Source organism: Gemmobacter sp. 24YEA27 (assembly GCF_030052995.1).
Lineage (GTDB): Bacteria > Pseudomonadota > Alphaproteobacteria > Rhodobacterales > Rhodobacteraceae > Pseudogemmobacter.
Window position 1 is genome coordinate 1 of record NZ_JASJPW010000005.1, and the last position, 57,061, is coordinate 57,061.

Annotated in this window: 53 protein-coding genes and 6 pseudogenes (1 of these 59 cut by a window edge); 43 read left to right on the forward strand and 16 right to left on the reverse strand. The window is 63.7% G+C overall.

Going from position 1 to position 57,061, the window contains the following annotated elements; translation table 11 throughout:
- From QNO18_RS22225 to QNO18_RS22300, 16 genes and pseudogenes are all read left to right on the forward strand, one after another.
- Positions 1–650 (forward strand): MoxR family ATPase (locus QNO18_RS22225; protein WP_283179680.1); only part of this gene is annotated, 650 nt, incomplete at its 5' end.
- A gap of 54 nt (positions 651–704) precedes the next feature.
- Positions 705–926 (forward strand): hypothetical protein, encoded by a 222-nt coding sequence (locus tag QNO18_RS22230; RefSeq protein ID WP_283179681.1) that lies wholly within the window; start codon positions 705–707, stop codon positions 924–926.
- Complete coding sequence (locus QNO18_RS22235) at positions 851–1,063, forward strand: DUF58 domain-containing protein (RefSeq protein WP_283179803.1); 213 nt, start codon at positions 851–853, stop codon at positions 1,061–1,063. Before QNO18_RS22230 ends, QNO18_RS22235 begins: the two co-directional genes overlap by 76 nt.
- Positions 1,064–1,127: 64 nt before the next feature.
- Positions 1,128–1,517 (forward strand): hypothetical protein, encoded by a 390-nt coding sequence (locus QNO18_RS22240; protein WP_283179682.1) that lies wholly within the window; start codon positions 1,128–1,130, stop codon positions 1,515–1,517.
- Positions 1,514–1,873, forward strand: a complete 360-nt coding sequence (locus QNO18_RS22245) for a hypothetical protein (protein WP_283179683.1) — start codon at positions 1,514–1,516, stop codon at positions 1,871–1,873. Before QNO18_RS22240 ends, QNO18_RS22245 begins: the two co-directional genes overlap by 4 nt.
- Positions 1,870–2,811 carry a VWA domain-containing protein gene (locus tag QNO18_RS22250; protein ID WP_283179684.1) on the forward strand — a complete coding sequence of 314 codons (942 nt, stop codon included), beginning with the start codon at positions 1,870–1,872 and terminating at the stop codon, positions 2,809–2,811. Before QNO18_RS22245 ends, QNO18_RS22250 begins: the two co-directional genes overlap by 4 nt.
- The gene (locus tag QNO18_RS22255) at positions 2,808–3,737 is read left to right on the forward strand and encodes a VWA domain-containing protein (RefSeq protein WP_283179685.1); all 930 of its coding nucleotides are present in this window, start codon (positions 2,808–2,810) and stop codon (positions 3,735–3,737) included. The genes QNO18_RS22250 and QNO18_RS22255 overlap by 4 nt, the downstream gene beginning before the upstream one ends.
- Positions 3,737–4,330, forward strand: coding sequence for a hypothetical protein (locus QNO18_RS22260; protein ID WP_283179686.1), 594 nt, complete (start codon positions 3,737–3,739; stop codon positions 4,328–4,330). The genes QNO18_RS22255 and QNO18_RS22260 overlap by 1 nt, the downstream gene beginning before the upstream one ends.
- The gene (locus QNO18_RS22265; protein WP_283179687.1) at positions 4,324–5,463 is read left to right on the forward strand and encodes a hypothetical protein; all 1,140 of its coding nucleotides are present in this window, start codon (positions 4,324–4,326) and stop codon (positions 5,461–5,463) included. The genes QNO18_RS22260 and QNO18_RS22265 overlap by 7 nt, the downstream gene beginning before the upstream one ends.
- Positions 5,464–5,532: 69 nt before the next feature.
- Complete coding sequence (gfa, locus tag QNO18_RS22270) at positions 5,533–6,114, forward strand: S-(hydroxymethyl)glutathione synthase (protein WP_283179688.1); 582 nt, start codon at positions 5,533–5,535, stop codon at positions 6,112–6,114.
- 129 nt (positions 6,115–6,243) lie between these two features.
- Complete coding sequence (locus QNO18_RS22275) at positions 6,244–7,374, forward strand: S-(hydroxymethyl)glutathione dehydrogenase/class III alcohol dehydrogenase (protein WP_092895544.1); 1,131 nt, start codon at positions 6,244–6,246, stop codon at positions 7,372–7,374.
- A gap of 54 nt (positions 7,375–7,428) precedes the next feature.
- Complete coding sequence (gene fghA, locus QNO18_RS22280) at positions 7,429–8,301, forward strand: S-formylglutathione hydrolase (RefSeq protein WP_283179689.1); 873 nt, start codon at positions 7,429–7,431, stop codon at positions 8,299–8,301.
- Positions 8,302–8,334: 33 nt separating this feature from the next.
- Positions 8,335–8,805 carry a cytochrome c family protein gene (locus QNO18_RS22285; protein WP_283179690.1) on the forward strand — a complete coding sequence of 157 codons (471 nt, stop codon included), beginning with the start codon at positions 8,335–8,337 and terminating at the stop codon, positions 8,803–8,805.
- 251 nt (positions 8,806–9,056) lie between these two features.
- Positions 9,057–10,862, forward strand: coding sequence for a methanol/ethanol family PQQ-dependent dehydrogenase (locus QNO18_RS22290; protein WP_283179691.1), 1,806 nt, complete (start codon positions 9,057–9,059; stop codon positions 10,860–10,862).
- Between the two features lie 180 nt (positions 10,863–11,042).
- Positions 11,043–11,542 (forward strand): annotated as a pseudogene (locus tag QNO18_RS22295) (c-type cytochrome, methanol metabolism-related); the annotation flags it as partial.
- 6 nt (positions 11,543–11,548) lie between these two features.
- A pseudogene (locus QNO18_RS22300) lies at positions 11,549–12,360 on the forward strand (substrate-binding domain-containing protein).
- Positions 12,361–12,454: 94 nt separating this feature from the next.
- On the opposite strand, the gene QNO18_RS22305 reads toward QNO18_RS22300, so the two are convergent.
- Positions 12,455–13,240, reverse strand: a complete 786-nt coding sequence (locus QNO18_RS22305) for a hypothetical protein (protein WP_283179692.1) — start codon at positions 13,238–13,240, stop codon at positions 12,455–12,457.
- Positions 13,241–13,304: 64 nt separating this feature from the next.
- Entirely contained in the window at positions 13,305–13,832 is a 528-nt protein-coding gene (locus QNO18_RS22310; RefSeq protein ID WP_283179693.1) for an SRPBCC family protein, read from the reverse strand.
- 252 nt (positions 13,833–14,084) lie between these two features.
- Between QNO18_RS22310 and QNO18_RS22315 the strand changes: the two genes are divergently transcribed.
- The 14 genes and pseudogenes from QNO18_RS22315 to QNO18_RS22380 all read left to right on the forward strand — a co-directional run bounded on the left by QNO18_RS22315 (position 14,085) and on the right by QNO18_RS22380 (position 25,575).
- A complete protein-coding gene (locus QNO18_RS22315) occupies positions 14,085–15,209 on the forward strand; it encodes an ABC transporter substrate-binding protein (RefSeq protein ID WP_283179804.1) in 1,125 nt (374 codons plus the stop codon).
- 14 nt (positions 15,210–15,223) lie between these two features.
- Positions 15,224–16,225, forward strand: a complete 1,002-nt coding sequence (locus QNO18_RS22320; RefSeq protein ID WP_283179694.1) for a PQQ-dependent catabolism-associated beta-propeller protein — start codon at positions 15,224–15,226, stop codon at positions 16,223–16,225.
- 10 nt (positions 16,226–16,235) lie between these two features.
- Positions 16,236–16,678: pseudogene (locus QNO18_RS22325) on the forward strand (hypothetical protein).
- 14 nt (positions 16,679–16,692) lie between these two features.
- A complete protein-coding gene (locus QNO18_RS22330; protein WP_092903694.1) occupies positions 16,693–16,950 on the forward strand; it encodes a hypothetical protein in 258 nt (85 codons plus the stop codon).
- A pseudogene (locus QNO18_RS22335) lies at positions 16,947–17,686 on the forward strand (ATP-binding cassette domain-containing protein). The gene QNO18_RS22330 and the pseudogene QNO18_RS22335 overlap by 4 nt, the downstream one beginning before the upstream one ends.
- Positions 17,683–18,485, forward strand: a pseudogene (locus QNO18_RS22340) (ABC transporter permease). The pseudogenes QNO18_RS22335 and QNO18_RS22340 overlap by 4 nt, the downstream one beginning before the upstream one ends.
- Positions 18,482–19,078: a hypothetical protein gene (locus tag QNO18_RS22345; protein WP_283179695.1), complete on the forward strand. Its 597-nt coding sequence runs from the start codon at positions 18,482–18,484 to the stop codon at positions 19,076–19,078. Before QNO18_RS22340 ends, QNO18_RS22345 begins: the two are co-directional and overlap by 4 nt.
- Positions 19,079–19,262: 184 nt before the next feature.
- Positions 19,263–19,889, forward strand: a complete 627-nt coding sequence (locus tag QNO18_RS22350) for a response regulator transcription factor (RefSeq protein WP_283179696.1) — start codon at positions 19,263–19,265, stop codon at positions 19,887–19,889.
- A 2-nt stretch (positions 19,890–19,891) separates the two neighbouring features.
- The gene (locus QNO18_RS22355; protein WP_283179697.1) at positions 19,892–21,058 is read left to right on the forward strand and encodes an FIST N-terminal domain-containing protein; all 1,167 of its coding nucleotides are present in this window, start codon (positions 19,892–19,894) and stop codon (positions 21,056–21,058) included.
- Complete coding sequence (locus QNO18_RS22360; protein WP_283179698.1) at positions 21,048–22,391, forward strand: hybrid sensor histidine kinase/response regulator; 1,344 nt, start codon at positions 21,048–21,050, stop codon at positions 22,389–22,391. The genes QNO18_RS22355 and QNO18_RS22360 overlap by 11 nt, the downstream gene beginning before the upstream one ends.
- A 14-nt stretch (positions 22,392–22,405) precedes the next feature.
- Complete coding sequence (locus QNO18_RS22365; protein ID WP_283179699.1) at positions 22,406–23,944, forward strand: HAMP domain-containing sensor histidine kinase; 1,539 nt, start codon at positions 22,406–22,408, stop codon at positions 23,942–23,944.
- On the forward strand, positions 23,944–24,630 hold the full coding sequence (locus tag QNO18_RS22370) for a response regulator transcription factor (RefSeq protein WP_283179700.1): 687 nt from the start codon (positions 23,944–23,946) through the stop codon (positions 24,628–24,630). Before QNO18_RS22365 ends, QNO18_RS22370 begins: the two co-directional genes overlap by 1 nt.
- Positions 24,627–25,307, forward strand: coding sequence for a hypothetical protein (locus QNO18_RS22375; RefSeq protein WP_283179701.1), 681 nt, complete (start codon positions 24,627–24,629; stop codon positions 25,305–25,307). Before QNO18_RS22370 ends, QNO18_RS22375 begins: the two co-directional genes overlap by 4 nt.
- Positions 25,228–25,575 carry a hypothetical protein gene (locus tag QNO18_RS22380; RefSeq protein WP_283179702.1) on the forward strand — a complete coding sequence of 116 codons (348 nt, stop codon included), beginning with the start codon at positions 25,228–25,230 and terminating at the stop codon, positions 25,573–25,575. The genes QNO18_RS22375 and QNO18_RS22380 overlap by 80 nt, the downstream gene beginning before the upstream one ends.
- 29 nt (positions 25,576–25,604) lie before the next feature.
- Here the strand turns inward: QNO18_RS22380 and pqqE are convergent, their stop codons facing one another.
- The 6 genes from pqqE to QNO18_RS22410 form a co-directional block, all read right to left on the reverse strand.
- Positions 25,605–26,678, reverse strand: coding sequence for a pyrroloquinoline quinone biosynthesis protein PqqE (pqqE, locus tag QNO18_RS22385; RefSeq protein WP_283179703.1), 1,074 nt, complete (start codon positions 26,676–26,678; stop codon positions 25,605–25,607).
- A 43-nt stretch (positions 26,679–26,721) separates the two neighbouring features.
- Positions 26,722–27,009, reverse strand: a complete 288-nt coding sequence (gene pqqD, locus QNO18_RS22390; RefSeq protein WP_283179704.1) for a pyrroloquinoline quinone biosynthesis peptide chaperone PqqD — start codon at positions 27,007–27,009, stop codon at positions 26,722–26,724.
- Complete coding sequence (gene pqqC, locus QNO18_RS22395; protein WP_283179705.1) at positions 27,006–27,770, reverse strand: pyrroloquinoline-quinone synthase PqqC; 765 nt, start codon at positions 27,768–27,770, stop codon at positions 27,006–27,008. The genes pqqD and pqqC overlap by 4 nt, the downstream gene beginning before the upstream one ends.
- Positions 27,767–28,651, reverse strand: coding sequence for a pyrroloquinoline quinone biosynthesis protein PqqB (gene pqqB / locus QNO18_RS22400; RefSeq protein ID WP_283179706.1), 885 nt, complete (start codon positions 28,649–28,651; stop codon positions 27,767–27,769). Before pqqB ends, pqqC begins: the two co-directional genes overlap by 4 nt.
- Positions 28,652–28,661: 10 nt before the next feature.
- Positions 28,662–28,763 carry a pyrroloquinoline quinone precursor peptide PqqA gene (gene pqqA / locus QNO18_RS22405; protein ID WP_092903718.1) on the reverse strand — a complete coding sequence of 34 codons (102 nt, stop codon included), beginning with the start codon at positions 28,761–28,763 and terminating at the stop codon, positions 28,662–28,664.
- Positions 28,764–28,871: 108 nt separating this feature from the next.
- Positions 28,872–30,752, reverse strand: a complete 1,881-nt coding sequence (locus QNO18_RS22410) for a sigma-54-dependent Fis family transcriptional regulator (protein ID WP_283179707.1) — start codon at positions 30,750–30,752, stop codon at positions 28,872–28,874.
- 436 nt (positions 30,753–31,188) lie between these two features.
- Here QNO18_RS22410 and QNO18_RS22415 point away from each other — a divergent pair, with 436 nt between their 5' ends.
- Positions 31,189–32,991 (forward strand): NAD(P)-binding domain-containing protein, encoded by a 1,803-nt coding sequence (locus QNO18_RS22415; protein ID WP_283179708.1) that lies wholly within the window; start codon positions 31,189–31,191, stop codon positions 32,989–32,991.
- 768 nt (positions 32,992–33,759) lie between these two features.
- On the opposite strand, the gene QNO18_RS22420 is transcribed toward QNO18_RS22415, so the two are convergent.
- A complete protein-coding gene (locus tag QNO18_RS22420) occupies positions 33,760–34,470 on the reverse strand; it encodes a hypothetical protein (RefSeq protein WP_283179709.1) in 711 nt (236 codons plus the stop codon).
- Between the two features lie 246 nt (positions 34,471–34,716).
- Positions 34,717–35,208 carry a hypothetical protein gene (locus QNO18_RS22425; RefSeq protein ID WP_283179710.1) on the reverse strand — a complete coding sequence of 164 codons (492 nt, stop codon included), beginning with the start codon at positions 35,206–35,208 and terminating at the stop codon, positions 34,717–34,719.
- A 430-nt stretch (positions 35,209–35,638) separates the two neighbouring features.
- Between QNO18_RS22425 and QNO18_RS22430 the strand changes: the two genes are divergently transcribed.
- Entirely contained in the window at positions 35,639–35,914 is a 276-nt protein-coding gene (locus QNO18_RS22430) for a hypothetical protein (RefSeq protein ID WP_283179711.1), read from the forward strand.
- A gap of 1,079 nt (positions 35,915–36,993) precedes the next feature.
- Here QNO18_RS22430 and QNO18_RS22435 read toward each other — a convergent pair.
- From QNO18_RS22435 to QNO18_RS22445, 3 genes are all read right to left on the reverse strand, one after another.
- Positions 36,994–37,813 (reverse strand): IS5 family transposase gene (locus tag QNO18_RS22435; protein WP_283179712.1). Its coding sequence is split into 2 segments (ribosomal slippage): positions 36,994–37,464 and positions 37,466–37,813, totalling 819 coding nucleotides; the frame shifts between segments, so codons are not numbered across the junction.
- A 912-nt stretch (positions 37,814–38,725) separates the two neighbouring features.
- A complete protein-coding gene (locus tag QNO18_RS22440; RefSeq protein WP_283179713.1) occupies positions 38,726–39,100 on the reverse strand; it encodes a PRC-barrel domain-containing protein in 375 nt (124 codons plus the stop codon).
- A 54-nt stretch (positions 39,101–39,154) separates the two neighbouring features.
- Positions 39,155–40,054 (reverse strand): PRC-barrel domain-containing protein, encoded by a 900-nt coding sequence (locus QNO18_RS22445; RefSeq protein ID WP_283179714.1) that lies wholly within the window; start codon positions 40,052–40,054, stop codon positions 39,155–39,157.
- A gap of 557 nt (positions 40,055–40,611) precedes the next feature.
- Here QNO18_RS22445 and QNO18_RS22450 point away from each other — a divergent pair.
- Positions 40,612–41,643: a diacylglycerol kinase family protein gene (locus QNO18_RS22450; protein WP_283179715.1), complete on the forward strand. Its 1,032-nt coding sequence runs from the start codon at positions 40,612–40,614 to the stop codon at positions 41,641–41,643.
- Positions 41,640–42,446: a metallophosphoesterase gene (locus QNO18_RS22455; RefSeq protein ID WP_283179716.1), complete on the forward strand. Its 807-nt coding sequence runs from the start codon at positions 41,640–41,642 to the stop codon at positions 42,444–42,446. The genes QNO18_RS22450 and QNO18_RS22455 overlap by 4 nt, the downstream gene beginning before the upstream one ends.
- Before the next feature lie 254 nt (positions 42,447–42,700).
- Here QNO18_RS22455 and QNO18_RS22460 read toward each other — a convergent pair whose 3' ends face one another.
- Positions 42,701–43,384: a VTT domain-containing protein gene (locus tag QNO18_RS22460; RefSeq protein WP_283179717.1), complete on the reverse strand. Its 684-nt coding sequence runs from the start codon at positions 43,382–43,384 to the stop codon at positions 42,701–42,703.
- A gap of 117 nt (positions 43,385–43,501) precedes the next feature.
- Between QNO18_RS22460 and uppP the strand changes: the two genes are divergently transcribed.
- Positions 43,502–44,326: an undecaprenyl-diphosphatase UppP gene (gene uppP, locus QNO18_RS22465; protein WP_283179718.1), complete on the forward strand. Its 825-nt coding sequence runs from the start codon at positions 43,502–43,504 to the stop codon at positions 44,324–44,326.
- A 19-nt stretch (positions 44,327–44,345) separates the two neighbouring features.
- Here uppP and QNO18_RS22470 read toward each other — a convergent pair whose 3' ends face one another.
- Together QNO18_RS22470 and QNO18_RS22475 are read right to left on the reverse strand one after the other, a co-directional pair.
- Positions 44,346–45,641 carry a HAMP domain-containing sensor histidine kinase gene (locus tag QNO18_RS22470; RefSeq protein WP_349293939.1) on the reverse strand — a complete coding sequence of 432 codons (1,296 nt, stop codon included), beginning with the start codon at positions 45,639–45,641 and terminating at the stop codon, positions 44,346–44,348.
- Positions 45,608–46,321, reverse strand: a complete 714-nt coding sequence (locus tag QNO18_RS22475; protein WP_283179719.1) for a response regulator transcription factor — start codon at positions 46,319–46,321, stop codon at positions 45,608–45,610. The genes QNO18_RS22470 and QNO18_RS22475 overlap by 34 nt, the downstream gene beginning before the upstream one ends.
- Positions 46,322–46,526: 205 nt before the next feature.
- Here QNO18_RS22475 and QNO18_RS22480 point away from each other — a divergent pair, with 205 nt between their 5' ends.
- The 8 genes and pseudogenes from QNO18_RS22480 to QNO18_RS22515 form a co-directional block, all read left to right on the forward strand.
- Entirely contained in the window at positions 46,527–46,847 is a 321-nt protein-coding gene (locus tag QNO18_RS22480; RefSeq protein ID WP_283179720.1) for a cadmium resistance transporter, read from the forward strand.
- Positions 46,844–47,155 (forward strand): cadmium resistance transporter, encoded by a 312-nt coding sequence (locus QNO18_RS22485; RefSeq protein WP_283179721.1) that lies wholly within the window; start codon positions 46,844–46,846, stop codon positions 47,153–47,155. The genes QNO18_RS22480 and QNO18_RS22485 overlap by 4 nt, the downstream gene beginning before the upstream one ends.
- 51 nt (positions 47,156–47,206) lie before the next feature.
- Positions 47,207–50,629, forward strand: coding sequence for a glycosyltransferase (locus QNO18_RS22490; RefSeq protein ID WP_283179722.1), 3,423 nt, complete (start codon positions 47,207–47,209; stop codon positions 50,627–50,629).
- Positions 50,626–51,579 carry a hypothetical protein gene (locus QNO18_RS22495; protein WP_283179723.1) on the forward strand — a complete coding sequence of 318 codons (954 nt, stop codon included), beginning with the start codon at positions 50,626–50,628 and terminating at the stop codon, positions 51,577–51,579. Before QNO18_RS22490 ends, QNO18_RS22495 begins: the two co-directional genes overlap by 4 nt.
- Complete coding sequence (locus QNO18_RS22500) at positions 51,570–53,174, forward strand: DUF3131 domain-containing protein (RefSeq protein WP_283179724.1); 1,605 nt, start codon at positions 51,570–51,572, stop codon at positions 53,172–53,174. The genes QNO18_RS22495 and QNO18_RS22500 overlap by 10 nt, the downstream gene beginning before the upstream one ends.
- 88 nt (positions 53,175–53,262) lie before the next feature.
- A pseudogene (locus QNO18_RS22505) lies at positions 53,263–54,287 on the forward strand (IS110 family transposase).
- A 779-nt stretch (positions 54,288–55,066) separates the two neighbouring features.
- Positions 55,067–55,456, forward strand: coding sequence for a hypothetical protein (locus QNO18_RS22510; RefSeq protein WP_283179725.1), 390 nt, complete (start codon positions 55,067–55,069; stop codon positions 55,454–55,456).
- Positions 55,446–57,061, forward strand: the 5' portion of a protein-coding gene (locus tag QNO18_RS22515) for a response regulator (RefSeq protein WP_283179726.1). It continues 1,264 nt past the right edge of the window; only the first 1,616 of its 2,880 coding nucleotides appear in the window; the start codon lies at positions 55,446–55,448; the stop codon falls past the right edge of the window. Before QNO18_RS22510 ends, QNO18_RS22515 begins: the two co-directional genes overlap by 11 nt.

A 57,061-nucleotide genomic window follows, 5' to 3' on the forward strand; every position in this document is an offset into this window, starting at 1 on the left:
TGCTGGTGGATGAGATCAACCGCGCCCCCCCCAAGGCCCAATCGGCGCTGCTGGAGGCCATGGGCGAGGGCCAGGTGACGACAGCGGGGGTCACCCGCCGCCTGCCGGATACATTCATGGTGGTCGCCACGCAGAATTCGATCGAGCACGAGGGCACCTTCCCGCTCCCCGAGGCGCAGCTTGACCGCTTCCTGCTGCATCTGAACCTCGGATTGCCCGATGCCACCACCGAACGCGCCATCCTTGATCTCGTCGAGAGCGAGGCCAGAGAAGCGCCGCCGCCGCCTGCCGAAAAGCTGGACGGCGAAACGATTCGCGCCGCGCGGGCGGCTGTCGCAGACATCTTCCTTGCACCGGCGCTGAAGGATTTCATCGTCCGGCTGGTGGTGGCGACGCGGGAAACAGCGGGGGGCCCGCTGGAGGGGCTGATCGAACATGCGGTCTCGCCGCGCGGCACGCTGGCACTGGCGGCAGGCGCGCGGGCGCGGGCGGCGCTGCTGGGGCGCGACAACGCGCTGCCGGAAGATGTCGATGCGCTGGCGGCAGATACGCTTTCGCACCGGCTGATCCCCAGCTGGCGGGCGGTGTCCGAAGGCCTTGGCCCCCGGGACCTTGTCGAGCGGTTGCTGGCCCATGTTCGTCCGTGGTGATCCCCCCGCGCCAGCGCTGCTGCCGATCCCGCAGGGCTCAGCGCCGGACGGCTGATGGCGCTGGAACCGCTGGCCGCGAAAGAGCTGCGCGATGCGGTGAGCCTCGCCGAACGGCCGGGCAATACCGCCACCCGCCGCCGGGGCAATGGCCATGAAATCCGCGAATTGCGCCCTTTGCCGAGGGCGACGATCCGCGCCATATCGATGCCGCCGCCACTGCAAGAACCGGTGCGCCGCAGCTGCGCAGCTTTCATGAGGATCGCGAGTATAATCTGATGCTGCTTGCGGATTTCCGGCGTCCGATGCTCTGGGGAACCCGGGGCCGGCTGCGCTCGGTCGCGGCAGCAGAGGCGCTGATGCTGGCCGGGTGGAAGGCTATTCTGGCGGGTGGCGCGGTCGGGCAGCCGTGCTGACCGATGACGGGCCCCAGATCCGGCTGCCCCGCCCGCGGCATCGCGGCATGGCAGGGGTGGCGGCATGCCTCGCCGATGCCCATGCCGCAGCGCTGGAGAGGGCCGGCCAGAGCAAAGGGAAAGCCTGGCGCTGGCCCCCGCGCTCGCGCAACTGGCCCGCCAGGTGCCTCGCGGCGCCGGCATCCTGCTTGCAACCGGCCTGGATCTTCCGGGTGAGGGGTTTGACGCCGCCCTTGCCACCTTGCGCGCGCGCGGCCCGTTGCAGCTTTTGCTGATCGAAGACGCGGCAGAGACCGCGCCGCCGGCCATGGCAATGCCCTGTATCACCCAGGCCGGTGAGTCCGGACATCTGCGCCTTGATCCGCTGCCGGCGGAACGGGATGCGCGGGCCGCGCGCTACCAGGTGCCGGGCCAGGCCGTGCGCCGGATTTCCACTGCCGGATCATCGCCATGAATGACGATCTGCTGCACAGCCTGCATCCGCCGCGTCTGCCTGAGGCCTTTGCCGCCCCTGGCGCGGGGGATTTGCTGGCGGGTTTTGGCCTGGGCCTGATCCTCGCCGCGCTGATCCTGACGCTGGCCATGCCCTTGCTGCGCCGCCGCCCGGCAGTGCCACGCATGCGCGCGAGGCTCGCCGCGGCGGCGGCTCTGCCCGAGGCGGAACGCAGCCTTGCCCTCGCCCGGATTGCAACCGCAACGGGACGCCCGATCCCCGAGGATCTGCGCCAGGACCTCTATTCCCGCAAAGGCGCCGATCCTGGCCGACTGGAGGCGCTGATCCGGCAACGCAGGCGGCGGGCCGCCCCGTGATCACATTCGCCACGCCACTCGCCCTATTGTTGCTGCCCTTGCCGCTGCTGGCGCGGCTCTTGCCGGTGCAAAGCGGCGGTGGTCAGGTGATGGAACTGCCCGAAGGCATCGCCGCTGTTGCCCGCCCGGCCGAGGCACCGGACCATCGCCGGTCGTTTTTGCTGCTGGCGCTGATCTGGGCCAGCCTCTGCCTTGCGCTGGCCGGGCCGGAACGGGTTGTGCTGATGCCCGATCAAAGCGCCTCTGGCCGCGATATGATGATCGCGCTGGATATGTCGGGCAGTATGGCGACGCCCGATTTTGCCCTGGACGGCGCCACGGTCACCCGGCTTGAGGCGGTGAAACAGGTGGCGAAATCTTTCATCGCGGCGCGCAGCGGCGACCGGATTGGCCTCGTGGTCTTTGCCGACCGCGCCTATGTCGCAGCCCCCCTTACCTATGATCTGAAAGCGGTCAGCCGGGCGCTGGATGAGGCAGAGATCGGGCTGACCGGGCGCTCGACCGCGATTTCCGAAGGGCTGGGCCTTGCGCTCAAACGCAGCCTTGCCGAGGCCTCGGATGCCAGGGTGATCGTGCTGCTCTCGGACGGGCGCGAGACGGGGGACCGCACAGATGCCCGCCTTGTCGCCGGCCTTGCGGCAAAGGTCGGGGTGCGGATCCACACCGTCGCCCTTGGACCCGAGGATCTGGAGACCCGGCCCGCCGCCCGCGACGCGGTGGATGTGGCGATGCTGCGCGCCATTGCGCAAGAGGCCGGCGGCGAGACCTTCCGCGTGCGCACGACCGCCGATCTGCAGGCGATGGCCGGGGCGCTTGACCGGCTGGAGCCCAACCCCACAAAGCGCCCGCCGGTCGAAGTGCCGCATCCGGTCTGGACCTGGCCCGCCGCGCTGGCGCTGTTCCTTACGCTCGTCGCTGGCTGGAGGCGATGGGGATGAGCGGCTTTCTGCTGTTGCGGCCCGCCTGGCTGCTGGCTCTGATCCCGGTGCTTGCGCTGGCAGTCTTCGCGCTGCGGCGCAACCGGCACGGGGCCTGGACGGCTGTCACCGATCCGGCGCTGATCCCGGTGCTCCTGCACCTGGGCTGGCTGCGCAACAGTGCCGGAACCCGGGTCATGCTCTTGCCCTTCATTGCTGCCGGGGCGACGGCCCTGGCGCTGTCGGGCCCTGCGGTGCCCCAGGCCGGCAGAACCGAATTGCGCGCGCTGGATCCGCTGGTTCTGATGCTGGACCTCTCGCCCTCGGTGGTCTCAGAGGCGCGAAGCCTGTCAGACCTCCAGGCGGCCGCAGCCGGGCTGATCACCGCGGCGGCGGCGCGCCCTGTTGGGATGATGCTTTACACCGCCGATGCCTGGCTTGCCTCGGCGCCCACCACCGACAGCGATACCCTCCTCAGCCTGATCGGTGTTTTAGACCGCGAAACCGCGCCGATTGCCGGCAGCCGTCCCGATATCGCGCTGGCCATGGCGCGCGATCTGTTTTCGACGGCGGATGGAGAGGGGCACAGCCTGCCGGGCGGTGTCGATCTGGTGCTTGTCACCGATGGCGGTGGCAGCGGCCCGCGCGCCACCGAGGAGGCCGCGCGCCTCGCCAGCGATGGCGCCAGGGTCTGGGGGCTGGCCCTGACCCCTGCCGCTGCCGCTCCGGCTCAGGATGCGGCGGGCCTTGCAGCCATTGCCCGGGCGGGTGGCGGTCAGAGCTATGCATTTGCGGATATCTCGGGTCTTTCCACCGCGATCACCCGCGCCCGCAGCGCGAAACTGGCGCGCGAAGATGTCGCCGGCGCCGGGATGCGCGATCTCGGGCCATGGCTGCTGGTGCTGGCACTGGCATGCCTGTTCCCGCTGTTCCTGAGGTGGCGCTGATGCGGCTCGCCCTTCTCCTGTCCGGGCTTCTGGCCCTCGTGCTGGCGGGCAAGGCGCCGCTGGCAAAGCTTCTGATCCTCGCGGGTCTGCCTGCTTTCGCCGCCCCCCTGCTCGAAGATCCTGCGATCCGGGGTGTGGCGCTGTATCAGGCAGGGGAATACCAGGCGGCGGATGACGCCTTTCGCGCGGCGGGCCGGGTCTCGACCTATAACCGGGGCCTGTCGCTCGCGATGACCGGCGATCTGCCGCTGTCACTCGCCTATTTCGATGCCGTCCTTTTCGCCAATCCCGCCGACAGTATCGCGCGCGAAAACCGCAATGCCGTCAATGCGCTGGTGCCGCCACATCTGGGCGAGGCCAATGCCGCCGGGCGGATCGCCGCGAAGGTGATTGCCAGCCCGACCGGCGTTCCCTTTGACGAGATCAAGCGACTTGGGAAACCGCTGGATGCCGGTGGCCGGGTCGCGGATGGCACCTGGCTTGAAAGCATCCAGGATGATCCCGGCGAATTTCTGCGCCTGCGGCTCGAGGCCGAACATCTGCGGCGCCTCTCGATGGGGCTGACCGCGCCGGATCAGGGGGACCCATGGTAAGGCTGCTGACCCTGATCCTCGCGCTGCTGGTGCTCCCCCTCGCGGCAGGCGCCGAGGCCGGTCTGAAGCTGTCCATCCTGCGCGATGGCAACGGCCCGCAACCGGTGGTGGGAGAGATGATCCCGGTCATCATCCGCGCTGTTTACGACTACAAGATCGCCAATGAAAAGCTGGAGATCACCCCCAGCACGGCGTTCGACTGGATCCAGACCCATCCCGATGACTGGCATGAGGAGCGTATCGACGGCCTGCCGAAGATCGTGATGGAGCGCAGGCTGGCGCTCTGGCCAAAGCGGGCGGGGCCTTTGCAATTCGGCCCGGTGCGCCATCAGCTGACCATCATCAACAAGCAAAGCCAGCGTGAGGATGCACTGGTCGTGGCGCCGCCGCTGATGCTCTCGGTGGGAGAGTTCCCGGCGCTGAAAGGCTGGCATTTCGCAGCGTCAGAGATTGACCTGACCGAAGAGCTGTCCACTGACCCCGCGCATCTTGCCGATGGAGAGACCGTGACCCGGGTGATCCGGCTGCGGGTGGTTGATGCGCTGCCCGAACAGATCCCGCCCCGGCCCGTCGTGTCAGAAAACTGGCTGATCACCTTTGCCGCCCCGACAAGGCGTGAACTGATCCGCACCGAGACCGGGCCCGAGACCGAGGTGATCTGGTCCTGGCAATTCCGCCCCCATACCGGCGAGCCGGGCGTGCTGGAACCGGTGAAGATCCCCTGGTTCAACACCCGGTCGCGCCGGATCGAGACGGTCGAAATTCCCGCGCTCACCATCGGCTATGCCAGTTTCTACACCGGCCAGGTGCCGCGCGGGCAGATCGGGACCGGACAGGCGCTGGCGCTGGCTGCTATGGTGGCGCTTGGCCTTGCCCTGGGCTCTGGCCTTGCCGCCTGGCGGCTGCGCCCGGATCGGAGCGGTCAGGCGCTGCGCCGGCTCCGGGCGCGCTACGCGCCGCTGGCGCTGATCCGGCGCTGGCAGGCCTGGCGCAAAGGCGATCTTCTGACCCTGCGCCGCCTGCTGGGCGAGGCAGGCGCTGCGCCGGAAAGGCTCGCCCGGCTCGACTCGCAGATCTATGGCCGGCCGCCACAACCACCGGCTTCTGCGACCCCGCCTCACACCTTTGGCTGAATTGTCGCCAGCCGGGCCGCGTTCAATAGTGCAGATAACAAGGCCGCTGTGGCCGGGGAGGAACATATCGTGACCTATGAGAATGTGAAAATCCATCCTGCGGTGGATGGCGGCGTGAAAAAGGGATCTGCCGGCTTCGGCGGCGGCACCCTGCATTGCAATTGTGCCAGCGACCGGGTCGAGGTGAAGGTCTCAGCGCAGACCGCGCATAACCATGTCTGCGGCTGCACCAAATGCTGGAAACCCGATGGTTCGGTCTTCGCACAGATCGCGGTTGTCGGGCGCGACGCGGTCAGCGTCACCGCCAATGAGGGCAAGCTGAAGATCGTCAATGCGGCCGCGCCGATCCAGCGCCACGCCTGCACCGGCTGCGGCACGCATATGTATGGCCGGATCGAGAATAAGGAACACCCGTTCTACGGTCTCGATTTCGTGCATACCGAGCTTTCGGATCAGTCGGGCTGGTCAGAACCGCAATTCGCGGCCTTTGTTTCCTCGGTGATCGAATCCGGTGTGGATCCGTCGCGGATGGACGGCATCCGGGGCCGGCTGCGCGAACTCGGGCTGGAACCCTATGACGCGCTGTCGCCGCCGCTGATGGACGCGATCGCCACCCATGCCGCGAAGAAATCCGGCGCTCTTCCCGCCTGAGCGGGACCCTCCTGTCCGGAGCAATGGAACACGCTTTCCGGACCGGGGATCTCAGCCCGAAACCCCGCCATGCCCCGGACCCGTCCGGCGGCATGGCGTCACAAAGACAGCATGTTAAGGACCTGACCCATGCGTACCCGTGCCGCCGTCGCTCTTGCTGCAGGCAAACCGCTTGAAATCATGGAAGTGAACCTTGAAGGCCCGAAGCGGGGCGAGGTTCTGGTGGAGATCAAGGCCACGGGGCTTTGCCATACCGACGAATTCACCCGTTCCGGCGCGGATCCGGAGGGGATCTTCCCCTGTATCCTCGGCCATGAGGGGGCCGGGATCGTGATCGAGGTCGGCGAGGGCGTGACGACGCTGAAGCCCGGCGATCATGTGATCCCGCTTTACACGCCGGAATGCCGGGAATGCTATTCCTGCCTCTCGGGCAAGACCAATCTCTGCACCGCGATCCGCAATACCCAGGGCCAGGGGCTGATGCCCGATGGCACCACGCGGTTTTCGCTGCTCGATGGCACGCCGGTCTATCATTACATGGGCTGCTCGACCTTTGCGAACCATACGGTGATGCCGGAGATCGCGCTGGCCAAGGTCCGCGATGACGCGCCGTTCGACAAGATCTGCTATATCGGCTGCGGCGTGACCACCGGTATCGGCGCGGTGATCAATACCGCAGGCGTCGAGATCGGCTCGACCGCAGCGGTGTTTGGCCTTGGCGGTATCGGGCTGAACGTGATCCAGGGCCTCAGGATGGCCGGGGCCGATATGATCATCGGCGTCGATCTGAATGACGATAAAGAGGAAATGGCGCGCAAATTCGGCATGACGCATTTCGTGAATCCGTCAAAAATCGAGGGCAGCGTGGTGCAGGAGATCGTCAATCTGACGAAGCGCGGCGCGGATCATCTCGGCGGTGTCGATTACTCGTTTGATGCGACCGGCAATGTCAAAGTGATGCGCGACGCGCTGGAATGCTCGCATCGCGGCTGGGGTGTGTCGGTGATCATCGGCGTGGCGCCGGCCGGGGCCGAGATCTCGACCCGGCCGTTCCAGCTGGTGACGGGGCGGGTCTGGAAAGGCACTGCCTTCGGCGGCGCGAAAGGCCGGCGGGATGTGCCGAAATTCGTCGACTGGTACATGGATGGCAAGATCGAGATCGACCCGATGATCACCCATCAGCTGAAGCTGGAAGAGATCAACCATGGTTTCGATCTGATGCATGAGGGCAAGTCGATCCGGGCGGTCGTGGTCTATTAAGGACAACCTGCCAAAGACCGCCCGCCCTTTCGGGGGCGACGGCTTTTGGCGGGAATGTTGCAGATAAAAGGAAAGGGGCGGAGACAGAGCAGCATGAAGACCATTTCAGAGAACGCCGCTTTTGCCGGCGTGCAGGGCGTTTATGCGCATGGCTCGGATGTCTGCGGCTGTGAGATGACCTTTGCCGTCTACCTGCCCCCGGCTGCCCGTATCCGGAAAGTGCCGGTGCTGTGGTTTCTCTCGGGTCTGACCTGCACCCATGAGAATGCCATGACCAAGGCCGGGGCGCAGAAATGGGCCGCCGATGCCGGTATCGCGCTGATCTTCCCCGATACCAGCCCGCGCGGCCCGGGGGTTGCCAATGACGAAGCCTATGATCTGGGCCAGGGTGCCGGCTTTTACGTCAATGCAACCGAAACACCCTGGTCTGCGCATTTCCGGATGTGGGACTATATCGTCCATGAGCTGCCGGCGCTGGTCTTCGACAGGTTTCCGCTTGATCGCGAACGCCAGGGCATCACCGGCCATTCGATGGGCGGCCATGGTGCGCTGACCATCGCCATGACACATCCCGAGACCTATGCCTCGGTTTCGGCGCTGGCGCCGATCTCGAATCCGGTCGCAAGTGACTGGGGCAGGAAGCAGTTCACCGCCTATCTCGGGCCGGATGAGGCTGGCTGGGCCCGCCATGATGCCAGCATTCTGATGGCCGAGAGGGGCTTTCCCGGGCCGGTCATGATCGACCAGGGCGCGCGCGATCAGTTTCTGGATCTGCTGAAACCCGAGGCGCTGCTCGCTGCGGCCACGGCCCGGCGTCAGCCGCTCCGCTTCCGGCTGCTTGACAGTTATGACCACAGTTATTTCTTCGTATCCAGCGTGATGGAGGATCACATTCGCTTCCACGCGGAGCGGCTGGCCGAAGCCTGACCCATGCTGACATCGTCCTGAGGAGGAGACCAAATGTCCGTCACCCTGCGCGCCGCTCTGATGGCGGCATTGCTGCCCTGGCTGTCTCTGCCGGCATTTGCCGAAGGGGATCCGGCCAAGGGCGAGAAGTCTTTTAAGAAATGCATGGCCTGCCATACGGTGGCCGCAGATGGTCCCTCAAAGGCCGGGCCCAATCTGCATGACGTTGTCGGCCGCAAGACCGGCACGCTGGAAGGATTTGCCTATTCGACGGTCATGCGCACAATGGGAGAAGAGGGCCATATCTGGACCCCGGAAGAGCTGGATCTCTTCCTTGAAAACCCGAAGAAAATGGCGCCGGGGACCAAGATGACCTTTGCCGGGCTGAAAAAGCCTGAGGAGCGGGCCGATGTGGTCGCCTATCTGATCAGCCTGCATCCTGACGGCGTCGCCGCCGGGACGGCCGGCGAGGCGGCACCCGGGGCCGCGCCTGAAGCCGCTCCTGAGACGGCTCCGGCCGAATAACCACCGCGGATTCGGCATCACGTTTTGACCAGAAAGGCCACATCCATGAACGGGTGTGGCCCATTCATTTCCGGCACCGCAGCAGAGGCCGATATCGGCTCATACTTTGGTCGCAGGGGAGTGGCGGCCTCGTTGACAGAACGGATCTCAGGTCGCTTCATAAGAAAGATATAAGAAGCCACCGCCATATCCCCGGAGGAGATCGGGATAAGCGGGGAGTGCCAGCGAAACCGCGTTCCGGGAGGATGACCATGAGAGCGAAGCTATTAGGACTTGCAGCAGGTTTGCTGACAACAGTGGCAGCACCGGCATTTGCAAATGACTCGGTGACAGAAGGCATCAAGAATTCGGGCCAGCTGGTCACCCAGCTGCTGAACTATGCCGGAACGCGCTATTCCGAACTTGGCGATATCACCAAGGACAATGTCGGCGACCTGCAGGTGGCCTGGACGTTCTCGACCGGGGTGCTGCGCGGCCATGAAGGGGCGCCCCTGGTGATCGGCGATGTGATGTATGTCCATACGCCCTTCCCGAACAACGTCTATGCGCTTGATCTGAAGAATGAAGGCAAGATCCTGTGGCGCTATCACCCGCAGCAGAATTCTGACGTGATCGGCGTGATGTGCTGTGACACCGTCAACCGCGGTCTGGCCTATGGCGATGGCATGATCTTCCTCAGCCAGGCCGATACCACGCTGGTCGCGCTGGACGAAAAGACCGGCGAAGTAAAATGGTCGGTGGTCAATGGCGATCCGGCCAAGGGCGAGACCTCGACCGCAACGCCGCTGATCGTCAAGGACAAGGTGCTGATCGGGATATCGGGCGGTGAATATGGCGTGCGTGGCCATATGACGGCCTATAATATCGCCGATGGCAAAATGGCCTGGCGCGCCTATTCGACCGGCCCGGATGCCGAGATGCTGGTCGACCCCGAAAAAACCATGGTTCTGGGCAAGCCGATTGGCAAAGACAGCTCGCTGAGTTCCTGGGAAGGTGACCAGTGGCAGATCGGTGGCGGCACCACCTGGGGCTGGACCACCTATGACCCCGAGCTGAACCTGATCTATTATGGAACCGGCAACCCTTCGACCTGGAACCCCAGCCAGCGTCCGGGTGACAACAAATGGTCGATGACGATCATGGCCCGCGATGTCGATACCGGCATGGCTAAGTGGTTCTACCAGAAAACCCCGCATGACGAATGGGACTATGACGGGGTGAACGAGAATATCCTCGTCGACAAGGAAATCGACGGCACCATGCGCAAGCTGCTGGTCAATTTCGACCGCAACGGATTTGCCTATACGATGGACCGCGAATCCGGCGAGTTGCTGGTGGCTGAGAAATATGACCCGGCGGTGAACTGGGCGACCGAAGTCGATATGAACAAGGAGTCGGAAACCTATGGCCGGCCTCTGGTCGTGGCGGAATACTCGACCGCGCAGAATGGCGAAGATGTCAACTCGACCGGCATCTGCCCGGCCGCGCTTGGCACGAAAGACCAGCAGCCTGCGGCCTATTCGCCAAAAACCGGGCTGTTCTATGTGCCCACGAACCACGTCTGCATGGATTATGAGCCGTTCCGCGTCAGCTATGCCGCCGGCCAGCCCTATGTCGGCGCAACGCTCTCGATGTTCCCGGCACCGGCAAGCCATGGCGGCATGGGCAATTTCATCGCCTGGGACGCGGTGAAGGGCGAGATCAAATGGTCGCTGCCCGAGCAGTTCTCGGTCTGGTCCGGCGCGCTTGCCACCTCGGGTGATGTCGTCTTCTACGGCACGCTCGAAGGTTATCTGAAAGCCGTCGACTCCGAGACCGGCAAGGAACTTTACAAGTTCAAAACCCCCTCGGGCATCATCGGGAACATCTTCACCTATAAGAGCGGCGACAAACAATATGTGGGCGTTCTCTCGGGTGTTGGTGGCTGGGCCGGCATCGGTCTCGCAGCAGGCCTGACCAATGCAACCGAAGGCCTTGGCGCCGTTGGCGGCTATGCGGCGCTCTCGGATTACACTGCGCTCGGCGGCCAGCTGACCGTCTTCGCCCTGCCGAACTGATCCGGCTCCCTGTGAAACCAGCCTGCGCCGCCCCCTCCGGCGGCGCATTCATTTTGGCAAGGCCCGGGCCGGACCCAGAGGCGAAAATGCCAGGGAGCAGCGGCCGGTCAGACTAAAGTCTGAATTGCTCTGCGGCCCGCGCGGTCTAGGCTTTTCTTAACGTCTTGGGAGGACAAACCGATGAAAGCTGGCATGCCGCTTCTGGCATTCGCGACATTTTTTGCCACCGCGGCCTTCGCCGAGGAGCCGAATGTCGAAGCGGTCACCAATGACGGTATCCGCTGGTTCAACTCTGACGACACCCCCACCTATAAGATCGAGGCGGATGGAACCGTCGACTGGCCGACCTTCTCGGGCTATCGTCGGTATCAGGCGGAATGCCATGTCTGTCACGGCCCGGAAGGCGAAGGCTCCACCTATGCTCCGGCGCTGAAGGCCTCTGCCCTGCGGATGGATTATTATGACTTCATCGGGTGGTCGCCAGCGGACGCAAGAATGTCGGCGCCGCCGATAACCAGGTGATGCCCGCTTTCGGAACCAATCCGAATGTGATGTGCTATCTTGATGATATCTATACCTATCTGCGCGCGAGGGGCACCGATGTTGTGCCGCGTGGCCGCCCCGCCAAGAAAGAGGCCAAGTCCGATGCCTATGCCGAGGCCGAAAAGGCCTGCATGGGGGCTGAGATGCGCGCGGCTCTCGCGGCGACGCTTTGTCTCTGGCTGACGGCGCCCGCCATGGCGCAGGTGGCCGATCTGGTGGACCGCGACGCCTTTCGTGTCTGCGCCGATCCGGCGAATGTGCCGCTGTCATCAAAGGATGGCAGCGGCTTTGAAAACCGCATCGCAGAGCTCTTTGCCAAAGAACTGGATGTCCCGCTGCAATACACCTGGTTTTCCCCAGGTGACCGGCTTTCTGCGCCAGACGCTCAGCATCGGGAAATGCGATGTGGTGATCGGCTTTGCGCAGAGGTGATGAGATGGTGCTGAACACCAATCATTATTACACATCGACCCATGTTCTGGTGGTGCGCGCTGATAGCGACCTCGCCTCGGTCGCGCGGCTGACCGATCCGGCATTGCAGGCAAGCGTCTGGGGGTGGTTGCCGGGGCGCCGCGACAACGCATGTCGCGCGGCTTGGCATGATGAAACTGGCGAAACCCTATGATCTGATGACCGACCGCCGCGTCGAGAACCCCGCCGGCGATATGCTGCGCGATGTCGAGGATGGCGTGACGGATGGTGCCCTTTTGTGGGGACCGATCGGCGGCCCGCTGGCCAAAGGCAATCCGAAGCTGAAGGTGATCCCGCTGTTGCAGGAAGAGGCCGCGCCGCGCCTGTTTTTCCGCATCACCATGGCGTGCGCGCCGGCGAGCTGACCTGGAAGCATGAGCTGAACAGCCTGATCCGCCGCAACCAGGCCGAGATCGACGCCATCCTGCGCGAAGCCGGGGTGCCGCTGGTTGACGATTACGGCAAGGCGCTGAAGGCGCCGTAACCCTGTCAGGGTTTCGCCGCGACGAACCGGCCAAAGGCGCGCGGCCCGGCGGGCATCTCCAGCCGCGCGATCACCTCGAGGCTCTGGCTGTCGATCACCTGCAGACTGTCCGAGAACCAGTTCGCCACAAGGATGCGGCTTTCGTCGGCCGTGGCGGCGACGCCCTCGGATAGTCATCGGTTGCAATGCTGGTCAGCACCTCAAACGAACCCGCGTCAAAGACGGTCAGGCTCGCCTCATATTGATTGCTGACAAAGCCTTTCCCGGCGGCAAAGGCCACCGCATAGGGTCGCTCGCCGGTCGGGATGCGGGCAATGACCCTGGCGCTTACAGGATCAATGACGCTGACCTGATCAGAGAGTACATCGGTCACGAAAGCCCGGCCCTCATAAAGTGTCACACCAAAGGGGTGATGACCTGTTGCGACCTCGCGCGCCTCACCGTCACTGATCAGGGTCACGCTGTCCGCGTCGCGATTGGCCACCACGATCAGCCCTGGCTCTGCCGCGAGGCCCGAGGGCATCGCCCCGGTTTGCCAGCGGCTGAGCTCGCGCCCGCTTTCCGGGTCGATCTCTGCCACAAATCCGGTGATGACGCTGACCAGGGCCGTGCCGCTTTCGGGTCGTATCGCGACGCCGAAAGCCCCGTCGGGCAGCGGCCAGACCGCGCGGGCGGTGCCGCTCAGATCAAAGACATGCAGCGCCGTCGGATCGGTCGCGACGGCAAGGATCAGATCGCGGCCCGCATCCGTTGCCACGGCAGCGGGTTTACCGGGCAAGGGAAGGCTCGCCAGGATCTCAAGGCTTTCAGTGTCAAAAAGCGTCAGAGCATCCGCGTTTTGCGAGGTGATTGCGGCCAGATCGGCACGGGCCTCAGGCACCGCATAAAGGCAGGCCAGGCATAAGGCCGCCCGAACAGGGGCGCCCCGCAGGCCTGACGCAGGCTCATCCTGCCGCGCCGAACCGCGCCACCAGCGCCTCGATCATCTGCTGGCCGAGCGCCTCCACCGCGGCTGTCGACGCATCGTCATTCAGATCCGCCGGCGGGTCGTTTTGCGGGAATGCGCGGTAAAAGGCCGATTTCAGCTCGACCCTTGCCTTGCCGCCCTCGTCTTTGATGGTGATATGCAGCGCGTAATTGGTGGCCTTGATATAGTCGAGATTATCCTCGGTCAGCCGGGTCGAGATCGCGAATTTCGCCGGGTCGATCTTCAGCAGCTCTTCATTGATCGAGACGCCGCTGTCCAGCACCCGCACCCGGGTTGCGCCTTTTTCGGCGCCCGTCGCCGTGATCGAGGTAACAGAGGGCAGCCAGGTCATGTCGCTGAACGAGCCGATCACCGCCCAGACCTCCTCCGGGCTGGCATTCAGCAGCACCGATTGCTCGGATTTCAGCCGCGACGGGCCATGGGCCTGTGCCGTGCCCGCCAGCAGGGCAAGGCAGGCCGAAATCGCAATCATCAGTTTCTTCATTTCCGCATACTCCCACAGGCGGCGCACCGCGCTTTTGCCGCAGGATGCGACCTGAATTAAGATACGGGCAAATCATCCAAAAGTATTATCTGCCCTAAAATCATTACCTTATTATTTTATTATAGAGACAAACTGCTTTGTCACCTGCCGCTGCCATGCCCAGGTAAGGCAAGGGAGAACGGCATGATCAATCTGTCCCGGGCCGCATCCGGCCTTTTGCTTTCTGTCGCGGCCCTCGCCGCACCGGCTGCCATGGCCGAGGAGACAACCGATTATCGCGTGGCGGTGATCCGGGTGGTGGCGCCAGGCCCGATGCCGATCTCACGGCTTGATTTGCCGCCCGATGATCTGGGTTTCGCCGGGGCTGGCCTCGGGACTGCGGATAATGCCACCACCGGCGGGTTCCTTGGCCAGAGCTTCAGCACGGAAACGGTTCTTGCCACGCCAGAGACGGTCGAGGCAGAGATGCAAAAGCTGCTCGATGCCGGCATCCCCTATATTGTAACGCTGGCGGATGCGGCCACGACGGTGCGGCTCGCTGATATGGCGGGCGATCAGGCGCTGGTGATCAATGCCGGCTCCACCGATGACGCGCTGCGGGGCAAAGACTGCCGTGCAAATCTGCTGCATGTCGCGCCCTCGGATGCGATGCTGACAGATGCTCTGGCGCAATATCTGGTCTGGAAACGCTGGAATCGCTGGTTCCTGATCGAGGGCAGCCACAAGGAAGACCAGGCGCTTGGCGCGGCCTATCGCAGGGCGGCCGAGAAATTCGGTGCGACCATCGTCGAAACCCGTGTCTATGAGGATACCGGCGGCGCGCGCAGATCGGATTCGGGCCATGTGCAGGTACAGCGCCAGATGCCGGTTTTCACCCAGTCGGCCCCGGCGCATGATATCCTGGTCGCCGCCGATCACTCTGGCGTCTTCGCCGCCTGGCTGCCCTATCACACCTGGGATGCCAGTCCCGTCGCAGGCTCGGCCGGTCTGATGCCCGAAAGCTGGAGCCCGGCGCATGAGGCCTGGGGCGCGACCCAGTTTCAGAGCCGCTTCGAGAAACTGGCCGGCCGCCCCGCGCGCGATGAGGATTATCAGGTCTGGATGGCGCTCCGGGTGATCGGCGAGGCCGCAACCCGCACCAAAGGCGGCGATTTCGACGTGATGCGCGCTTTCATCCTGTCGGACAAATTCGATCTGGCGGCGTTCAAGGGGCAAAAGCTGACCTTCCGCGACTGGGATGGGCAATTGCGCCAGCCGGTCTTGCTGGTGGCGGGCAATGTGGTCGCCTCGGTCAGCCCGCAGGAGGAATTCCTGCATCAGGTCAGCCAGCTCGACACGCTGGGCGTCGATCGCGCGGAAACCGAATGCAACCGATGAGGAGGAGGACAAAGATGAGAAGATCTGTGACCCGGTCCGTGACGCAGCCCGCGATCAGGCTCGCGCTTGCCTGTTCGGCTGCCTTGCTTGCCGGTCCGGCCCTGGCCGACAAAATCTTCGTCTCAAATGAAAAGGGCAACACGGTCACGGTTCTGGATTCGGCATCCCTTGAGGTGATCCACACCATCACCGGCATGCAGCGCCCGCGCGGCATCACCGCCTCGCCCGATGGCAAACATATCTATGTCTGCGCCTCGGATGACAATCTGGTGCGGGTCTATGACAGCGCCACCTATGAGGAACTGCCCTCGCTGCCCTCCGGTCCCGACCCCGAGCTTTTCGTGCTGCATCCCTCGGGCAATCCGCTGTTCATCGCGAATGAGGACGACAATATCGTCACCGTGGTCGATGTGGTGACCCGCCAGGTGCTGGCCGAAGTGCCCGTGGGGGTGGAACCCGAAGGGATGGGCGTCTCGCCGGATGGCAAGATCGTGGTCAATACTTCTGAAACCACCAATATGGCGCATATGATCGACACGACGAGTTATGAGATCGTCGCCAATGTACTGGTCGACAGCCGCCCGCGCTTTGCCGAATATACCCCGGACGGCAAGATCCTGTTTGTTACCGCCGAGATCGGCGGCACCGTTTCAGTGATCGATACTGCGACGAATGAGATCACCAAAACCATCACATTCGATGTTGCCGGTATCCTGCCCGAGGCATTGCAGCCGGTGGGCCTGCGCGTCACCGCGGACGGCGCCAAGGCCTATGTCGCCCTTGGGCCGGCAAACCGGGTGGCGGTGGTGGATGTCGCCAGCCTCGAAGTGACGAATTACCTGCTGGTCGGGCAACGGGTCTGGCAGCTGGCTTTCTCGCCCGATGGTAAATTTCTCTACACCACCAACGGCAATTCCAACGACATCTCGGTGATTGATACCGCAACCGATGAGGTAACGGTTTCGGTGCCGGTGGGCGAACAGCCCTGGGGTGTGGTTGCGGTTAAAACGGAATGAGGAGGATAGTATGAAAGCGATTGCCATTGCCGCCGCCCTCGCGCTGGCCCTGACCGGCAGCGCCAGCCTTGCCCAGCAGTTCGATTACGGATTTGCCGGGCTGATGGGCAAGGCCAACCGCGTGACGCTGCGGATCTGATGCTCGGTTCCGGCAAGCCGGTGCAGCCGGACGGGCCGGTCGATCTGAAATCGGGCACCTATTACAAGATGAACATCGTGGCCGATGGCTCTGCCGAGCTGGCTTTGTCTGGCGGCGACTTCTTTCGCGCGATCTGGATCAATGAGATCGTGATCAACAAAATCGAAATTCGTCCGATGGGCGTGCATTCGCTGGAATTCGACGCGGGCGGCACCGCCGAGATCAGCTTTATCGCCATCACCCCCGGCAGCTTTTCGCTGTCTATCCCCGGATCCTCGGGAGAAAGCCAGAAGGCCATTTTCAACATCCGCTGAAAGGAGAACGACCCATGAAAAAACTGCTGCTTGCCGCCATGATTGCCGGCTTTGCCATGCCCGCTCTCGCCGATGATCACGACAAGGCCACCCCTGAACAGATCGCAAAAATCGACGAGGCCCTTGCCGCTGTCAGTTGCGAGGTGGATCCCGACAATATCGAGGTCGAGGAAGATGGCTCGTTTGACCTTGATGATGTGATCTGCGCCGATGGCCAGTATGATGTGAAACTGAACGCCGATTTCACCGAGAAAGAGCGCCGCAAGGAATGAACGCAGACCAGGGCAGCGCGCTGAGGGTCGCAGGGGTCAGCCATCGCTTTGGCGCGACAGAGGCCCTGCGCGATGTGTCATTCCAGGTCGGGAAGGGCGAATTCTGCGCGCTGCTCGGGGTGAACGGGGCGGGCAAGACCACGCTCTTTTCGCTGATCACCAGGCTTTATGACAGCTCTTCGGGGCTGATCGGGGTGGCGGGCTATGACGCCCGACGTCAGCCGTCAAAGGCGCTGGCGCGGCTTGGCGTGGTGTTTCAGAGCCGGGCGCTTGATGGTGATCTGACGCTGAGGCAGAACCTTGCCTATCACGCGGCGCTGCATGGCATGGGCGGCGCCGCCGCGCGCAGCCGCATTGCCGAGGTGACCGCCCTGGTCGGGCTTTCGGGCAAAGAGGCTGACCGGGTCTCGACGCTGTCGGGGGGCAGCTGCGCCGGGCCGAAGTCGCGCGCGCGCTTTTGCACCGGCCGGAACTGCTTTTGCTCGATGAGGCGACCGCAGGCCTTGATCTGCGGGCCCGGGCAGAGCTCGTCGCACTGGTGCGCCGCCTGATTGCGGAAGAAGGCGTATCGACGCTTTGGGCCACCCATATTTTTGAGGAAATCGCCCCGGAGGATCATGTCGTGATCCTGCACAGGGGTGCGGTTCTGGCCGATGGGCGCGCTTCAGAGATCGCCGCAGGCACGACGCTTGCCGAAAGGTTTCTGGACCTGACCGGTGCGGGGCGCGCAGCATGAAAGGCTGGTCCATCGCCTTTGCCGGCATCGCCAGACGCGAATTCCTGCGCTTCACCCGTCAGCGCGAGCGGTTCCTCGCAGCACTGGTCAGGCCACTGGTCTGGCTGTTCATCTTTGCCGCCGGCTTCCGCTCGGTTCTGGGTCTCTCGATCACGCCGCCTTACCGCACCTATGTGCTGTATGAGGTCTATGTGATCCCCGGGCTTTGCGGCATGATCCTGTTGTTTTCCGGCATGCAAAGCTCGCTTTCGATGGTTTATGACCGCGAGACCGGGGCGATGCGCAGCCTGCTGGTCAGCCCCTATCCGCGCTGGTTCCTGCTGGGCGCCAAGCTGTTTTCAGCGGTGCTGGTGGCGGTTCTACAGGCCTATGCCTTTCTGCTGATTGCCTGGTTCTGGGGGGGCGCCCGCCCTGGACCGGCTATGTGACGGTGCTGCCTGCGCTGATCCTTGCCGGGCTGATGCTGGGCTCGCTGGGGCTGCTGATTTCATCGGCGATCCGTCAGCTTGAGAACTTTGCGGGCGTGATGAATTTCGTGATCTTCCCGATGTTCTTCGCCTCTTCCGCGCTTTACCCGCTGTGGCGGATGCGGGAATCAAGCGTGCTCCTCTATCACATCTGCGCCTGGAATCCCTTCACCCATTCGGTCGAGTTGATCCGCTTTGCGCTCTATGGCCAGATAGAGCCGCTGGGGCTGGCGGCCACCCTTGGCTGTCTGGTGGTTTTCTTCGGCGCCACCATTTTCATGTATGATCCGGCAAAGGGCCTCTGGCGCGGCCGGAAAGGAGGGGCGTCATGATCCTTCGCGTTCTCGTGCTGATCGCGCTGCTGCCGGGTTCCGCACTGGCTGCGGGCGAGGCCGATCCCGACTGGCCCTGTATCCAGCGCCGCCAGCCGCAGCTTTCGCTTGGCCAGGTCTGGGCAGGGCCTCAGCCGGACGACGCGATCACCGCCCTCGCCGCTGAACCCGAGATCCAGCGCGTCGCCTCGGTGCTGGCGTTGCGCCGCACCTCGCCCGAAGAGGCGGCGGCGCTGGTTGAGACATTCGTCGCCGGGGGCAGCGATCCGGCCCGGCTGACCGCGCTTTATCTCGCGACGTTCAATCATATCCAGCGCACCCGCGACCGGGTGATGGCCGGGATCACCCGCTACGCCCATAAACAGGCCGGGCTGGATGAACAGATCAAAGCCCGGCGGCATGAGTTCGAGCAGCTCTCGGCAGCCGATTCGCCTGACTTTGACGCAATCGACAAAGCCGAGCAGGATATCGACTGGTCGACCCGGATTTTCCAGGACCGCCAGCGGGCCCTGACCTATGTTTGCGAAACTCCGGTCATTCTGGAACAACGCGCCTTTGCGATTGGCCGTCTGATCAGCGGAAAACTGCAGTAATGCGTCCTTATTGCACAGATTTGCGACCTCAATGCAGTTAGGTCTCGATTCATAATAAGAATGTTCTAAGCTTCTTATGTCGTCTGCAGGGAGGTGCGGGCGTCAAAGGGGAGGGCAGAATGGAACATCAGACCGTCAAAGCGGGGATGTCCCCGCGCCATCGGCGTATAAGTCCGTCCGGGACGTGCTTATCGTCGAAGACCATCCTCTGATGGGCGAGGCGCTTTCGATGACATTGCAGGCGGCCTTCCGCCTGAACCGGGTGCGTTGTGTCGCGACCCTTGCGCTGGCCGAGGCAACTCTGCGCGCCGAGGGGATTCCAGATGCCGTTCTGCTGGATCTGAACCTGCCGGATGTGAAGGGCATCGAGGCGGTAATCAGCCTGAAATCGCAGCTGGGCAAGCGCCCGCTCACGGTCATTTCCGCCGAAGTGCAGCCCGAGATGGTGTCGTCGGTGATCGCCGCCGGCGCCTGTGGCTATATCTCGAAATGCCTGCCGCGCTCTGAGATGGTCGAGGCGTTCCGCCGGATGTGGGAGGGCGAAACCGTGCTGCCCGAGGGATTTGCCGAAGACGAGGACAATGGCGATCTTGCCGCGCTGACCCATAATTTCAGCACCCTGACCCAGCAGCAGATGAATATTCTGCGGCTGATCTGCCAGGGGCGCCCGAACAAAATCATCAGCTATGAGCTTTCAATCGCTGAGGCGACGGTAAAGACCCATATCGCGGCGATCATGTCCAAGATCCATGCCAGCAACCGCACCCAGGTGGCGTTGCTGGCCAACAGGGTCCGGCTGTTTGGGCGCTGAGAATGGAAATCTCGCAGTCAGGTCGCCCTGCCCGGCCCATTGCCGCCTCGGCACGCGGCGGCTTTGTCGCGGTGTCCGGGTCGCTGATCTGCGCCTTCGCCGATCTGGACCCCGCGCTGATCCTGGTTTTTGCCGATGATCAGGACCTGGTCACCCCGCTGACCGGTGCGCTGCATGATGCGTTCGGCGCCGGCTGCAAGGTTCTCGGCTGTTCCTCGGCCGGCGGCTTCTGCTTTGACGGCTATCAGGAAGACAGCGTTGTCGCGATAGCTTTCCCCGCCAGCAGTTTCCGCGCCGAAGCGGTCTGTCTGCGTGGGCTGCGCCAGCATGTGACGCTGGACTGGATGGTCTCGCTGCGCGGGCTGATGGAGAAATCACGCGGACATGCCGGGAAATCGCGCTTCGGGCTTTTGCTGATCGACGGCTCCAGCGGCTGTGAAGAGCTGGTCACCACGACCGTGGATGCGTCGCTGCCGGATCTGATGGTGCTGGGCGGCTCGGCCGGGGACGGGTTGCGGTTCGAGCAGACAAGGCTGGCGATGGATGGTGTGGAATATGCCGAAAGCGCGTTGTTTTGCGTGATCAACACCGATTTCGACGTGAAAGAGGTGATTTTTGATCATTTCGTGCCGGTCGGCAACCGCATGGTCGTCACCTCTGCCAATCCGGAAACCCGGCTGATCCATGAGATCAACGCCGAACCCGCGGCAGAGGAATATGCAAGACTGATCGATGTGCGGGTGGATGAGCTGGGACCAAGCGCCTTTGCAGAGAACCCGCTGCTGGAATGTGCCGGTGGGCGCCATTATGTCCGTGCGATCAGCGGCGTAACCCCGAATGGCGATCTGGCGCTGATGTGCTCGATCGAGCCGGGGGCGATCCTGACGCTGGGGCGCTCGGAAAGCCTGACCGAAGGGTTGCGGCGGCAGATGGAACAGATCGGCCCCGCCGAACTGGTGCTGGGGTTTGACTGCATCCTGAGGCGCATTGCGGTTGAACGGGCCGGTGAGCAGGAGACAGTCGGCAAGCTCTGTCGTGATTTTCGCGTGGCGGGCTTTAACACCTATGGCGAGCAGCATGGCGGCATTCATGTGAACCAGACATTTGTCGGCCTCGCGATCCTCGATGACAGCGCCAGCAGGGGTATGGGCAGCATCGATGTTGCGTGAAACGGACAGCCCCGGCCAGAAGATCGCCAAGCTGACGCGGATCAATGAGGTGCTGATCCGCCGGCTTGAAAGCATCAGCCAGAAACGCGGCCCCGCCTATGCGCTGTCGCGGGCGGCCGAGGTGCTTGAGCGTGAGGTGGTGGCGCGCAACCTTGATCTTGAAACCGCGCTGGCTGAACTTGCGCTGATCAATACTGAACTGGCCACCGCGCGCGAGGTCGCCGACCAGGCCAATCGCGCGAAATCGCGCTTTCTGCGGGCGGCCAGCCATGATCTTTTGCAACCCCTCAGCGCGGCCAAGCTGTTTCTCGCCCATCTGCGCGAAGTCTCGGGCGATGCGCTGCAACGCGACCTTGTCTCGCATCTGACGGCCACGATCGATTCCGCCGAAGAGCTGATCCGCGCGCTGTTGCAGATCGCCAAGCTCGACAGTCGCAGCTTTCAGACCAATCTTGCGCCGGTGGCGATGGGGCGGTTGTTTCGCCGGCTGATCATCGACACCCAGCCGGTGGCCAGCGCGCGCCGGATCGACCTGCGTTTTGTCGGGTCAAAGGCCACCGTGCTGAGCGACGGGGTCTATCTGCGCCAGATCGCGCAGAACCTGATCACGAATGCGCTGAAATATACCACCGGGCGCAAGGTGCTGGTCGGGCTGCGCCATGAGCAGGACAGCGAGGTGGGGCCTGCGGTCTGGCTTGAGGTGCTGGACCAGGGGCCGGGCATCGCACCCGCCGATCAGACCCGTATTTTCAATGAATTTGAACGGCTCTCGCTGGAAACGCAGCCCGGCACCGGTCTGGGCCTTTCCATCGTCCAGCGCGCCTGTGATCAGCTTGACCACCGGCTCGAGCTGATCTCACATCCGGGCCTCGGCTCGCGCTTTCGCGTCAGGCTGCCTTTGGTCCAGACCCCGTCTTTGCCAGCGATGACCGAAGAGGCGCCCGATCTGCCGCGCCCCGATCTGACAGGGCGCCGGGTGTTGCTGATCGAGAACGACCAGACCATGCGTCATGCGATGCAATATCTGCTGGAAAGCTGGGGCATGATTGCCTGGCCTGTCGCGGGCAGCGAAGAGGCGGTGCAGGTGGCGATGCTCGCCGCGCCCGATCTCATCCTGTCGGATTACCGGCTCGATGGCGAGGATACCGGGGTGGCGGCGATCCGGCGCCTCTCGCAAGAGCTGGGCCTGGCACCGCCTGCGCTGATTGTCAGCGCCGAACCCGCCGATATGATCCGCCGGAAGATCGGCGAGCCGGCGCTGGAAATCCTGGAAAAACCTGTCGCCGCCGAAGATCTGAACCGCGCCATTCGGCACTCGCTCGGGCTGACATGAGGGCCCGGCGCTGGTTGCGTCCCGGCCTGAGGCCCCGGCTGTGGACAGCCGCGACCCTGCTGGCCGGGCTGACGATGCTTTCGGCGGGGCTGGCGGTCTACGGCCTGTCGCGCACCCAGTCCTATGCGCATGAGGCGATGGCGGCGCAAAGCCGGATCGAGGCCTATGGTGTGTTTTCGGCGCGGGTGAATGACTGGATGATCAGCTGGCTCACACGGCCCGAGACACCGCCCGATCCCGCCACGGTGCTGGGGACAATTGATCAGCTCGACCGGTTGGTTGCCGACGATGTCGCCGGCGCCGCTACATCGGAACAACAGGCACAGCGCGCGCGGCAAAGCATGACCCCGGCGCGGCTGCGCGGCTTTTTTGGCCAGCTGGAAAAGACGCTGGCGCAATCCGGTCCGGGCACGCCACAGGGGGATGCGGCGATTGCCTTCTATATGGCGCAGGCCCCCGAGGCGGTAGGCGGCCAGATCATCCAGGAAACCCGTCGCCGCGAAAACGCCCTGCTGGCGATGGACCGGCTGCAAAACACCCTGCGGATCTTTGCCCTTGCGGCGGGACTGGCGGCACCCCTTGTGCTGGCGGCGCTTTATCTTCTGGTGCTGCGCCCTCTGTTTGGCCGGCTCGAGCGGGTCACCGCCTCGGCAGAAAGCCTCGCAAGCGGCCAGTTCCCGCGCGGCTCCGGCGGGCATGACGAGCTTGGGCTGATGCTGGCACGGTTGCGGCAGATGGCGCGGAGACTTGACCGCAGGCGCGCCGGGCTGGAGCGCGACAGCCAGCGCCTTGAGGGCATCATCGCCGGGCGCACCGCCGATCTGTCCGCTGCGAATGAGCGGCTGGCGCAGACCGATACCGACCGCCGCCGCCTGTTCGCGGATGTTGGCCACGAGCTGCGCACGCCGCTGACCGTTATCATGGGCGAGGCAGAGCTTGGCGCCCGCCATTCCGATCCGCTTGTGCGCGCGGCCTTTCAGACGATCATGGCGCGCGGCCAGCGTCTTAACCGCCGGATCGAGGATATCTTGCGCATCGCGCGGTCTGACTCCGGTCAGCTGGAGCTTTGCCGCGACAGGGTCGCCCTGGATCAGGCGATCAGTGCCGCGCTGGCAGATACCGCACCTTTGCTGCGCCGCGCCGGAGTGAGCGTCAGAACTGAGGTGGCAGAAATCCATCTCTGCGCCGATGCCGACTGGCTGCGCCAGGTCTTTGCCGGCCTCTTCGAGAATGCCTCGAAATATGCCGGGCGCGGCGCTGAGGTCTCGGTGACCGCCAGCGCAGGGGATGGGATTGCCCGGATCGTGATCACCGATACCGGGCCGGGCCTCGCCCCCGGTCTGCGCGATCAGGTCTTTCGCCGCTTTGCCCGCAGCGGAAATGCCCCGGGCTTTGGCGTCGGGCTTGCCCTTGCAGCCTGGGTCGTGGAAGCTTCGGGTGGAAGCATGGGTCTGTTGCCCGAGGATCGCCCCGAACCTGGCCCTGCGGAAGGGCCGCAAGATCGCAGGGGGCTTGGATTGCAGATCGGGCTGCCGCTTTGGGAGGAGAGGTAATGGCGCATATTCTGGTGGTCGAGGATGACCATGACATCGCCTCGCTGCTGTCGCGCGGGCTGGAAGCCGCCGGCCATCAGGTGGAATGGGCCGAGACGGCCGGGGCAGCCGCGGATTTCGTGGAAACACGCGGCTGCGATGCCGCGATCATCGATATGATGCTGGGAGATGACAGCGGCGCCGAATTGCTGGCCGGGATGCGGGCGCGCGGCAAGCGCATGCCCGCGATCATCCTGTCTGCCCTGAACCGGATCGAGGATCGCACCGAGGGCCTCGAGGCTGGCGCACAGGATTATGTTGTGAAACCGTTCCAGCTCTCGGAACTGCTGGCACGGCTCGAGGTGCAGCTGCGCCGATCCGCGCCGCGCATTGCGCCGGTGACGCTGGCCGATCTGACCTATGACGCAACATCGCGCATGGTGACCGGCGCGGCGCGGCCACAGATGATGACCGAACGCGAGGGCGAATTGCTGGCCTATCTGCTGCAACGGCCCGGGGTTCTGCTGACGCGGGGCGAGCTGTTTGACGCGCTCTGGGCGCAGCATGGCGGCTCGACCGAGAATGTGGTCGATGTCTATCTGGGCTATCTGCGGCGCAAACTGGGTAATTTCACCCCCTATGGGCTCAGCCTGAAGACCCTGCGCAGCCGCGGCTTCATGCTGACGGCCCAGGGGGATGAGCCATGAAGCGCCTCGCTCTGGTTCTGGCGCTGTGCCTCAGTGGGGCGGCTTCGGCGGGGCCGCTCTCGGATCTGATCATGGCGGAGGGCGTCTTTGCTGATGCCGGGGCCGGCGACGTACTGCAATACAGTCTCAGCCGTAATGGGTCAGGCGATGCGGCCCCGGCACTATCGGCGCTGCGCCTTCTGGTGATGGAAGATAAGGGTACGAAATTTCTGCTGCTCGACCAGGAAGCCGGCGGCACGCGCAGCGAGATTGCCCGGTTTCCCGCCGCCAGCGCCAATCCGCTTTTGTTGTATTTCCTGGAAAATATCGTCCGCGATATGAGCCAGGCGACCGGGGGCAACCCTTTCTATATCCGCAACCGCATCCGCGCCGCGCTGATCGCCGCAGAGGCCGCGCCCGGAGCTGATGGTCGCATCACCGTGACGCTGGAGCCTTTCGCGGCAGATCCGAACCGGGACCGTCTGGGCCCCTTTGCCGGATTGCGGCTGCAGGTTTCCTTTGACCCTGCAGAGCCCGGTCGCCTCCTCAGCCTTAAGGCGGATACCGGAGCCGGGCCGGGTGGCTATAGTGAAGAGATGATCCTGACCGGGGGGAATGATGCACCGCCGCCTTGTAACCGCTGCTTTTTTGCCGCTGCTGTTTGCCGGCCCCACAGCCGCAGAGACGCTGGCCAATGATTATCCGACCGAGGCGCGGGCGGAATATGTCTTCACCTGCATGACGGTGAACGGCCAGACCCAGGATATGCTACGCCGCTGCTCCTGCTCGATTGATACGATTGCCTCGATCCTGCCCTATGACAATTTCGTCTCTGCCGAGACGGTGCTGCGGATGCGGATCGGCGGCGGCGAGCGGACGGCACTGTTTCGCGGCAGCCCGACGATGCAGGCGGTGGCCGCCGATCTGCGCCGCGCTCAGGCCGAGGCCGAGATGGTCTGTTTCTGAGCCGGACGGTGCAGCCGGCGGGCGGGTGATCAGACCGCGCCGGGCGCCAGTTTGCGATAGATGAAAGCCGGCGGCGGCGCGCTGGTTTCCAGCGCGATCATCTCATCAATTCTGGCCCGGAAGGGCGAAAGACGGCACACCGGGTCTGTCGCCCGCGGGTCGCCGGTCAGCGCCATGGCCTGACAGCGGCAACCGCCATAATCAACCTCGCGCCGGTCGCAGCTCTGACAGGGTTCGGGGAGCCAGTCTGTGCCTCTGAAGGCCGAAAAGGCAGGACCTTGCCAGATCTCTGCCAGCGAAGCGAAGCGCACATTCTGGAACACGAGCCCCGGGATGATTTCGGCGGCATGGCAGGGCAGAACCTTGCCATTAGGGGCGATATTAAGCCCGGTCGTGCCCCAGCCATTCATGCAGGCTTTTGGAAAATCGGCAAAATAATCGGGTGGCACAAAATCAATCGCCAGGGACCCTGCATAGGTCCTGCGGGCTTCGGCCACCACCCGCTTGGCCTCATCGACCTGATCGCGGGTCGGTTGCAAACCGGCGCGGTTTTTCAGCGCCCAGCCCTGGAACTGCACGCAGGCCACCTCGATCCGGCGGGCGCCCAGCTCAGCCGCCAGCGCGATGGTGGCAGGCAGATCACCCAGATTGTGCCGGTGCATCACCGCATTGATGGTCAGCGGAAATCCCAGCCGGGCTATTTCGGCGGCGGTCTGCATCTTGCGGGCAAAGCCGCCCTTATAACCGCCAACGAAATCCGCCACCTCGGGCGTGGTGCCCTGCAGCGAAAGCTGGATATGATCAAGGCCGGCCCGGTCCAGCGCTTCCAGCCTTGCAGGCGTCAGCCCGATGCCCGATGTGATGAGATTGGTGTAAAGCCCCGCCGCCCGTGCCGCTGCCACCAGGTCGACCAGATCGGGGCGCGACGCAGGCTCGCCCCCGGAAAGATGCAGCTGCAAGACACCAATTGCGGCAGCTTCCTGAAACACCCGCGACCATTCGGCGGTTGTCAGCTCGCCCTGGCGCTGCACCATATCAAGCGGGTTCGAGCAATAGGGGCAGGACAGCGGGCAGCGATGGGTCAGTTCGGCCAGCATCGCCATTGGCGGAGCCTGCTGCGAGGATGGCCGGGGGGGGCGCTGTCTCTCATGACAGATCGACCAGCCGCCGGACCGCGAGGCCCTGCAAGAATTCGATCACATCGGCCTCGATCATGTCGCGCGGCGCAGCATAGCGCCGGGCCAGATCTTCCGATATCGCGGCGATATCGCGGGCGCCGTCCACCTCTTCAAGCACCGCCTTGCCAATCGGGTCCAGCATCAGCGCGATCTCGGGGCCAAGCAGCACCGGTGTCTCACGCACCGCATCAAAATGCAGCCGCACCCCGCGCGGCAGGCAGGGGCGATCCGATGCAGTGACCGCGGCGCTGGTCATCGCATCAGCCCCTGATCCGGGCGCCATGCGCCGGGCGGGATCGGCCCTGGCGCGACATAGGCGCCGTAAAGCGCGTCGAGCTGGGCCCAGAGCACATCGGTTTTGAATTCCAGCGCCGCGACGGCCATATCCTCCTGCTCACGCGTTTTCGCCTGATCCAACACCCAGGCGAGGCCGAATGCCACATCCTTTGGCGCCTCCTTCAGCCGGTGCTGAAAGTAAGAAATCGTGTCCGGATTGGCGAAAGCATAGTGCCGCAGCAGGCCCGCAATGCGTTCTTCATGGATCGCCGGGGCGAAAAGCTCGGTCAGGCTGGCGGCGACGGCCTGCAACAAGGGCTGCTCGCGGACATATCTGACATAGGCATCAACCGCGAAACGGGTGGCCGGCAGGACACCCTCGCAGGACGCCACATAAGCGGGGTCAAGCCCGACCCCTTCGGCGAGGCGCAGCCAGCGACTGATCCCCCCCGGCTGGCCGTCGCTGCCATCGTGATCTTCGATCCGCGCGCGCCAGGCCCGGCGCAGGCCCGGTTCTTCCACCCGGCTCATAAAGGCCGCATCTTTCATCGGGATCCGCGACTGGTAGTAATAGCGGTTCACGACCCAGGCCCGGACCTGGTCAATCGTACAGCCGCCCGAATGCAGCAGGCGGTGAAACGGGTGTTTGTCATGATAGCGCAGCACCCCGACCTGGCGCAGCCGTGCCTCAAGCGCGGCCTTGCGATCCTCGGGGGTGATGGCGGGGGCAGCTGCGCTCACAGCAATATCTCCTGTCCGTCGCGGGCGATCTCCCAGCCCGCCGCCCCGACCCGGGCGCGTTCCTGTGAGCCGGGCCGCAGCACGGGATTGGTATTGTTGATATGGATATAGACGCGCCGCGCGAGGTTCAGCCCGTCAAAGGCGGCGAGACTGCCATCCGGCCCGGCCATCGAGATATGACCCATCCGCCCGCCCGTCTTCACGCCGGTGCCGGTCCTGGTCATTTCATCATCGCTCCAGACAGTGCCATCGAACAGGAGGAGGTCCGCGCCCCCGACCCGGTCGCGCAAATCCGGTGTCACCGCCGCGCAGCCTGGAATGTAAAACATCACCCGCCCGCCGCAGTCGATCCGCAGTCCGATGGTCTGTTCGCCCAGGAGATCGGTCTTCACCTCGCCCTCCTCCAAAAACAGCGGCACCTTGCCCGGGACAGCAAAAGCGGTCAGCCGCAGCCCGGCAAGCGGCTCAAAGGGGTCATCGGGCCGGATCGCCTGCTTTCCCACCAAAGCGGGGTTGAGCACGCGGAACACCGGCTGCTCAAGGATCGCAAGCGTCGCGGCTGTCGCATGGATCTGAAAGGGGGTGCTTTCGCGCAGGGTCAGCAGCCCGGCGATATGGTCGATATCGCCATTGGTCAGCACGACCGCGCGCACAGGGCTGCCGCGCCGGGACGGCGGATGCAGCCCCGAGAGGCGCAGCTGCTCGCGGATATCAGGCGAGGCATTCAGCACCACCCAGTCGCGGCCATCGGCAGATACCGCAACTGAACTCTGGCTCATACCAGCAATTTCGCCCGAGCGCGCATCAGCGCAATTCTGGCACCCGCAATTCCATTGGGGCAGGCCACCGCCGGCGGCTGCCCCAAGAATCTTTACATGCATTCCGGGCGAATCAGATCAGGTCACGGCCGCCGCGATCGTCTTCCGACGGACCGTACATGTTGATTTCCATACCGCATTTCACTTCAAGAGCCTTCGGTTTCGACCAGGTCATGGCAGTTCCTCCTTTGCCTCATAGCAAGAGCTTACGCCCGTGACGTCACTTGGCAATACAACTTTAGTTTCCCCTCAGCGCAGCCGGGGCAGACTGCGCCTGCCCCGGCTAGGGCTGCGTCCGCCGCGCGACCGGCTTTGCCTGACGTTTCAGGCCAAGCCGCGCCATCCTGCGATGCACCGTCGCCCGGTCAACCTGCAGCAAAGCGGCGACCGCAGAAATATTCCAGCCATTCTCGGCCAGGAGATGACTGAGCATCGCAGCCGAACCCGGGCCTGCATCGCTGCCCTGCCCGCGCATATGGGCGGGAAAATGCTCTGCCCCGATCAACAGCTTGTCCGACGCCAGCCCGCCCGTTGCCGCGACTGTTCGGGCAAGCGCTTCCATCTCATGCAGATTGCCCTCCCATTTATGGCCCGTCAGCAACGCGGCCGCCGGAAGGTCAAAGGCCACGCCGGATCCGAGCGCGGCTGCAAACACCTTGCTGGCAATCGCTATGATATCCTGGCGCCCGGCAAGGCCTGGCAGCACCAGCCGCGTTGCCGCCAGCCGGTGATGAAACTCCTCACGCGGGGCGCCATTGGCGGTAAGCCCCCGGCTGGTGACGATGATGCGCGCGCTCGACTCCCGCTCCCGCATTGCGCCAAGGGGACGAAAGCGGCGGGTGACCAGCAGGCTCGCCAGCCTTGCCTGAAGTGCCGCGGGCAATTGTTCCGGATTGTCGAGCACCAATGTGCCATGATCCGCCGCGCTGATCAGACCGGGTTCATAGCTGCGCAGATCGCCGCGCCCGAACAGCACCGCGGCCTCTTCGCCGGTGATCGTCTCACAGGCCACGGTGATCAGCGGCCCGCGCCGGCCGCCGGCATGAATAGCGCGCGCCAGTGCCGATTTGCCGCTGCCGCAGGGCCCCTCGATCAGCATCGGCATATCGCTGCGCGCAAGGACCATCGCCTGCCCGACCACTTCCCGCATCACCGGGTCAGTGCCTGCAAGCTCGCTGAGTTCGGCCGTCAGACGGGGCGCCGGAACGGAATGCGTGACCGGCGCGCGACGCGGTTCGATTGCATGGGCAAAGAGGCGGTAGCCGTCGCGGGTTTCAATCAGCCGGTCGCGGGCCTCATGCTGGCGCGTCAGCTGTTCCAGGCCGGAGCAATCGAGATTGAAAATCTCTTCAATGGGACGGCCAATCAGCGATGCGCCGCGCCGCCAGTCTGCGCCAAGGCTGCGCGCCATCAGCCGGGCGGCGCCGTTGGTCATGCCGATCACCCTGCCCCCTTCGTCAAGACGCAGCGCCGCTTCGGGATCGACATCCAGAAAATCCGGGCTGCCGGCCAGACGCAAAACCCAGTCAGTGCGGCTTTCCGCCATGATATTCGCCATCTCGATCCGCCGCGCGGTCTGGCGCACCAGGTTAAGCGCAAGGCTCTGGCTGGTGCGGATCAGCGGCGAGGAAAGCAGCGAGATATCAAGAACCGCTGCCAGCTGCCCCGCCGTGTCATAGATCGGCGCGGCAGTGCAGGACAGTCCGGTATGGCTGATATCGAAATGATCGCTCTGATGAATGATCAGCGGCTCGCCGGTCTCGATACAGGCGCCAAGCGCGCAGGTGCCGGCGCGGGCCTCGGACCATTCCGCGCCGAGATACAGCCCGGACCGGCGCAGCGCATCTTTCTGCGTCCCCTCCCCCAGATATTCGACGGTGACACCGGCGGCATCCGCAAGCAGCAGCACATAATTCTGCCCGGCGACCAGTTTATAAAGATCATCGATACCAGAGCGCGCAATCCGGATCAGATCCTCCGAGCGCTGGCGGTGCTGGCGCAGCGCCGCGTCCGGAAGGATATAGGCTTCGCCCCGCGCGGCAGGATCAAGCCCGTGCTTTTTCAGGCATCGCAGCCAGCTTTGCACCACCACTGGATCGCGGGTCTCGCTGCCACGATGCGAGGCGGTCTCGATCTCGCGGATATGCTCGATATCGGTCTGCATTCTGTTCCCCACCAGGGCTGTGGCCGCAGGCGCCTGCAGGCCGCACCCCTGTGATCCTGGCATAAATCTCCTGCGGCGTTAACCATGCCGTCTGTGCGGCGCAGCATCCTGCCGCAGTGCCGCGAAGCTGTTGCAGCCCGATGCAACACTGTGCGCTGGCCGCGCCACAGTGGCCCCCGGCAAGCCGTTGGAATCGTTGATCCGCGAGAAATGCGTTCGCGCTGAACCGGCGGCAGGTCAGGCTGTTGGCACATTGGAGGAGAACGAGAATGAAGGCCTTGCGCTTCCATGCCGCCCCGCAGCTGCGGATCCCGGAGGCGAGAGCGATTCCAGCGCCGAAGTTCCGGATCGTTCTGACCTGACCCGATCCCGGCAGGCAGGGGTTGGGAGGCCCCGGTCAACCGGATGTCACAAAAGCACTATGGGAGGAGAAACCATGCTTGATACGATCAAAGAAGGCGCGCTTGCCGCGCTGGTTGCCGATCTGGAACGCGCGCTGGTGGCGCAGGATGCCGAGGCGGTGGCCGGGCTGTTCCTGGAGACCGGCTTCTGGCGCGACCTTGCGACTTTCACCTGGAACCTGAAAACCTGCGAGGGCCGGACTGAGATCGCGCAAATGGCCCGGGCGCAGCTGCCGCATGTCAGGCCGTCGCTGCTGCGCCTCGACCCGGCAGAGCGTGTATCAGAGGCGGATGGCGTCACCGAGGGCTGGCTGCTGATCGAGACCGCCGCCGGCCGGGGTCAGGGCTATATCCGCATGAAAGAGGGTAAGATCTGGACGCTTCTGACCACGCTTCATGAGCTGAAAGGCCATGAGGAGCCGCGAAAGCTGCGCCGGCCGATGGGGGCAGAACATGGCCATGACCCGGCGCGCAAAACCTGGAAGGAAAAGCAGCTTGATGAGGCGGCGCGGCTTGGGTTCGAGGACCAGCCCTATGTGCTGGTGATCGGCGGCGGTCAGGGGGGCATCGCGCTTGGCGCACGGCTGCGGCAGCTTTCCGTCCCGACCATCGTGATCGACAAACACCCGCGCCCCGGCGATCAGTGGAGGAACCGCTACAAATCGCTCTGCCTGCATGACCCGGTCTGGTATGACCACCTGCCCTATATCCCTTTCCCCGACAACTGGCCGGTCTTCGCGCCCAAGGACAAGGTCGGCGACTGGCTGGAGATGTATACGAAGGTGATGGAGCTGAATTACTGGTCCTCCACCACCGCAACCTCGGCGAAATATGACGAGGCGAAAGGCGAATGGGAGGTGGTCGTCCATCGCGACGGCAAGGATATCACGCTGCGCCCGAAGCAGCTGGTTCTGGCGACCGGCATGTCCGGCAAGGCCAATGTGCCGGTGATCCCGGGCCAGGATGTGTTCCAGGGCGAGCAGCAGCATTCCAGCCAGCATCCCGGGCCGGACGCCTATAGGGGCAGACGCGTCGTGGTGATCGGGGCCAATAACTCGGCGCATGACATCTGTGCGGCACTGTGGGAGGGCGGCGCTGATGTGACAATGGTACAGCGCTCGTCCACCCATATCGTCAAATCCGACAGCCTGATGGAGGTCTGTCTGGGCGGGCTTTATTCCGAGGCGGCGGTGGCCAATGGCATCACCCATGACAAGGCGGATATGATCTTCGCCTCGGTGCCCTATAAGATCATGGCCGATTTCCACGTGCCGCAATATGACGAGATCAAGGTCCGTGATGCCGCCTTCTATGCGGCGCTGGAAAAAGCCGGGTTCATGCTTGATTTCGGCGATGATGAAAGCGGGCTCTTCATGAAATATCTGCGCCGGGGCTCGGGTTATTACATCGATGTCGGCGCCTGCGATCTGATCATCGACGGCTCGATCAGGCTGCAATCCGGCAAGGGGATCAGCCATCTGTCGGAAACGGCCGTGGTGCTGGACGATGGCACCGAACTGCCCGCCGATCTGGTGGTCTATGCCACCGGCTATGGCTCGATGAACGGCTGGGCTGCGGATCTGATCAGCCAGGAGGTGGCGGATAAGGTTGGCAAATGCTGGGGGCTGGGATCCGAGACCACCAAAGATCCCGGGCCATGGGAGGGTGAGCAACGCAATATGTGGAAGCCCACCATGCAGGAAGGGCTCTGGTTCCACGGCGGCAACCTGCATCAGTCGCGCCACTATTCGCGCTATCTCGCGCTGCAACTGAAAGCGCGTCAGGCCGGGCTTGAGACGCCGGTCTGGGGGCTCGAAGCGCCGCATCATCTGCGCTGAAGCCGGGCACGGGCCGCTTTGCCACAGGCGAGGCGGCCCGTTGATCCTCCGGCCCTTCTGATCCGGCAGGCAGGGCATAGGTTTCCTGCAGTTGCGGCGTCCTGTCTGCCTGTCGCCGCTTCGGTGGAAGATCAGGACTGGCGCGATCAGGCGCAGGCGGCAATTGCCTGGCATCATGAAAACCAGCGCGCAGAATGTGAGAACCCGTATGCGGTAACCGCCTCGGCTGATGATCTGCCGATGGGTGAGGATACCGCTGCGCGTGAGGCCCAGCGGATCGGCTTTCAGGACGGGATGCCGCGCCGAGGGGCTGAGCAAACTGCTTCAAGCCTCGGGTGCCACGGTGCCGGCTGCGGCCATGTTCCAGATGGACGGCGCATTCATCTAAAATCAGTCGCTGGACATTTCGCGGCTGGCGGATCACCCAGGCCCGGTCATTGCTGGCCGCCCGGTTCAACAGGTTCGGGTCGGTGCGGAATAAGGCGGACGGGAAATCCGCGCCCGCATCATCCTGCGCCAGCGGGTCGCCCCCCGCCTTCAGAACCTTAACAACCGCGCAAAAATGGCTGATCCGCGCCGCGAGCAGCAGCGGGCGCAGTTTGGTCCTGTCGGCAAATTCGATATCCGCCCACCGCGCCAGCACGAGGTCGACCGGATTTGTCGCGCAGTGCCTCCAGCGCGTTGAACAGTGGTGGCCTCGCCATCCGATCGGGCCGGATATTTGGATTGCCACCACAAAGACCGCGCCGGTTCATTTCCCCAATCGCTTTAGGGTGAGGGACTTTTGGCGACGAAGCTGCGGAACTCTTCCGTAAGGCGGTCGACCATATCCATGCTGCGATTGGTCTCATCGGCAAGCGCCACCATGATCCCGATCGATTGCCGCCGGGAGCAGTCTTGCGGCTCCCCGACACTGCGCCGCGCCACGCCGTCCGCAATCGCGCTTTGCAGCTCGGCGTCAAAAACATCGGGCATCGCTTCGGCGCGCGCCAGATCGACACGGCTGCGGCCGCCATGGCATTTTGTGGCATAGGCATTGTGCAGCCGGGCTGAGCTGATGATCTCTGCCTTTCTATGGGCGAGTGTGCTGCGGTAATTCGCCTCTGTTTCAGGAACGAGGTAGATCCGGTCCGCCTCGGCAAGGCCGTTGTATTCGGTGGGTGGCAGATCGCGGTCCGGCATCACCCAGTCCAGCGGATCGATGCGCAGAAGGTCGGCCGAACTGGCCAGCTGCAGCACACAGACCAGCACGGCCAGAGCTGCCAGCAGCTTGCGCGCCATCTGTCCCGCGCCCTTTTCCGTGATGACGGCAACCGCCAGTCCGATCCCGATCAGTGCAAGCACGATGCCGCCAAAGTTAAAGCGGCTGTCAGACACCGTCTCGCCATTCACCACCACCGTGCTGGTGCTGCCGATGAACAGAAAGAACGGCAGAAGCCCCAGGATAAGGGCGATAAGGGGTTTCAGAAAACGTTGCATGGATAACCTCTGGCCCGTGGCCTCTGCGGTGGTTTCGATATGGTGGAGAGCGCGGCGGCGCCCGGGCGATTGCCCCTTCAGAGACAGATCCCGCTGAACCTGTCCCTAAGGTGTCCGCGCGCGGAATGCGATGAAAAGCCGGTCCGGTTCAGGATCAGCGCCCCCGCTGTCAGCTGCGCCGGCACCCGCCTCGCGGATTGCGACGGACTGCGGCCCGGTCGCGCGGTCAAAGAGCAAAACTGCGGATCATTCTTCTTCCTCCAGCCACCAGGCCTCGCCGCCGATCAGCAATGTGTCGGGCAAATCAGCATCGGCAGAAGCCGGCCGCGCCACAAACTGGCGGATCTCACCCCCGGGCGTCCCGAGGATCAGTGCGAAATCCTCAAAGCGATACGTCGAGGTCACGGGGGTATCCGATGACCCGCCGGTGATCAGATAGCCAGCGCCGACATTGCCGGCAACAAAGCCACTGCGCCGGTGGATCACCGTGCCATCAGAGGAGAAGGCATAGCTGCGGTCGGTGCGTGTGCCGCCCATGCCGATCTGACGGTAATAGTAGCGTGCGTCGGGGCGGAAATCGGACCCCGGCGACACCAGCTCCTGCGCGTCTGTCAGATCGCGAAACGAGCCGTCAGCCGCAGTCAGTGTGAACCCCTCCCCCGCCGCCTCCCAGTGGAACCAGAGCGCGCTTTCGCGAGCCTTCGATACGGCGACATTCAGGTCGGCAACTGGCTGCAAGTGCGCGCTCCGCTTTTCATGACGGTCAGGCCCCCGGCACCCGACACGGCGTCAAGGGCCCGGCTCCCCCGGGCGCAGCACGGGGCTTTATGGGGCTATCGGGCGGGCCCGCTGGCTGCTGGCGATCGCTGCGGTTGCGGCAGCGCTGGTGGTGCTGGCGATGCTTTCCCACTGGCAAGCCGCGGATCATAAACAGGGCTCAGAGCCGCAGTTCGCAGATCAGGGTAGTGACCCGGTTCCGGGCCACGCTGTGCCCGGGGAAGATCAGTCAGCCGGGCGGCGTCTTGGCATGCGCCCGGGCGGTGCCACCGGTACGCCCCCCGTACCAGATCTGTCCGGATCAGATCACTCTGCTCTGACCGCATCTGGCCTGACCGACCGCCATATCTTCTGCGAAGTGGTGATTATCAGCCGTGAAAGCAAAGGCCGCGTGAGACTCTCGCTGCAACGCGACGCGCGCGCAATCCGCTTTGATCAGCGCCAGCTTGAGGACGGCATTGGGTTTCGCCTGCTGGATGCCTCTGTCGCGCCACGCGAGCCAGTGCCGGACCTCCTCTTGGTGCAAAGTGCCATTGGGGAAGCGGTCAACCGGGTCGCCTTCGACATCAGCGCCGGGGCGATCACTCTGAACCCGTCGCTGTCACGCCAGATCTATGATGCGGCTGACCGCGCGGCGGTGCGCGAGCGGCTTGCCGCCGCACTCTGACCTGGTCCGTGTGCCTTTTCAGGGCTCGCGCCAAACTTCCCGCCCGGTGATGCGTCCTACGGGGTGAACAAGGATGGAGACCATGATGCTGCGCGCAGCCGCCCTGATCGCCACCTTACTCGCGCTGGCCCCGCAAGCCATCCGGGCCGAGGCATTGCCGCCCGCGCCCGAAGGTCTCAGTTACTGGGGCCTCGGGTCAACCGGCCTTCTGTGCTACCGGGACCCTTGTCCCAGGCACGGGGTTTTCCGGATCGGCACCGATGGTACCAGGGGCCGTCCGCTTTCGCATGACGACCAGCCAGATACACACTTGCGGGGGGAGATCGTCACCTCGCCCAGGCGCGGGCAGCCTTTGCCGATGGGGAGTGTCTGCTTGTCAGCGGTCATCTGGAGGGCGACATCCTCGTCATCGCAGCGCTGCACGGTCCCTGCCCGTTCGCGCCCTGAACCCAGAAACGAAAGCCGCGCGGGTCGTCTCTGCTCCGGCCCTCCTCGCCCTTGGCGGCGGGCTGCTGGCCCTGAACCGCTCTGACGGCTGCGGCGGATCGGGCCGCAACACGGGCGTCTGCCCCGATCAGCTGGGCGTCCCGCCAAAGGGGGACGGCTTTGCGCGGAGCTGCAATGCGCTCCGGGTCTGTGATCTGCCGGGGGGCAGCAAACCGGATCGGGCCGGCATCATCTTCTATAGGCCGGATGGCGAAAGACGCTGGTTCGGCCGTATCGACCGCCAGCGGCAATGGCAAATGCCGCCCCGCCGCTGCCGGATCTGCCCGAGGGCTTCATCCCTTTCCCGCGCGCCCCGATCACGATGTCTCCTGATAAAAGCCGGGTCCAGTGCTGCTGCGCCGCTTTTCAGGCCCCGGCGAGATCCGCGCGCGGATCGCCATTTTCGGGCGCGTAAGCAACACGAGATCCTGGATGATCTTGGGCCTGCGCGGCTCTGGCATCCGTCGAAGGAAGCGCTTCTGGTGGTGCTGGCCGCGCCCACAGCAAGCGGCGCATCCACCGATTTTCGGATCTATCAGGCCAGTCAGGACCATACCGATCAAACTCACGGCGCAGGGCACCAGAGGGGCCCGCTACCGGCTTGTTCTCTCCGCAATCGCAGCCCTAGGTCGTGTTGATAAATGGCGAAGCCATAGCCTGATGCAGGCAACGTCTACGAAGCCGAGGAAACTGTCTGCGGTTTTGTCATAGCGGGTTGCCAGTCTGCGGCTGTTTTTCAGTTTGTTGAAGCAGCGCTCGACCATGTTGCGCAGGGTGTAAATGGTCATGTCGACAGTCTTGCGCACCCTTCGGTTCTTTCGCATCGGTATCATGGGCAGGGCGTTGCGGCTCTCGATGTCTTCCCGAATTTTATCAGAGTCATAGCCCCTGTTGGCGACCAGAACTGCCGGTTGGGGCAGATTGTCGGCCATCACCAGATCGTAGCCGGTGTAGTCGGAATCCTGCCCGGGCGTGATCTCGGTCCTCATCGGGAGGCCCGCACCGTTGACCCGGAGATGGATTTTGGTCGAGAACCCACCTCTCGAACGGCCAGGAGCCTCTTGTCAGCAGTCCCCCTTTTGCGCCTGCCGCATGATCATGGGCGCGGATCACAGTGCTATCAACCATCTGGAGCTTGTCTGGCGCGATCCCAGCGTGGTTCAGCGCGTCCAGGATGTCCTCCCACAGCCCTGCGAGCGTCCAGCGGCGGAACTGCCGGTAGACTGAGGACCACTTGCCTAACCCTTCGGGCAGGTCGCGCCAAGGCGCGCCGGTTCTTGCGACCCAGAAAATACCATTCAGAACAATACGATGATCCGCAGGATTCCGCCCATTCGGGTGTCGGACGCCACGAATGAAGCCCTCAAAGAAGGCCCACTCATCGTCGGATATCAGGTTGCGCGCCAAGCCCATCTCCCAAGTAGAGATGAGCTTGAATCATAGGACGCCTGCAAGCGGAATCCCTTTGGTCAACACGACCTAGTCATCGGTCGGTCCATCTGGCTGCTGGTCTCGTCCGGTTTGCAGATCTACGCCTGGACCAACCAACTGAGCGGGATTTCGGGATGCAGGGCGGGCGCCACTTAAGATGGCGTGCTGCCGGCGCGGAGACGGTCTGATCGCCGGAGCATCGCCGCGAAGCGAAATCGGTGCCGTCCTCGTGCCGCGTATCCAGCCGAGGTGTTCGCGCATTATTTCGCGCTGCAGGTCGCCGCGACCGAACAGCGCGAGCCGATGCGCATGTGCATGAAATCCGCGCCCGGCTTGTCAGGCTGATGCGATGCCACGGCGCGGCTTTCTGCCGCGGTGGCGTCTGGACGGCCACTCCGCTTTGCCTGTCGCAGGAAGGAGCGCTTTTGGTGATGCGGGCGTCGGGAGACGGGCGGATCTGGTACAACCAGACCGCGTCCGACATACGCGAACTGTCGCCGCCCGACGGGTTCGCCGGTCGCATGAACCGCTCTGCGTGGAGCAGCTTTACGGTCTCGCATGCGGAGATCGGGGGCCGTTCCGTCCCCTGGAGCGGGGATGAAATGGCTGTTAGAGAGGCGCAGGCGGCGGTGTAATCTTTCGCGCGGCGCCAGACCCTGTCTGGTTTCATGACCGGTTACTGCGACCAGGTGTCGATGCAGCGATGTCCCGGTGATCCGCAACCAGTCAGTTCGGTGGCCATTGCGGTGAATGTCGCCACGGCGCGTGCAGCCACCCATTTTTGACAAGCAAAGCCATTTGGGGCAGGGCCAAGGCCGCTTCCGGTCTGATCTTGACGAAAAAACCGGCCCCTTTCGGGGCCGGAAAGCAACGGGAAAAGCCTGGCCGGCCGGGTTACAGCCAGTAGGGATTGACCCCGTAATGATCATAGGAGCGTTTCTGCCAGTCGCGGTTGGAACGCCAGTCATCCGTATAGGCCGGTGCGCCCTCAAGCTGCGCTTTGGTCAGATCGGTAACATAGACGCCCCGCGCGCTGTCATAGCGCAGCTTGCCGAAGGGGATGGGATGATAGTCCGAACCGATCCCGAGGAACCCGCCGAACTGCAACACGCCATAGACGACTTTGCCCGAGGCGGGGTCGATCATGATATCGTCGATATGGCCAAGATCATCGCCCGCCGGGCTGTAGACCTTGGTGCCTTTGACGTCATCTTTGCCCGAAATCAGGTGGGCGGTGGTGGCTTCATATCCGGGAACTGCAGTGGTCATCTGTCTTCTCCTTTTGGAAAGATTAGGAAAGGTGGTCTGGTTCGGGCGCCCGGCTTACGTCCTGTGCTCGGGCAACGCTTCGAGCTGTTCACGGGTCAGGGATGTTTCGATCCGCACGACTGAGTTGTCGGCATCCCGGATGACGGTGAGAGTATCAAGCGGCACGAGGACGGATTTTGCGCCAATCCCGAGAAAGCCGCCGACATCAATCACCGCTCCTGAAAGCGTGTCCCCATTCAGGACCAGATCACTGACCGCCCCGATATTTTCGCCTGCCATATCCTGCACGGTGGCACCCGTCAGTTCCTCCGAGGTCGGAGCAACTGCTGCGCTCTGGCCGGCAACGGGCGCTGCAGTGGTGGCATCGGCCGCCTCCCCGGCAACGGGGCTCAGGGTGGCATGGTCATCCCAGGAATATCCGGCCGTCAGACTGTCATCGCTCCATTCAGGAAGCGCCTCAAGCTGATCACGCGACATGCTGGCGACGACGAAGAAGTCACCAAGATCGTCCGGTGTCGCGGTATCAGCCACGAAGTAAAGATCATTGGTGCCCACCATTACAGTGCGGCTGCCCATCCCGAGGAAGCCACCGATATCAAGCAGTACGCCCTGAATCTCGCCATCCTGGCTGAGGATAATATCGTTGATCTTGCCGATATCTTCCCACTGATCACGACCGGCGATAAAGGTCTCGCCACTGGTCCAGCGCGCGGACCGCTCGTCCCAGGCGGGATCTGCGGGTCGGGCGGCGCGCAGCTCGGTTACAGCATCCGGGCTGAGGGTATAAAGGTTCATCCCGGTAAATTCCGATGCGCGGAAGCCCGGAACCATAGCGCCTTGGGCCATTGCGTCGGCAACAGCTGCTTCGGCCGGAGCTTCGGGCGTCTGGGTCTGGGCTGCCACGATGCCACTGGTCGCCAGAAGAATGGCAGAGGTGAGCATGAGAGTCTTCATGTAGTCTCCTGTCTTTTCAGTTTCAGCCAGGGCGTTCCGGATAAAGCGAATGGCCTCTCCGAACTTTCCGGCCCGCCCAGGTCGGGCATGACAAACAAACCGGCGTGGCGAAGAAATGTTCCGGTAAAATTGAAAGATAATTTATAATAAATCGTTCAATATCAATTAATTGAATACCAAAGCGCGGCGCCATGAAGGCTCCGTTTCCCGCGCTGCGGGTAACCGGTCACGGCAGGCGGGGCCTGGCTTATGTGACCGAGGGACCTGAGGTCCGGACTTATATGCTGAGACGTATTCTGCCCAGGCGTCAGGTGCGATTGCGGCCTTACAAGAAGGGCCGCCTTTGTATTTCGAACGGTAAACCAACTTCCGGCAGGGATCGCGGTTCCCCAAGGCCCTGGACCCGATGTCACGCGCGGCACCTGACTGCGGTCATTCGCCGTGAAGCCGTGGCGATTTGGGCAAAAACCCGCCCAGGCCGCGGGCGAGGTCGGAGAATACGGTGCGGAAGGGAACGTAAACGGCGCGGCGGGCATTCGCCTGCCGGTGCCAGTGAAATGCATCTTCGTGCACTGCGCTGCTGCCAATCAATCGCGCTCGCGGAGCTTTACAATATGGGCAAGAACCTTACCGGCGATGGCAGGCTGGATCTGGCATCGACCTCGGTCGCGCTGCTGGCCAATGCTGCATCGGGTCGCGATGATACAGCCGCGCAGGTCGAAGAGATCCGCGCGCAGCTGGAGCCGCATGTCGGCAGTTTCCGCCACTATCCCCTGCGCAAGGGATCAGAAATCGCCTCCGTCGCTCAGCAGGCCGTAAAAGACGGTGCCGGGCTTATCGCAACTCTGGGCGGAGACGGGACACAATCCGCCGTTGCCGGTGCGCTTGCCGGGTCTGACACGGCGATGGCGGTGCTGCCGGGCGGCACCTTCAACTATTTCTCGCGCGGACTGGGTCTGGGCAATGACCTGTCCGATGCGCTTGAGGCACTGGTGGCGGGGCATGTTGCCTGGATCGATCTTGGTGAAGTGAACGGGCGCATCTTTCTCAACAATGCCAGTTTCGGCGTCTATCCCGACATTCTCGAACGCCGCGAGTCAATATATCATCGCTGGGGCCGCAGCCGTCTTATGGCCTATTGGTCGGTCCTGGCCTCGCTGCTCGATCTGCGTCATCCGATGCAACTCAGGGTCAGTGCCTCGGGCGAGACGCGCGACATCACCACGCCGCTCGCCTTTGCGGCACGCAGCCCCTATCAGCTGGACAGCCTGGGGCTGGAGGGAGCGGACGCAGTGCGCGACGGGCATTTCGCGTTGTTTATCGCACAGGGCCACCGCAGGCGTGACATGATGACGGCGGCGCTGCGGCTGGCCTTTGGGCGTGCGCGGGAAGGCGTGGATTTTGAACTGATCATTGCCGATGATATCGTGATCTCCGGCGGGCGTGCGCGGCGGCTGGTCGCATTCGACGGCGAGAAAACCCATATGGCGGGCCCCTGGCACCTGAAGGTTCGCAAGGATCATCTGCGTGTGATCGTCCCGCCTCCTGCGACTGCGCCGCCCGACAGTCAGAAGAACGAGAGCCAATGACGAAACTTCTGCACCTGACTGACCTGCATTTCGGGGCAGAGAGGCAGGACCTGACGCCCGCGCTGGCGCGGGCGATTGCGCTGGCCGATCCCGATGTGATCGCGGTCTCGGGTGATCTGACCCATCGGGCCCGGCCAGAGCAGTTCACAGCGGCCGTTGCATTCCTCCGGCAGCTTGGGCGACCGGCCATCGCTGTGCCGGGCAACCATGACATACCTCTGTGGAACTTTGGGTTGCGGCTGACCGCTCCATTCCGGCGCTGGCGCGAAGGGGTGCCCGCCGATCTGCGCAGCGACTGGTTGCACATTGGCGATTTCCACCTCTTTGCCGCCAATACTGCCGATCCGATGCGTATCCGCCCCGGTATCCTGCGCGAGAATGATATCCGGCGGATCTGCGCCGGGCTTGCAGCGGCGCCATCCGCGGCATTCAGGGTGCTGGTCTGCCACCATCCGCTCGAAGAACCACCAGGATTTGATCGCGGCGAGACGCGCAATGCCGCGCAGGGTATGGCGCGTCTGGTGAAAGCGGGTCTGGATATCAGCCTGAGCGGGCATCTGCATCACTGGCAGCCCGGTCTGGGCGTAACCGAAACGAACACCCGCCCACTGTTGCAGATCCAGTCCGGCACTGCGCTTTGCGCCCGCCCGGGCGAGAAAAACCACGGCTTCGCGTTGCTGGAATCCCATCCGGGCGGCGTCAGCGTCACGCCCTGGCTGCTTGACGAGGCTGAAAAACGCTTTTGCCCCGCCAAAGCGGTGAGCTTCCGGTGGAGCGATGAAGGCTGGCTTCGGGAGAGGTGAGCGGGCTCAGTTTTGCCTGTTCAGGGCAGCCATGGCTGAATGAGCAGGGAAGCAGAATCTCGCGCTCATCTGACGGCAGCTTTTCAGGCGCTGCCCCGACATCCTCAACCTCGCGCTGACACTTTCCCCAAAGCGTCCACATGTTATTGCAAAGAATGGTGAGAACCAGGATGACAGAGTGTCAGGGCTCGCAGACGCATATGACGATCAAATTGCGCTGCCCGACAAAACGGACCGGGCCCTGCACCGCATCTTCAGGGCTGTCGGAGCGATGCCCGCGATACAGCCCGGACAAGTCGTTTGCAGCACCGCCGAACGGGAAGCAGCTGCACCGCCCATTCCAGAACCAAACTGATCGTCATCGCAAAAAGCAGTGCGACGATAATCGCGATCCAGGTGTTTTCGCCAAACCAGTGCCCGGCGAGATTGCCTGCAAGCGTCATGAAAAGCGCCCAGCAGATGCCTGCAACCGTGCACCAGGGCAGAAAGCGCCCATAGCTGGTATCGACCATTCCTGCCGCCAGATTGGTCGTGATGCGCAGGCCCGGCAAATAGCGCATCGAGACCAGGGTAAGGCCAAGACGCTTTTCCAGACCTGCTTCGACCTTCAGGATCAGCGGCTCCAGCCGGCGCAAATAGCCCGAGGTGAGACGCTGCCGGTCCACCATTCTGCCGACCCCGTAAGCCACATGATCCCCCAGCACAGAACCAAGCGCCGCCGCCAGCATCAGTGGCCAAAGCAGCGGCTGGCCTTCAGCGGCGGCGAGCGCCGCCAGCGGCACCACCACGGTTTCGGCCGGCACCGGCGGAATGAAACCGTCCCCCATCACGCAAAGAAAGACGATCAGATAGATCCATGGCGAGCGCGCCATGGGCATGACGATGTCGTTGATAATTTCCATGGCATCCGGGATCAGAAAGAGGGCGGTAAGTCGCACCGGTCCCGCTACCACGGCGACCTGACCTGAACCTGATGCGGGCCAACCCGGGATGCTATCAGGTTCCGGTCAGCCGCATCCCTTATCAGGACCTCGGATTAACGAAGAGTGCCGCCGATGGAAATCTGGGAAGCAGCCGTTCTGGGGCTGTTGCAGGGCCTGACCGAGTTTCTGCCGGTCTCCTCAAGCGCGCATCTGCGCATCGCGGGCGCGGTGATGCCGGCCGCGCATGATCCGGGGGCCGCCTTCACTGCCATCGTGCAGATCGGCACTGAACTGGCGGTTTTGCTGTATTTCCGCCGTGAGATCCTCGCGATCTGGCGCGCGATGGCACGGCAGATTGGTGGCAGGGCCTTTGATGCTGATGCGGCCCGGCTGGGTTGGCTGATCGCGATCGGCACGCTGCCGATTGTCGGGCTTGGGCTGGCTTTTGCAGATCTGATCGAAACCGCCTTGCGCAACCTTTATGTCACCGCTGCCATGCTGATCGCCTTTGGGATCGTGCTGGGGCTGGCGGACAGGTTCGGCAGCCGCAAGAAGGCGTTGCGCCAGCTTGGCTGGCGGGCCGGTATTTTGCTAGGTTTTGCCCAGGCTCTGGCACTGATCCCCGGTGTCTCGCGCTCGGGTGCGACGATCAGCGCCGGGCTCTTGCTGGGCTTTCGCCGCGAGGATGCGGCACGATATGCCTTCCTGCTGGCGATCCCTGCCGTGTTCGGCTCGGGCTTTTATCAATTGTTCAAATCGATGGGAGTGCCGGATCAGGCCGGGCTCGCCCCGACCGCTGTGGGCACCGCCGTGGCGTTTCTGAGCGGCTATATGGTTATCGTGGCCTTCATGCGTCTGATCACGACCGCCTCTTTCCTGCCCTTTGTCTGCTACCGGATCGGGCTTGGCCTTATCTTGCTGGCCTTGCTCCTGACCGGAGGGCTGGCGCCGGTCTGATCCGCCGGGACGTGCGGGGTCAGGACAGCGGCAGCACCAGCTCGACACAGAAAGCCTCGTTATGCGCTATGGTCGCGGTGCCGCCGAGATTGGCCATCGCCTGACGCACGATGGCGAGTCCAAGGCCAGTGCCGCCCTCGCTTTGCCGCCCCTTGCGAAAGCGGTCAAACAACAGCTCGGCTTCGGCCGCCGGTGCGGCGGGCCCTTCATCCGAGACCCGGATGACCGCGCGATTGTCCGGCAGGGCCTGCAGCGACAGCGTCAGCCGGCCCTGGCCATGTTTCAGCGCATTGTCGAGCAGATTGCGCACCGCCTGGCGCAGCTGCCCGCCGCCCCGCGCCAGCATCAGCCCCTCGCTGAGCTCCAGCGTCAGCGCGCGCCCGGCGGCCTCGCAGGCGGGCAGCATAGCGGCGGCGGCATCGCGCAGGATACGCGCCACCGCCACCGGGGCCTCTGCGGCTCCGCCAAGGTTTTCGTGATCAAGCCGCGCCAGATCGAGCAATTGCTGCAGCAGATGGCGCATCTCGTCCATATCGTGGCGAATGGCCTGCCAGTCGGGTTTTACGCCCATTTCCGCATTTTGCAGCCGCAGATCCAGCACCGCAAGCGGCGTGCGCAGCTCATGCGCCGCATCTGCCGTAAAGCGTTTCTCCATCGCATAGGCCTCGGCCAGCCGGTCGAGAGCGATATTGGCGGAACGGGCGAGCGGCAGGATCTCTACGGGCAGCTCTTCCAGCGGGATGCGGCGGTCAGGGGTGGATTTGCTGATGGTCGCGGCCAGCGCGGCAGCCCGGTGTACCGAACCAAGCGCCCAGTCCGACAGCATCCGGATCGAGATCAGGCTGATCAGCGCCAGAATCGCAATCACCACCACAGAGCCGGTCATGCGGTCACGGAAAATCTGGCAGAGCTCTTCGCATTCTGCCCAGTCATTGCGACCCAGTATCAGCACCTTATCGGCGCCGACCGCCCGCACTGCCATCGTGGAGGGGATCTGATCAGGGCGGCTCAAAGGGGGAATGAACGTGAGAGCAGGCTGCGCCGCCGGGCTATGGGCGATCAGCCTGCCATCTGCCGTATAGAGCGCATAGCGCCAGTCGGATGCTGAGAAGTGATGCGGCAGACGGGCAATGTCATCAGGTGCCGGCGGCCGCGGCAGTCCTGCCAGCAGGATCTCGATCTGTTCGCGGAACACATGGTCGCGGACATCATTGTCCAGATCCAGAAGATATATCGCCACATTCACCACGCCAAGGGTGAATACCGCCGCCATCACCAGGATCAGACGGCTGCGAAGACTATTGATCCGGCGCATTCGTCCCCCGAGCGCCAGCCGGTAGCCAAGACCGCGCAGGGTCTCGATCCGCACCGAAGTCGGCGTCGCCGACAGTTTTTTGCGCAGACGGGACACGATGGCCTCAACGGCATTCGGGTCACAGGCTCGTCCAGCGAGTAAAGCCTGTCCTCAATGCTGTCCTTAATCACCACACCGGGGGCCGCGCGGATCATCTCTTCGAGCAGCGCATATTCCTTGCGGGCCAGATCGAGCGTTACGCCTGAGACGCGCACCGACATCGCCGCGGGCTCAAAGAGCAGATCGCCGAACTGCAGCAGGATCGGTTGCCGCGCACCCGGACGGCGCAGCACGGCCCGCAGACGGGCCTCCAGTTCGGTCAGGCTGAAGGGTTTTACCACGTAATCATCCGCACCGGCATTCAACCCGGTGACCTTACTCTCCACCCCGTCGCGGGCGGTCAGGATGATGACCGGAATGCCGGCATTCTGCCCCCCGCGCCGCAATGCCGTCAGCAGGCTGAGACCGTCACCATCGGCAAGCCCGAGGTCGAGCACCATCGCGTGATAGGCAGAGATCGCCAGCAGATGCTGTGCTTCCACGCCGCCCGGTGTGTGATCGACCACGAAGCCGGCCCGCGTCAGATGGTCAGCAACCATCGCGGCCAGATCCCGGTTATCCTCGACCAGCAAAACCCGCATTCCGCCTCCCTCTGCGCAGCCCGCCCCGGCTTTGCCTCTGCCCCGATCCTGACCGCCAAAGCTGATCAGGCGCTGACAGTCTCAGATCCTGTGCCGAACCCGGCGGCTTCAGGCAAGCCTATCAGGTTCCCGTCAGCGAAGGCGGATAGGGTTCCGGGCCTGCGGCAGGCCGGCCCGCGACGGATCCGACACAGATGAGACTGGTATGAGTTCTGAATTTCTGGCGGCCATTGTGCTCGCCATACCGCTGTTCGCGGCCACTAATATCGACAATTTGATTCTTCTTACAGGGTACTTCGCCGACCGCCGCCTGCGGGTGGCGGAGGTCCTCGCCGCTCAGTTTGCCGGTATGGCGCTGCTGATCCTTGCAAGTCTGCTGGTTGCAGGTGGTGTGCTGGCGCTGACCGACGGCCATGTGGTGCTGCTGGGGCTGTTGCCGATCGGGATCGGGGTTTACAAACTGTGCCAGCGTCGCCTGGCCGACCCGGATGTCAGTGGTAGCATTGCGCGCCCGCGCGGGCAGTGATCGGCAATATTGGCGCGGTTTTTCTGGTCATGCTGGCCAATGGCGGTGACAATATCAGCGCCTATGCGCCGATATTTGCGCTTCAGTCAGGGGCTGCGACAGGCCTCATCATCCTGAGTTTTCTGCTTATGACCGCGCTTTGGCCCGCGCTGGCCTTCTGGTTGGTCCGTCATCCGGCGATCGGCCGGCCGATCCGCAGATATGGCGAACTGCTGCTGCCCTATGTCCTGATCCTGATTGGTCTGTGTGTTCTCTGGGACGGGGTATCGTCCGAATTTCCCCGGCGGGGAGAGCGTGGCGTGTCTTAATTCATGAGCCAGACCCGTGACGTCTTTTTGCCACCCCCCGCCGGAAAGCTGATGCCGCCTCCCGAGCCGGGCGACCCTGTATTCCAGGACCGCAGCGGATTGCGTCATCGCAGCTGGCGCCGGGTCTTCCGCTTCGGGTTGCTGGCGATGTTGCTCTGGCTGGTGGCCCTGATTGTCCTCGCCCTGCAGCCCGGATCTGAGCGCAGCCCAGAGCAGATGCGCGCGGAAGGAGAGACCACGGCCCATCTCGCCGGGGCGGCGCGAGGGGGCCCGAACCCGGAACTGCCGACCGTCCGGGCGCTGGCAGATGCGCCCGCTGACCCCGACCCGAAAACCGGCCAGCGCGGTCGATGCCGTCCGGCGCAGCCGATGTTCGGCGCCGCCATGGCCTCAGCCGCAGAGGCGCGCCACAGTGGCAGGCGGATCTATGCGATCCTGCCGATGTATCTCGACAATGCTTTCCTGCCGCTTGAAAGGCATTGCGGGCTGATCGATGCGATCCTGCCGGAGTGGTTTGAGATTGATGCTGATGCGCTGCGGGTCGAGGCCGCCAGCCTCGATACAGAATTGACGGAAACGGTCGCCTCGGTGCGGGCGGCCCGGGGAAAAGAGCTGACATTCCTGCCGGTTTTCGGCGCGGGCGGCACGCTGGAGCCGCGGGCATTTCTGGATCGGATTACAAAGGCCGATGCCCGCTCCGGGCTGGTTCAGGCGATGCTGACCAGCGCCGCGGGGGTCGGGGCCGATGGGCTTTGTCTGCGGCTGCGGGGCGTCAGCGGCGCCGAGCTGAAAGCCGCGCTGCCTTTTCTGCACGAGTTTTCAGACGCCGCCCGCGCCGCCGGGATGACCCGCTGCCTCATAACGGATGCAGGCTCGCGGCAATGGGCCGAAAAGACCGTCACCACCCTGTTCGATACCGTTGTTGTCACCCTTTTCCATGAGCCCTGGATGGGGTCTGTTCCGGCGCCGCTCGCGCCACAGGACTGGTTCCGCAGCGAGGCCCGGGAAATGCGCAGCCTTGTCGGGCAGAAAAAGCTGGTGATCGCGCTTGGTGGTCATGCCGAGGACTGGGTGTCCGGGAGGGCCGGGCCAGAGCGGTTAAGCCTCGCCGGGGCGATGCACCGCATTGCCGGGGCCGGGGCTGAGATCCGCTTTTCCCCGACCGCGCTGAACAGCTACGCCGAATTTGCCGACGCCTCAGGGGTCCGGCATCAGATCTGGATGCTGGATGCGGCCTCGGCCTATAATGCGGTCAAGACGCTGGATGATCTGGGCATTGCCGGCATCGGTCTGGCCAGCCCAGGCGACGAGGAACCGGCCTTCTGGGACGCCCTCGCGCGCTGGCCGGCGGCGGTGGTCGGAGATGACTATCTGCGCCCGACATTTCCGGATCGCGTCCTCTATAACGGGACCGGCTCGTTCTACAGCTTCGGGCAGGCGCCGCGAACAGGATTGCGCAAGGCAGATCTGGAAGAAAGCAGCGGTATGATCGTCGGCCAGGACTATCTGGTGGTGCCAGAGCCGGTGACGATGGAGCGCTTCGGCACATCATCCGGGCCGCAGATCGCACTGACCTTTGATGACGGGCCGGACCCGGTCGCCACCACCAAGATCCTTGATGTGCTGCGGCGCCATAACGCGCCGGCGACCTTTTTCGTGGTCGGGCGGTCCGCCATGGTGGCGCCTGGCCTGCTGACGCGGGCGATCGCCGAGGGGCATATCATCGGTTCGCACACCTTCGGCCATCCCCATATGGACGCCATTGGATCTTTGCGCGCCCGCACCGAGATACGCTCGAACCGGATGGTGATCGAGGGGCTGACCGGGTCCACGCCATTGCTTTACCGCCCGCCCTATGTGCGCGGTCCGGGGCCACTGGATCTCTCAGAAGCCCTGGTGTTCGGGATGATCGGCGAGGAAGGCCATATTGTGGTCGGCAGCGATATTGTGCCACCCGACTGGGCCGGTCTTGGCGCCGAAGAGATCGTGGCCGAGGTGCTGAGCGACCTGGAAACCACCGGTGGCAATGTGATTGTGCTGCATGACGGGCGCAGTCAGGGGATGCATACCGCCGCCGCCGTCGATCTGCTGATCCCGGCGCTGCGTGAAAGAGGCTATCAGATCGTGCCGGTCCCGGCATTGCTGGGGCTGGATACGGCTGCGATGATGCCCGAAGCGCCCTGGGCCACCACACCGGTCAAGACGGCGTCAATCCGGTTGATCGGCGGGCTGATGCAATTCGCCATCCTGGCGCTCTGGCTCTGCCTGTTCGTCAGTTTCCTGCGCAATCTGCTCTATTTCCTGCTGGCATGGCGCCGCGTCGCCAGCTACCCCAGCGATTTTGCGCCCCCTCCGCCGGTTACCGTCATCGTCCCCGCCTATAATGAAGAGGCGGTGATTGTCGCGACGCTGCGTTCGGTGCTGGCAAGCGATTATCCCCGGCTCCACTGCATCGTGGTGGATGACGGATCATCGGACCGGACCGCAGATGTGCTGCAGGCCGCCTTTGACCACAGACCGGATGTCACGCTGATCACCCAGCCGAACCAGGGCAAATGGAGCGCGCTGAACCGCGGCTTTGCGCTTTCTGAAACGCCGGTCACCATTTGCCTTGATGCCGATACCCAAATTGATCCCAGGGCGATCAGGGCATTGGTGAAGCCCTTTTCCGACCCCCGCGTCGGGGCAGTGGCCGGGACCGTTACTGTGGGCAATCGTCGCGGTCTCCTGACCCGGTTCCAGAACATCGAATACATCGTCTCGCAGCAGATCAGCCGCCGGGCACAGGAACATCTCGATGCCATCATGGTGGTGCCGGGCGCACTTGGGGCCTGGCGTACCGACATCGTGCGCAATGCCGGGGGCTTTTCCGGAGAGACACTTGCAGAGGATACCGATCTGACCATCCTTCTACGGCGGGGCGGCTATCGTGTCGCCTATGCCGAAGAGGCCCGTGCCGCGACCGAGGCCCCCGCCGATATCGCATCCCTGATGAAACAGCGGCTGCGCTGGACGCTGGGCAATCTGCAGGCCATCTGGAGACACCGCCGCGCGGTGGCAGACCTTGGCCCGCGCAGATCGTTTTCGATGCTGGATATGCTGCTGTTCGGCTTCGTGGTGCCGGTTCTGGCACCGATCGCCGACCTCACCCTCATGGCCTTTGCCGTCAGCGTCTTTGCAGACTGGTCGGCGGGCAATCAGCTGCGGATCCCGGCCGGGATGGGTCTGGCGCTGCTGCTTTTTCTGATGGTTCAGCTGATGGATTTCCTCGCGGCGGTCATCGCGCTGCGCTGTGACAGGCGCAGCCCGCTCCGGCTGGCCCTGCTGGTGCCCCTGATGAACCTGCTCTATCGCCCGCTGCTCTGTATAACAGTCTATCGTGCGCTCTGGGCCGCGCTGACCGGCAGGCTCAGCCAGTGGAACAAGCTGCGCCGGCGCGGACTTGAGGGCCAGGCAGGGGTGCAGGCCCCATGAAACGCCGCAGAATGCTCGGGCTTCTGGCTGCTTGCGCGCTGCCCTTGCCGGCGGCGGCCCGGACAACCGCCTCTGCCGGTCCACGACGGCTGCTGGTCTCGATCCGTGGGATCGGCCACAGAACCGATCCGGCGCGGCTTTCGGCAGTGCTTGATCTGCTGACCGCCGCCATGATCCCGGCCAGTCTGATCCCTGCGGCCGGTGAGGATAGCGTGGATCCGCTGGCCAATGCCGAAATCTTCGCACTTGTCAGCAACTATGCCAGACGCTTCCCTGGCCTGATTGGGCTGGCGGCGCGCTGCAGGCGCCTTGGGGGTCTGCCGCCCTATGATATCGCGCGCCAGGGCTTTCTGGCCCGGCAGGCGCTGCATCGGCTCATGCCAGAGGCGCCGCCGTTTTGCACGGTGCTGGCCTGCTCCGGGCCATTCGCGGAAGGTGACGCCGCGGCGCTTTCCGGCGCGGGGTTTCGCACCCTGCTGGTCCTGCCGGCGGCGGCAGCACCCGTGCGCGTGACCGGGGGCCCGGGTGCTGTGCTGGTTGTCAGCGGTGGTGAACCGCTTGGCTTCCCGGATGCGGGCGCCGTCTTCGCGCGCCGCCATCTCGGACAGTATCGCCATCTGGTGTTCAGCGCCCCCGAGACCGGCGCCGCGACCCCTGCGGATATCGTCGCAGGGTTGAGCGCCTTTTCGCGTCAGCTGCGCGAGGAGACGACATCAGCCCGGCGCGTCAGCCTGTTGGCCAACGAAGTGGCGCTGCGCAACCATGCAGGCTTTCGTCGCCGGCTGGCGCTGCATCTGTTCGAGCCCGATCCCCGGTTGGAAGGGGATGCCGCTGCGCTGGAGGTCTTTGCCAGGATGCTGACCGGGGCAGAGATCCCGTATAGCAGGGGCCCGATCTGCCCCTGTCCGACACGGCAGAAAGACCGACCGCCCTGTGCTGGATGGAGTTAACATCTCCAGGCATTCGCCAGCCTTCGCCATCCCGCCTTTCCCGGCTCGATCAGAACGGCGCTGACGAGGCGACAGGCTGGCGGCTGAAGGCAGGCGCCGGCGAGGGCATCCCGATCGGACTGGCTTCGGCAAAGGCCGACAGCTTCGGGCTGAACGCCCGGGCCATGCAGATGCTGCCTGTTCTTCTGTCTGTGCGGACCGAAGCCGAGAGCGCAGAAGTGCTTGCCACAGATGTCCCGCTGGCCTGCGAAGGTGTGATCACTGTCAGCCCGGCGGCGGTTCGCAGTGATTTTGCCCGCGCGGCGCTCCTGCGCATGATCGGCAAATTGCGGGTGCTGCCGGGGAACCATCTGACCACCCTGCCCGCGCTGGCAGCCGATCTGCTGCCGCGTGATCCGTTTCTGCCGACGGTTCTGCGCGCCCGCAGTCTCCGCCTGCGCGCGGGCACAGAAGCTGGGTGGCCAGAGCGTTTGCGCGAGGGTGAGGCTCACGATCTGATGGAGGATGCCCGCGCGGCCTGGTCCTATTTCAGCGGTCTCACCAACCGGACCACCGGCCTCTGCCCGGCAACGGTACAGACCGGGGGCGGCGCAGGCGCGGTCCAGGACCGGCTGACGATGTGGGAGGCCGGCAGCCACATCAATGCGCTGATGGCGGCGGCAGATCTGGGACTGATCGCAGAGGAGGAGTTTTCTGCACGTTGTAACCGCCTGCTGAAGACACTGTCGCGGGCCGCAAACGGGCCGCTCAGGCTTCCGCCCGAGACGATCAGCTCATCGACCGGCAAAGGCTCGTCGCGGTTCAACGCCTTCGATACCGGGCGGCTTTTACTGGCACTGGACCGGTTGCGCCGGTACCGGCTGGCGCCGGCGGATATCGCGGCACTGGTCGCCTCCTGGGATTTTTCCACCATTCTCAGGCAGCGCCACCTGCATTCGTGGCGCGATGGTGCTTTCGTCGATGAGTATCGCTCGAATTATTCCGATTATGTCGCGGTCGGTTTCCGTCGATGGGCTTATGACGTGGCCTCGCCCTTCGACAGCCTGCGTCTGCAGGACAATGCGGACCAGCAGATTGCATTGCTGCGTCTGGTCGAGCAGTTCGGCCCGCTCGGGATCGAACCCGCTTTCCTGCATCTGCTCGAAATCGGGCCGGATCATAGTGCGCTGACGCTTGCCGATTGCCTGAGCGCGCTTTTGCGCGACGCAGCGGCGGAGTATGGCCATCCCGTTGCACCGTCGGAATCGCCCGTGAACCAGGTGCCCTGGTTCACCTATCAGGGCTTCCGCCTGCGCGCGGGTCCCGACCCCTGGATGGTCACTGCGGGCTTTGCGGATACGACTGTCTATGACAGCGGCTTTCTGGCCAGGCTGCGCGCGACCAGCTCAAAGGCTGCCTATCTGCTGCATGCGCTGCGGCCCGACACAGCCAGCGCAAAGCTGACTGCGCTGGTGCGGCAGAAGGCCAGGCGCGAGGGCGGCTTCGATTCTGCAATTTTCGTAGCAGACGGACAATCGACGGCCGGCTACACAGATCTGAACACAAATGCAGTCATCCTGACAGCGATTTGCCGAATGTTCGGCGACCAATATTAGGTCATGATCGCTCTGATGATGGGTTGGGTAGCCTCTCCGACGGCACTTATGTGCCACAGTGATCCAGAAAGGATCAGGAGGAACCCCTATGAAGGAAGTCTCGATCATCGGCGTTGACTTGGCGAAACAGGTCTTTCAACTGCACGGAGCGACAGCAGAGGGTGAGGTTGTGTTTCGCAAGAAACTGTCGCGCAAGCAGTTTCTCATGTTCATGCAGTCGCAGCCCGGGTGCGTCGTTGCGATGGAGGCCTGCGCCACGGCCCATCACTGGGCGCGGACGCTGGCGGCCATCGGGCATGAGGTGCGCCTGATAGCCCCGAAATTCGTCAAGCCATATGTGAAGAGCCAGAAAAACGACATGGCGGATGCCGAGGCGATCGCAGAGGCGGGCAGTCGGCCGACCATGCGTTTTGTCGAGGTGAAGACACCGGAGCAGCAGGGCCTCGGCATGATCTTCAGGCTGCGGGATCTTCTGGTCGGACAACGAACGCAGGTGATCAATGCCTTGCGTGGACATCTCGCCGAATTCGGGCTTGTCGCCGGAAAGGGGCGGGAGAACGTGGATAAGCTGCGGGCCGTTCTGGAGCCGGGCGCCGAGGGCGCAGATGATCTTCCTGCGGTGGTCGGCCACATGGCGCAGCTTTGCTTTGATCAGATCGACAGCCTGTCGCAGCGCATCGCCGAGCTTGATGCACAAGTCGCGACGGCCAGCAGACGGTCGCGGTTCTCGGCCCGACTGCAGAGGATGCCCGGTGTTGGCCCCATTTCCGCGATGGCGCTGGCGGCGTTCGCGCCGCCACTGCAGAGCTTCCGCCAAGGACGAGACTTCTCGGCCTGGCTGGGTCTCGTGCCGCGACAGCATTCCAGCGGCGGGAAGCAGAGGCTTGGACGCACGAGCAAATCGGGTCAACGCGATATCCGGCGTTTGCTGATCATTGGCGCGATGGCCGTAATCTCTGGCACCAGGATCCGGCCCCTGCGGAAAGCTCCTGGTTGGGTCGGATCCTGGCCCGCAAGCCACGGATGCTGGCCGCCATCGCGCTGGCAAACAAAATGGCCAGAATGCTGTGGGCCATGATCACGAAGAACGAAGAGTTTCGAGGGGACCGCTGATGGCGAACTGACGAGGTCAGCAGCACCGTCTCGAAAATGCGGGAGAAGCTGAAGCTTGTATGAAATCGATCGGACAGATCGGGGTTGGGGAAACCAGTGTCACATGGAGAGCTCCGAGCTCGCTTTGATGTTTTGACCACAACCCGCGGATCCCATACCGGCCAAGGAGCATAGCGTTCCGACAAAAGGCCTGACACATGGACGCATTCGACCGTATGATGCCAGCCGAGGCGACAGCCCGCTAAAACCGGGGCTACCCACACATGATGTGACCGCGCCCCGACGGCATCAATGTGCCAAGGTGGGTCTGCAACGATCCACAGAGGAGGACGGTCATGTGGGAGACTATCACGGTGCGGCCCGATCTTGCGTAGAATGAATTCCAGGCGCATGTGACCACGATCGGCACTCATGGAACAGTTTGGCATGATCGCGTAGCAAAGGGTTTGGGGCTCATCTTCACCCCATCCGGAGTTGAAAGCCCGAGACGCCGAAGACCCCTGCCGAGCAGACAGTTCGGCGCTCCGGTCGCTGCCGCGTGGTCCCTGTCCGGGTGGATTGCCTTTCCCAACCTTTAACATTTAATAGTTGAGTAGAAATAGCCATTAACACGCTTAACAGGATTTTGCAGGATCATGAGGGCATGGCTTAAGATCAGAGACTTCCGGTCCGGCGGTGTGCTTTCAAACCGGTGTGCCGTGTCACCGGATGGCCCCCCGGATACAGGGGAGCACGGAAAGCTGCAACTTCGCCGCGATGACGGGCCCGCAAACGGAGGTTTGACCGCGCTGATCCCTGCCGGGCTGATGTTGTTTGCGGGGCTCGGTGGGCTCGCATTCGCGAGCCTCCTTGCGGATGGAGTCGAGGGACAATTCGTGGTCGTCAGCCCGCCCTGGCAGGCAGCCGTTCATCTGGTCACCCGCGCTGACGGAGCGTTGCTGGCCGGCGGGGGGTTCAGCAATGTGATCGTTGCGGCTTCCGACCGGCCGGGCTTTGCCGATGACCTTCGCGCGGCCGGGGCATGGCTGGTCTTTCCCGCGCCGCGCGCCCTTGGCTGCGGCACGCCGGACCAGACCAGCGTGCAGGCAGTCCGGGGCGGTGCAGCGCCTGCATTCCAGAAAACCATTCAAGATCAGACCAACAGGCAGGATTCCTCTGATGCAGTATGAGCTGACATTGCTGCGTGAAAAATTTGGCCGCTTTCTGATCGGCCTGCTTTGGCTCCATGCGCCCCTCCTGGCGGTGGTGGCGGCACTCAATGGGCATAGCTGGCTCTGGGCCGGGCTTTCCGGTGTGGCGATCGCCGGGGTCTATCACCTCAGCTATGCCAGCAACGGCATCGCGCTGAGCACCCGTTACCTCTCATCTGTGGCGCTGATGGCGGAGCCCGCCCTGCTGGTCTTTCTGCTGCGCGGTCATGCCTGGCAGATGGATATGCATATGTATTTCTTTGCCATGCTGGCGCTGACCATCGCCTGGTTCGATGCGCGCCCGATCCTGATGGCGGCGGTCGCGGTCGCCCTGCATCACCTGGTGCTGGTCTATTTGCTGCCCTACGCGGTCTTCCCTGCCAATGCCGATCTGCCGCGGGTGCTGCTGCATGCGGCGATCGTGGCCTTCCAGACTGTTGTCCTGGTCTGGCTGGCGCGGATGATCAGCGCCGCATTCGAGCGGATCCGCGACATGAACCAGGAAATTCTGACCGCCAATGCCGAACTGAAACAGCGCACGACCGAGGCGGAAAAGGCCAACCAGGCCAAATCTATGTTCGTCGCCAATATGAGCCATGAGATCCGCACGCCACTGAATGCGGTGCTGGGGTTCTGCCATCTGATGCAGCGCACCGAGATGAATGCCCGCCAACTGGATTATGTGCAAAAGATCAGTGATGCCGGCACCACGCTCCTGCGGCTGATCAATGACATTCTCGACTTCTCGAAGAACGAGGCGGGCAAACTTACCCTGGAGGCGGCGCCGTTCAATCCCCATGCGGTGATCGAACAGCAGCTGCAGATGGTGCTGGTCGGCGCCGAGAGCAAAGGCGTGCACCTGGAGGTGCAGAAAGACCCCGGCATCCCGCGCGAGGTGATGGGCGACGGGATGCGCTTTGGCCAGGTGATCCTGAACCTTGTCAGCAATGCGGTGAAATTCACCGAACAGGGCTCGGTCACCGTGCGCACCCGCGCCGGGGAACGGGTCGGGGATGGTGACAATGACCGGGTGACGATGCTCGTCGAGATCATCGATACCGGTATCGGCATGTCGCCCGAACAGCAGAAGAACCTTTTCACCTCCTTCACCCAGGCCGACAATACCATGACGCGCCGCTTCGGCGGCACCGGGCTTGGGCTTGCGATCAGCCGGCAGATCGTCGGGCTGATGGGCGGCGACATCACCGTGCGCAGCCGCCAGTGGGAGGGGACAACCTTCAGCTTCGCGGTGCATTTCGACCGCGTCTCGGGTATTGTGTCGCAGGACGTGATCCCAGATCCCGGCCTGCGCGATCTGCGTATCCTCGGCGTCGATGACAACCCCGCCTCGCGCCAGCTGATCGAAGAACTGTTCCACCAATGGGGAATGAGGGCCGATGTCGCGGTCTCGGCCAGCGAGGCAATCAGCCGCCTGCAGGCGGCAGACGGAGCCGGAAAACCCTATGAGCTGGTGTTGATCGACTGGAAGATGCCCGGCATGGACGGGCTGGAGGCGGTGCGGGCGATCAGCCAGGATGCCTATATCCGGGCCAAACCGAAAATGGTGGTGGTCACCGCCTATGG

Bases quoted from the DNA above. Each gene is read 5' to 3' on its own strand.
- QNO18_RS22480 (WP_283179720.1), top strand. From the start codon at position 46,527: ATGAGTTCTGAATTTCTGGCGGCCATTGTGCTCGCCATACCGCTGTTC.
- QNO18_RS22330 (WP_092903694.1), top strand. From the start codon at position 16,693: ATGAAAAAACTGCTGCTTGCCGCCATGATTGCCGGCTTTGCCATGCCC.
- QNO18_RS22475 (WP_283179719.1), bottom strand. From the start codon at position 46,321: ATGCGGGTTTTGCTGGTCGAGGATAACCGGGATCTGGCCGCGATGGTT.
- QNO18_RS22240 (WP_283179682.1), top strand. From the start codon at position 1,128: ATGCCTCGCCGATGCCCATGCCGCAGCGCTGGAGAGGGCCGGCCAGAG.
- QNO18_RS22410 (WP_283179707.1), bottom strand. From the start codon at position 30,752: ATGCAGACCGATATCGAGCATATCCGCGAGATCGAGACCGCCTCGCAT.
- QNO18_RS22420 (WP_283179709.1), bottom strand. From the start codon at position 34,470: ATGCAACGTTTTCTGAAACCCCTTATCGCCCTTATCCTGGGGCTTCTG.
- QNO18_RS22315 (WP_283179804.1), top strand. From the start codon at position 14,085: ATGGCCGAGGAGACAACCGATTATCGCGTGGCGGTGATCCGGGTGGTG.
- QNO18_RS22355 (WP_283179697.1), top strand. From the start codon at position 19,892: ATGGAAATCTCGCAGTCAGGTCGCCCTGCCCGGCCCATTGCCGCCTCG.
- fghA (WP_283179689.1), top strand. From the start codon at position 7,429: ATGTTGCAGATAAAAGGAAAGGGGCGGAGACAGAGCAGCATGAAGACC.
- QNO18_RS22260 (WP_283179686.1), top strand. From the start codon at position 3,737: ATGCGGCTCGCCCTTCTCCTGTCCGGGCTTCTGGCCCTCGTGCTGGCG.
- QNO18_RS22360 (WP_283179698.1), top strand. From the start codon at position 21,048: ATGTTGCGTGAAACGGACAGCCCCGGCCAGAAGATCGCCAAGCTGACG.
- QNO18_RS22370 (WP_283179700.1), top strand. From the start codon at position 23,944: ATGGCGCATATTCTGGTGGTCGAGGATGACCATGACATCGCCTCGCTG.
- QNO18_RS22345 (WP_283179695.1), top strand. From the start codon at position 18,482: ATGATCCTTCGCGTTCTCGTGCTGATCGCGCTGCTGCCGGGTTCCGCA.
- pqqE (WP_283179703.1), bottom strand. From the start codon at position 26,678: ATGGCGATGCTGGCCGAACTGACCCATCGCTGCCCGCTGTCCTGCCCC.
- QNO18_RS22275 (WP_092895544.1), top strand. From the start codon at position 6,244: ATGCGTACCCGTGCCGCCGTCGCTCTTGCTGCAGGCAAACCGCTTGAA.
- QNO18_RS22255 (WP_283179685.1), top strand. From the start codon at position 2,808: ATGAGCGGCTTTCTGCTGTTGCGGCCCGCCTGGCTGCTGGCTCTGATC.
- QNO18_RS22440 (WP_283179713.1), bottom strand. From the start codon at position 39,100: ATGACCACTGCAGTTCCCGGATATGAAGCCACCACCGCCCACCTGATT.
- pqqA (WP_092903718.1), bottom strand. From the start codon at position 28,763: ATGACCTGGTCGAAACCGAAGGCTCTTGAAGTGAAATGCGGTATGGAA.
- QNO18_RS22415 (WP_283179708.1), top strand. From the start codon at position 31,189: ATGCTTGATACGATCAAAGAAGGCGCGCTTGCCGCGCTGGTTGCCGAT.
- QNO18_RS22380 (WP_283179702.1), top strand. From the start codon at position 25,228: ATGCACCGCCGCCTTGTAACCGCTGCTTTTTTGCCGCTGCTGTTTGCC.
- QNO18_RS22445 (WP_283179714.1), bottom strand. From the start codon at position 40,054: ATGAAGACTCTCATGCTCACCTCTGCCATTCTTCTGGCGACCAGTGGC.
- QNO18_RS22470 (WP_349293939.1), bottom strand. From the start codon at position 45,641: ATGCGCCGGATCAATAGTCTTCGCAGCCGTCTGATCCTGGTGATGGCG.
- QNO18_RS22320 (WP_283179694.1), top strand. From the start codon at position 15,224: ATGAGAAGATCTGTGACCCGGTCCGTGACGCAGCCCGCGATCAGGCTC.
- QNO18_RS22455 (WP_283179716.1), top strand. From the start codon at position 41,640: ATGACGAAACTTCTGCACCTGACTGACCTGCATTTCGGGGCAGAGAGG.
- pqqB (WP_283179706.1), bottom strand. From the start codon at position 28,651: ATGCATGTAAAGATTCTTGGGGCAGCCGCCGGCGGTGGCCTGCCCCAA.
- QNO18_RS22490 (WP_283179722.1), top strand. From the start codon at position 47,207: ATGCCGCCTCCCGAGCCGGGCGACCCTGTATTCCAGGACCGCAGCGGA.
- QNO18_RS22265 (WP_283179687.1), top strand. From the start codon at position 4,324: ATGGTAAGGCTGCTGACCCTGATCCTCGCGCTGCTGGTGCTCCCCCTC.
- QNO18_RS22495 (WP_283179723.1), top strand. From the start codon at position 50,626: ATGAAACGCCGCAGAATGCTCGGGCTTCTGGCTGCTTGCGCGCTGCCC.
- uppP (WP_283179718.1), top strand. From the start codon at position 43,502: ATGGAAATCTGGGAAGCAGCCGTTCTGGGGCTGTTGCAGGGCCTGACC.
- QNO18_RS22230 (WP_283179681.1), top strand. From the start codon at position 705: ATGGCGCTGGAACCGCTGGCCGCGAAAGAGCTGCGCGATGCGGTGAGC.
- QNO18_RS22310 (WP_283179693.1), bottom strand. From the start codon at position 13,832: ATGAAGAAACTGATGATTGCGATTTCGGCCTGCCTTGCCCTGCTGGCG.
- QNO18_RS22500 (WP_283179724.1), top strand. From the start codon at position 51,570: ATGGAGTTAACATCTCCAGGCATTCGCCAGCCTTCGCCATCCCGCCTT.
- QNO18_RS22285 (WP_283179690.1), top strand. From the start codon at position 8,335: ATGTCCGTCACCCTGCGCGCCGCTCTGATGGCGGCATTGCTGCCCTGG.
- pqqD (WP_283179704.1), bottom strand. From the start codon at position 27,009: ATGACCAGCGCCGCGGTCACTGCATCGGATCGCCCCTGCCTGCCGCGC.
- QNO18_RS22375 (WP_283179701.1), top strand. From the start codon at position 24,627: ATGAAGCGCCTCGCTCTGGTTCTGGCGCTGTGCCTCAGTGGGGCGGCT.
- QNO18_RS22290 (WP_283179691.1), top strand. From the start codon at position 9,057: ATGAGAGCGAAGCTATTAGGACTTGCAGCAGGTTTGCTGACAACAGTG.
- QNO18_RS22245 (WP_283179683.1), top strand. From the start codon at position 1,514: ATGAATGACGATCTGCTGCACAGCCTGCATCCGCCGCGTCTGCCTGAG.
- QNO18_RS22450 (WP_283179715.1), top strand. From the start codon at position 40,612: ATGCATCTTCGTGCACTGCGCTGCTGCCAATCAATCGCGCTCGCGGAG.